Origin of the sequence: uncultured Arcobacter sp., from assembly GCF_937982575.1 — a bacterium.
Classification (GTDB): Bacteria; Campylobacterota; Campylobacteria; order Campylobacterales; family Arcobacteraceae; genus Arcobacter.
On sequence record NZ_CALJLR010000005.1, the window covers coordinates 173,015 to 230,451 of the forward strand.

Here is a 57,437-nt window from a genome sequence, read left to right on the forward strand (position 1 = left end):
CTGCACCAAAACTATTTTTTAAAAAGTCAACAACAGTTTTAATTTGAGCAAAACCACCAGTTCTACCCATAGCTTTTGCATGTTTCTCAAAATTAACACATGTATATGCATACTCAAGTCTTGGATTGCCTTTTAACCCATAATACTCTAAAAAGTTTTCACCCACGATATGTGGTGGTTTACCATAATTTCCAAAGAAACCTAAATTTACACTTGGCTCTCTGAAATATACAGGTAATAGCTGTGCGTGACAATCCGTCATATGCATAAGTCTTGCATTACCAAAAGGTTTTAGTTTATAGTAATCTTCCAACTTATTAGTATTTGTCATTCTTGTATGTGAATTAGCAAAAACTGGCGCAGCACCAAGTACTGCCATCATATATACGAATTCTCTTCTACTAAGTTTACTCATTTTAAATAACCTTTAAAATATTTATTATTTACCCGAACCAACTACAGTAAATCCTAAAGATGTCCATGCTTGCATTCCACCTCTATAGTATTTAATTTTTTCTGTTGGGTAACCCATTTTTAATAATGCAAATTTTGCATTTTTAACCATACCAGGAGTTTGTCCACACCAATATCCATTACAGTATAAAGCTAATGTTTTTGCTTCAGAAAAATCTAAAGTTCCATCTTCTTTTTGAACAACTCCCATCTCATCTTCCATCATTTCAATAGCTGTTGCTTTTTCATTAAAGTTTGTAAAAGGAACATTTATAGCCCCTGGAATTCTCAATTTTGCATACCATCCTGGCTTTCTTGAATCTATAACTGCAATTGTGTCATCAGTTTGAGCTTTTTTCATTAACTCTATAAACTCTAACTCACCAACAGTTTCAACACCTTCAGCTATTATCATAGGTTGAGAAACCCCTCTATTTGTTGTTTCATAAAGTGGTGAAATTTTATTTCCTGCAGTTTGATTTCTCATTAAAGTAAATTTTTCACCATTTAGATTCATCTCAATAGATTTTACACCTTTAGAAATTGGAACAAATTTAGTAGTCCCCTCAGCTAAACTTGAACTTGCACAAATTCCTGAAATCAGCGCAGCTATTGCTATTTTTTTTAACATTGTCATACTATACCCCTTTTAGTTTTCTTGTCATTGTTTTTTATTTTTGGATGAAATAATGCGTAAAAAAAGCCAAGGCTAACCTTGACTTTAGTTTTTGTTAATTAATATTTTAAACCATCACCTGGAACAGCATCTCTCCAAGATGATTTTGCTTCGTCAGCTTGTATTAAAGCAACTACTGCAAATCTACAAGCTCTCACTGCTGCAAAATTAGTATCTAATTTAGTTTTTGAAGTTTTACCTTTAAAGTCATTTGGATTAACTTCTTTAGCTCCTGTTTTAATTGCTTCTTCAACTGATGCAATTAAATCACTATTGTTAACACCTAATCTTCTAAATTCTAAACCTTTTGCTTGTGCAACTGTATTGTATGTTTTAGCAGTTTCAATTACACTTTTAATTCCACTTTTTTCAACACTACAAACTGTATTTAAATCCAATTTTGTAGCACTTGCAATACTTGGTTCAGATGTACATCCACTTATAATTGCCGCTAAACCTATAGTTGCGATTAATGTTGTTAATTTTTTCATAGTTATTACCCTCTACTTTCTAATATCTGGACCATCTATTTTCATACCATTAGACATATAGGCCATGAAGAATAGTAACTCTTTCATCTCATTACTTGTATCTTTTGGAGGAACTTGTCCTTCATCTTTAATACATCCAGACATTCTTCTCTCTAAAGTTCCTAAACCTTTCCATTTCAATCTGAAAACAGGAAAGTGAGTTGTTTGACCAAGAAGTTGAGATAGTTTTTCATTTCTAACTCTTAAACCTGCACCATAAACATGACATTCTGCACAATTAAGCTTTAAATAACCTCTTTGTGTATAGTAATACTCTTTCCCTCTTTCATATGCATCAGCTGCTGCTTGTGAATCAATTTTTACATCTACAACTTTTTCTGCTTCTTGTGCTGAAAATGCCATATATCCTTGAAGTTTAGCCATATCACCTTTTTTTGTATTCCATGCTTTTTCACCATTTGATGTTAAACACTCATTAACAGCTTGTGTTAAAGATACAACTTCGTTTCTAGCTTTGTCAAAGTAAGGATAGTTAGCAGCTGCTTCTGGCGTTTCAAAACATGTAGCAAATGATTTACCATTTGTAAATGTAGTATTCCATAATGCTTCACCAGCATCTATACTATCTTCATATGGAGGCATCTCTTTAATATCTTCATATTGTCCTCTACCATCAATATTATAAGCATAGTTACCTTTTGAAAAATCTTCAAATTTAAGACCCTTTGCAATACTATTTTCCAGCTCTTCATCAGTTGAATATGGGAAAAAAGTACCTCTGTTTTTTAAAGGATCTTCGAATTTAGCTTCAAAATATTTTACTAATTCTACTCTATCTTTCTCAGCAGTTGCTGCATAGTCTGTAGCGTTTAAAGTACTATTTAAAGCGCCAACAGTTAAAGCAAGTAAAGCTGTAGTTTTTGCAATTTTCAATAACATTTATATCTCCTTGTCATTTTATTTAATTACTAAATTTAGTAATTAATTATTTAATCGTAACCGTGTCAGATTGCGTTTTACCTTTTAAATCAACCCAAGTAAAAGTTAAATCATCTCCTGATTTTCCTTTAAATTTAAATTTAACATATGGATTTTTAGATAAAAATTGACTAGTTGATACTTCATATACAACTTCACCATTTGATGTCACTTTAATATTAGTAATAAAGTTAACCTCTTTTTTAGCTCTTTTTGCTTCTTGGTAACTTAACATTGCATGTTTAGCCATAGCCTTAACTGTAACTATACCTTTTTTTTCTTTTGCTTTAATTCTTGTTTTAGCCATTTTAATTCCTTTATATTTTCTCTATATTTTTTTATATTTTAATATTGTTTGTGTAGTTGGAATTAAATCAACCACCACATCCACCAATAGTAACTTTTACTTCTTTAGAAGCAGAATATAATTTACCATCAGCTTCAACTACTGCTGTAACTTTTCCTGTTTTTGCTAGTTTAATTCTGAAAGAATAATCAATAATTCCACCTTTTGGAACAGTAAATACAGCTACTGTAGCTTCTGGATTTGCATCTTGAAATATTGCTACTTTAGAACCAGCTAACTTAGAAGATACAGTTATTGGAATAACGGCACCATTTTCTGCAATATCTGGTGCTTTTATTTTTACTTTTGATTCACTAGTTGTTGCTGTACCAAAAAGTTCTGTCATTGCTTCATCAACTTTTGTTGCAGTCCATGCTTTTGGTTTTGTTTCTCTAAAATCAATTGCACTCAATGCTGTTGGTGCTAGTGAAGCTGCTGCAACTGCACCTAAACCTAAACTTAAAAAATTTCTTCTATTCATTTTATTTCCTTTTTAAAAATATTACTTAACTGTTTTTAAATAAGCAACTACTGCTTTTATTTGACTATCACTTAACCATCCTGACTTACCAAATGATGGCATTGAAGTATTTGTAATACCTCTTGCACTATAAATATCAAAAACCGTATCATAAAGTGTTTGTTCATCCCAATAAGTAAGACCTGATAGTTTTGGGCCCATACTTCCTGGTCCATTAATTTCTTTGCCATTAACAGCATGACATGCTAAACAGTTTCCTAAGTTCTTAGTGTTAAAAATCTTTTCACCTTGGGCTACTAAATCAGCATTAGCTAATGCACTTGAAGCAAGTACACCAGTAACTGCCGATGCCATTAATAAATTTCTAATCAATTTCATCTATTCTCCTTTTATTTGCTTGAGTTAATCATATAGTCTACAATTTGTTTAAACTCTTCATCAGATAAAACAGTACCACCCTTTGGAGGCATAGCATTTATTCCATTGATAGCGTTTTCATAAACTGTGTCTATCCCCTTACTCATAACTTCTGTCCAAGCACCTTTATCTCCAATCACAGGAGCACCAATGGCTTTGTTTGAGTGACATGCTGAACAATACGTATCATAATTTCCTGAAACAACTGGGTCTTCACCAGAGTTTTCACTTGCAGGTTCTTTCCAACTTCTTTCAGCTGTAATTGGTTGATTGGCATTTGGTGCTAAGTCAACCTTTATTCTCATCAAAAGTTCCTTAACATCACCTTTAATACAATCATTCATACATCTTGTACCAGTACCGTAAATTTTAGGGTTAGATAAAAGTTCTGTCATGTTTTTTACACCTTGTTGAGGGTCTTTAGTATTAACCTCAGGGTAAAATCCATCCACATTTGGCATAACAATTTTATTAAAGTTTTCTTTACTTAAAACAAAATCTTCATCTATAACTTCTCCATCTACTTCAATTTCATTAACAGAAAGTAAAAAAGCTGTAATAGCATAAACTTCACTGTTTGTTAAAGTTTTAGGTGCAGTAAATGGCATAGAGTCTTGAATATACCAAAAAAGTGTACTAGCATATGGCCAGTAAGAGCCAACAGTTTTTAATGCAACACTTGCATTTGGTGATTTATCTGCAGGATTAAGTCTTTGAATAACTAAATCAGCTGTTTTACCACCTGAAAGTGTAGGATAACCTTTTCCACCAGCACCAAATTCACCATGACACATACCACAGTTTTTGTCATAAAGTTCTTCACCCCACTCAGCAGAACCTTTTGCAATTTTTGGTTTTCCATCTTCCATAACTGGTTTACCATGTTTTGTATCATATTTTGGAAGATCTTTTAAATCTGGCTTTACATCTATATTCCAAATATTAATTTCATTTTTAGTAGCTTCTCTACCATTGTTATATTTAACATCTTGTGTGTTTACATGATAAGGACCATATTTACCATCTTTAGTTGGATATTTTACAGCACCATCAACTGATACACCATTTGCTAATAAAGAAGAGGCAAATAATGAAGTAACTCCCAAGGTAAGAAGAGTTGTTTTAAGCTTTTTTGTTGTGTTTTCTAATTTGAACATTATTACACTCTCCTTTACTATTAATTTCCCAAGTTACAATTGCATTTCTATGATAAATTGATTCAACACCAACAGCACTTGTCTCTTCATCAATTGTTGGTTGAATATTTCCAAAGTCATCTCTTGATCTACTAGCTAATAGAAGTGGCTTGCCATCCCATTTAATTACATAAGAAAATCTTGTCCATGATTTTGGAAGAACTAAACCTTTTAGGCTAGCTTCAACCCAATTATCACCACCATCAAGTGAAACATCAACACCAGTTATAGTTCCATGTCCAGACCAAGCAAGACCTTCAATTTCTACCATATCACCTTTTTTTAAGTGAGTCCAAGGCTTTTCAGGACATGGACTAGTAATTACTGAGTTAACTTCATTTACCCAGAAAAATCTAATTGCTTTTCCACCAGGTTGAACCATAGTATATTTAGATGTTTCTTCTTTTGAATGCCATGGCGTATCTGAGAATTCTAATCTTTTTAACCATTTAGTATTTAAGTTACCTTCCCATCCTGGCACAACTAATCTTACAGGATAACCTTGCTCTGCTCTTAAAGCTTCACCGTTTTGTCCCCAAACAACCATAATATCATCTAATGCTTTCTCAACAGGAATTGATCTAGGGTTTGATGCATTATCACTACCTTCTGCTAGCATCCATACTGCGTCTTTTTCTAAACCAATATCATCAAGAATTGTTTTTAACATTACTCCCGTCCATTGAGCAGCACTCATAAGACCCTTCATAAATTGTAACGAGTTAAATTGTGGACCTCTCCATTCAGGAGCACCATTTGCAGGACACTCAATAAAATAAGTTCTTGTTTCACTAGGATATCTTTTTAAATCCTCTAAAGTTAAAACAATTTCTTTTTTAACTTTACCATGAATCATTAATCTCCACTCTTTTGGATCAACATGAGCTGTACCTCCATGATCTCTTACAAAAAACAGACCATTTGGTGTTATGATTCCCTCTGATTCATGAATTGGACACATTGAAACAGATGCATAATAATCCCCTGATGAAAACAATGAATGTGTTCTTCTTATATTATTATGTTCATATGGTGAAGGTAATCCATATAAATTTTTATCTACAGGATCCCCTAATTTTTGTCCCCATGGCGCATCATTCATAATTGCTGGATCATCAGCTTTAACTTTAACAGGTGCCAAAACATTTGCTGCGGCTATTGCACCAGCAGAATAGATAGCAGTTTTTTTGAAAAAACTTCTTCTACTAAGTTTTTCTTCTTGAGTAGAAGTTTCGTTTTCTTTCAAACTGTTAGTCTTACTTGTCATTTATCCTCCTCATGATAATTGAACAAGTATAAATAAAAATTATAAAATAACTAGAAATTATTTTTAAAATTACTTATACTTATAGATATTATAAACAGCCATTATATAACTATAAATTATATAATCGTTAGGATATTATTGCCATATTTTTGACCTAAGTCAATTATTTTTTGCTATTTTTATAAAAAAATGTAATATGCTATGTTAATGCTATTTAAGGGGAACAAAACATTAATTTTTGACCTTATAAAGTTACTTTTTTTATTGATTATGTTAATATTTATTTTAATTTTATGGAGGAAAAAATGAGAAATTTTATAAATTATGAAGATTCTTTAAACATATTAAATAATTTTATTTTAAAAGGAAAAATAAAGGAAAAGATTTTTTTAACTAATGCAATTGGTAGAACTCTTGCAAATGATGTAATTGCAAGTGAAAACTCACCTGCTTTTGTTACTTCTGGAATGGATGGATATGCTATTAAGTTTGAAGATCAAAAATTAGGTACTTTAAAAATCATAGATAAAAATCCTGCAGGAAGTGTTGTTGAATCAAAAGTTGAAAAGGGTGTTTGTATAAAAACATTTACAGGATCTTTGATGCCTGAAGGTTCAGATACACTTATTCCTATAGAGAATGTAGAAGTTATTGGTGATTCAATAAAGATTACACAAGAAGTACCACAGGGCTTTGCAGTAAGGGATGTGGGAGAAAACTATAAAGAAAATGAAGTTCTAATAAAAAAAGGTACAACAATAGGATTTGCAGAAATAGGTGTTATGGCATCACTTAATATTGCCCAAGCAACTGTTTATTCAAAAGTAGTTGTAAGTATTGCAAGTACAGGAAGTGAAATTCTGGATATTGGAGAGACACAAACTAATAAAGCACAAATTAGAAGTTCAAATCATCTCACTGTTGAAGCTTTAGCAAAAAAAGCTGGAGCAAAGACAATTCAAATGGGTGTTATCAAAGATGATATGGATTCAATTACACAAATGATGAAAATAGCCTTAGAAAACTCAGATATTGTTGTTACAACTGGTGGTGTTTCTAAAGGTGATTATGATTTTGTACAGGATGTAGTTAAAAAAGAGCTTGGTGCTGAAGTTTTATTTCATGGAGTTAGTATAAAACCTGGTAATCCTATATTAGTTGCTAAAAAGGAAAATAAACTTATTATTTCCTTGCCAGGCTTTGCTTATAGCTCAACAGTATGTGCCATATTATATCTTTTACCAATGATTTATAAACTAGAAGGCTCAAATAAAAAGCTTCCTATTGTAAAAGCTAGAATAAATGAAGATTTTCCAATGAAAATGCCAAAAACTGTATTCACAGCTTGTAATGTAAGGTATGAAAATGCAGAATATAAAATAGACTTTGAAGGAAAAAGAAAAGGAACCAGTGCCATATTAACAAATATGCTTGGTAGCCCTGCTCTACTTATACAAAAGAAAGATAGTGCTGATATAAAAGCTGGTGAACTAGTTGATATACTATTACTAAATGATTTATAATGTTTGAAAGTATTATTATAGTACTTATGGGAATACTATTTTTAATAGTACTTCCTATAATGTCAACAATTAAGTATTGGAACTATAAACCTTATATGAAATATGCACTTTCACTTATATGGATATCATATGTTGTGATATTTTATGAAATCTTTTTTCCAAGGGATAGTTATTATATCAATAATCTAAAAAACTATTCAGGTATAGAGTTTAATAAAAATGTACAAATCACAAGTAGTTATACCTCATTTTTAAATATAAAAGGGGAATATTACTCTTGTGCAATCTTTGAAGTCTCAAGAGAAGATAAGAAGCTTTTAAATACTATAAAAGAACAAAGCAATGCTGTTTTAGTAGATAATCAAAATATTTGTGGAAAAAACATAAACCAAATATTTAATAAAAATAATTTAGTTACATTTAAAACAACTGATGAAAAAAACTACAAACAGTGGGGATTTTTAGAAAATAGTAATAAAGTTTTTATTTATCAAAAATATTTTGGGATGACAAATAAGTAAATCTATTTTAACTCAACTAGTGCTTCTACTAAAGAAGCACTAATTATTGAAGTTATAAACTTCATCGTACCACTCCAACCAATATCTTCTATCAAATCATCTACTTTTTCATAGTTTTCTTCAATAGTAGGGGCTGAATTTACTAGATTTAGTATTAAATTAAATATATCATTTTCATTTATTTTACATAGTTCCAAAATATTTGCCTGAACTATTAGATTTCCGTAACCGTTATTATTATCTGGGCTAGTAAAATTTTCTACTAGATTACCAAAGATATGAAGTGTTCTTCTTAGTCCACTTTTAATAAGTTCCATTTTAAAGCATAAATCAACTTTTGACTGATAAGACATAACTGGTAGTTCTGCTACTTGAGATACTTGTGCTAATCTATGTTTTAAAAGTTCATCTAAAATCTCTTCTATAATAGATACCGATATTATTATGGTATCTTTATCACTTTTATTATTTACTTTTTGGGTGTATATTCTAATATTTTGTGAAAATCGTGTATTTATATCTAAATTTTTATCTAAAATCATATCTTCTCAGTTCGAACAACATGTTGCACCTTTTTTAGGAAACTTCATTCTATACAGATGATAAATAATAAGTATCAACATAGCCAATGAAGCAAGAGATTTAAATATATTTGACTCATCCATATCATGTGAGATAGATAAGATTTCAAGATTTTGAAAAGATAAATCAAAAATAAAACCAAAGATAAGTGCCATGATAGAAATAACTGACACATATATTATAAGTGAAGTTCTACCTAGCATCTTATATACAACACTCATAGTTACAGCACTTGTTGCAGGTCCTGCTGTTAAAAAGATAAATGCAGCCCCTGCACTCATTCCTTGAAGCATTAAAGCTGCTGCTATTGGCAGGGATGCAGTTGCACAAGTATATAAAGGAATAGCTACAATCAAAATCACAAAATACGTTAGTATTTGATTATCAAAAAGAAGTTTTGCATACTCTTGAGGCATAAAAGTTGTAAATACAGCTCCTAATATAAGCCCTATCAATAAAGACTTTGCCATATCAGCAAAAAGTGTACCATATCCATAACTTAATGCACTTTTTAAAGAAAAAGACTTTTTCTCTTTTACTATACTATCACAACAAGAACTAGAACTACAACATGACTCTTTATTTTCACTTGTTTGATTAACTTGTGGACTAAAGTTTGTATTTGCTGAAAAGTTAGTCTTTGGAGCAAAAGCTTGAAATGAAGGTTTTGCTTCAACTTTTTTTTCATCTTTTTCTATAAAGTTTTGTATTAAACCTACAACTATAGCAATAATTACTGAACTAATAACTCTAAAAACAGTAAAAATAAGTCCAAAAAAAGAAAAAGTAGCCAAGATAGAATCTACACCCGTAATAGGAGTAGAGATTAGGAAACTCTGAACAGAGCCCTTACTAGCACCCTCTTTTTTTAACCCTTGAGCTAAAGGAATAACAGAGCAGGAACAAACAGGTAAAGGTATTCCAAAAATAGTTGCCTTTATTACTGATGTCGTAGAATTTGTACCTAAGTGAGAAGATATGAAATCATCAGGAATCAATTGTTTTAAAATACCTGCTATGAAAAGGCCAAGCATTACATAGATACTCATAGCATCTAAAAGTTTTAAAAAGTTAAGTACAAATTCTAATATCAGTTCCATTTATTCGCCTAGTAATTTACTTTGGTCAATTGTCTTTTTGGCTTTTACACCCAACTCTTCAAATTCTTGAGCACGTCGTAGAAGATTTCCTCTTCCAACACTTAGTTTGTTGATAGCATCATCATATGACTTTTTAGTTCTATCTATATGCGTACCTATTTTTTCAATATCTTCTAAAAATGATGCAAACTTATCATATAAATCTGCAGCTTTCTTTGAGATTATTAAAGAGTTTTCATTTTGATGTTCATATCTCCATATATTTTCTATGGTTCTTAGTGTTACAAACAGAGTTGATGGAGATACAAGCATAATATTACTTTCAAAAGCTACTTTAAAAAGATTGCTATCTTTTGAGGCTGCAAGCATAAAAGCTCCCTCAATAGGTATAAAAAGTAATACAAAATCTAATGTCTTCAAACCACTTATTTCATCATAATTTTTAGAACTAAGTCCTTTTATATGAGCATAAATAGATTTTGCTAACTCTTTGGCATATCTTTCTTTATCTATCTCATTTTCACTCTCTATATAATTTGTATATGCAAGAAGTGATACCTTAGAGTCAATTATGACATCTTTTTCTTGAGGAAGGTGTACAATAACATCTGGTCGTAACCTTTTACCATCCTCATTTGTAAAGCTTCCTTGGGTTGAATACTCTATTCCTTCACGTAAACCTGTTTGCTCTAAAATTCTAGATAAAATCATCTCACCCCAATCACCTTGGGTCTTATTTTCACCTTTTAAAGCTTTTGTTAGATTTATTGCATCTTGTGAGATTTGATTGTTTAAATCTTTTAAGTTCTTTATCTCTGTAAGAAGAGTTACTCTTTGTTTAGTCTCATCATTGTAGATATCATTAACTCTTTTACCAAAACTATTTAATTGCTCTTTAAAAGGAGTTAAAACTTGATTTAGGTTTAGGGATGACTTTTTAGAGTTCTCTTCAAATAACCTATTTGCCAATGATTCAAATTCTAACTTCATCTGCTTTTTAGAATCTTCTAAAAGCTGAAGTTTTTCATCATAAGACTCTATTCTTAGTTTAAACTCACTATTCATTGACTTTTTAGACTCTTCATGTCTAATTTTTTCAAACTCTAATCTTTGTATTATCTCTTTTTGAATAGATTCTTTTTCAGAATTTAGAGTTGATAGTTTCTTTTCATATACTAATCTGACTAAAAAATATGTGATTAGTATAGAAATTAAAACTATAATAGCAAAGATTATTATTTGGTCATACATCTAAGTTAAACTCATCTCTCATAGCATCTTCCTTTTTAGCATGTACATCGAAACCAAGTTCTTTAAATCTCTCCACTAGTGGCGGGTGAGAATAGTAAAAAAAGACATACAAAGGATGAGATAAGGGAAATGATTTATTTTCATTTGCAAGTTTTAATAAAGCACTTACCAAATCCTCTTTTGATTGAAGGTTTGAGCCAAACTCATCAGCTGCATACTCATTATGTCTTGAAATTAAAGATATCAAAGGCATAAGGAAAAATGAAAGTATTGGTGAAAACATCAAAAATACAACAATAATTCCATATGGTTCATTTGAAATATTTAGTCCTAAAAAGATTTCATCACCTAAGTTTCCAAAGATAGCAAAAAATACAAACATAACAAGTCCCATGATTCCTATATTTTTTAGAATATCACCATTTTTAAAATGACCTAGTTCATGTCCTAAAACTGCTAAAAGTTCGTTGTGAGATAGTTTTTCCACTAAAGTATCAAATAAAACTACTCTTTTAGTACTTCCAAGTCCGCCAAAGTAAGCATTAAGTCTATTATCTCTTTTACTGGCATCCACAGAAAATACACCAGAACTTTTAAATCCTACTTCATTTAGAAGATTGTTGATTTTTCCTTCTAGTTCTTTATCCTTTAAAGGTTCAAACTTATCAAACATTTTATCTCTAATAACTGGATAAAGCATATTTATCAAAATAATCACAGCAAAGATAAAAACAAAGCCCCAAATCCACCACATAGGAAAAGCTTCAATTATAAATGAAATACCTGCAATAACTAAAGAACCAGCAACTAAAAATATAATTGCTGTTTTAATAGTATCCATAATATATAGTTTTGCTGTCATATTAGAAAAACCATACTTTTTATTTAACTTGAAAGTTGAGTACAGATCAAAAGGTAAACCTAAAATCCAATTTATGATTATAAATGCATCTATGAAAAGTATAGCTTTTAGCCATGATTCTTCAACCACTATAATTGAATCCAAAAATCCTAATCCAAATTTAATCCATAAAAAGAAGATAACAAAATCGTATAAAGTTGAAACAATTGAGATTCTCTCTTTTTCAATAGCATACTGGGCTGCTATTTCATATTTATCATTTGAAAGAATTACAGGAGATAATTTTTTTGCATTTTGGACAAAACCAACTTGCATAAAAGAGGTATAAATATTTACTACAAAATAAAAACAATATGCAATAACAAAAAGTTCTAACACTAAATATCCTTTTAAATTTTAGATATTTTATCTTTTTGAAACTTGCATAGTAGTAAAAATTTTATAGTAATTAATAATTTTTTTCCAAGCTCAAAAATATATCTTTTATTTTTTCAATTTCATTTTTTTCTGAGGTCATAAAAATAAGTTCATAGTTATCACTAAAAGACTCTTTTGTCCAGTTCGCTGTTCCAAAAACTGCAAGCTTCTTATCAAACAATGCAAGCTTTAAATGGTTTTTTTTGTCTAAAATCTTGTATTCAATACCACTTTTCTTAAAAAGTTTATTGATTTTATCACTTTTCTTAACTTTAGCTTTATCTAGATATAAGTTTATAATTACACCTCTTTTTGATGCTTTAGTTAAGCTTTTTATAAGCTTTTTATATGATAAATTATACATGGCAAGGTCTATAGAACTGTTTGCATTATCTATTAAAGATATGATTTTATCCCTTGATTTCTTTGCCTCTTTTGGTAAAAAATAAATTTCACTACTAGGATATACAGAGCTAAAAAAGAGTAAAAAGACTAATAAAATCTTAATCATTTTTAAAGACCTCAAACATATCATTTGGTATTTTTGATGGCTTACCATTTTTTAAAAAAGCCACTTTTACTTTCATAGAAAAAAGTACTTTTTCACCTTTTAATATATCTTGTTTTAAAACTAATGATGCTGATTTTTTTTCAATAAGTGTAGTTTCTATAAAAAGTTCATCTCCAAAAACAGCTGGACTTATATAGTCTGCTTCAAGTGATTTTACTACAAAAAACTCATCAGTTTTATGTGGAGATAATCCCTTTTGAAAAAACAACTCGCTTCTAGCTCTTTCACAAAAGTTTAAATAATTGGAGTGATAAACAACTCCACCACAATCTGTATCTTCATAATATACTCTGATTCTCAAGATAATATCCCTTATTTTGGTATTTATAGATTTTTTAAAATGTTAGATTCTCCAAAAACATGACTAAATTGAGATGAACATCCAACCATTTTTATTAAGTTTACTAAAGTTTAATTCTTGATAAATTTCTCTTAAATCATCATTATCAGGTAAAAGTACAATATACTTTAATCCTACCTTTTCTTGAATCTCTTTAGCAATTGAAATTGATAATTCAATTAAATATTCTGATGCTTTAACATCGTCTAATTCTTCAATAACTCTACCACGATAATTTTTATCGACAAGTAAAAAGTCAATTTGAAGTGAGGGAAACTCTTCAATAGCTGTTACAGACAAAGAAACTAGTCCTATTTCTTTATCATCAATACACAGTACGTATAAAACAGATTTAGATTTTTCAACTCTTTTACAAATGTCCTCAATAAAGAGTTTTTCCCTATTCTTTTGTTCAAATGAATCTGAAAGTTCTATTGATGAAATTATTTTTTGAGATAATAGATAAGGATAGTCTTGATTATGGTGTTTTTTTATCTTAACCAAATTAATTCTATACTATGTTATATTTTCGTGATGTAGCTTTTTGAATAAGTTTTTCATTAATAGGAGTACTAATTAATTTCTTTCTATCTTCTACAGAAAGCTTTTTAGGAGGAACAATAGTAATAACTTTGTTGTTTTTTATTGCTAACGCCATTTATAAACCTTTTAATTTATTGTGAATTATATCACAAATTGAATATTTTTCCAACTTTGTCTATTTTTCTATGTCTAATTTCTTCATCTTCTTTTATAAATTTTGCATATACTTTCAAGGTTACTGTTACTATTTTAAAGGACTGGTTAATGTTATTTATTAGCTAAAATTAAATTTTAATTTAGTATCGATATTTGATATTTTTTTTAACTGCTTATGATACTATTGAAAAAAATGAATAAGAAGAAATATGAAAAATACAAATAATATTAAAAATAAAAAAATCAATACCCTTGAAGAGCTTGGAAAACTAGCTGATTACTCTTTTACCAATACTCTTGTTTGCGACCCTATGGCAAATAAAGATGGACAAAATTTTCATCCCAGAGAGGTTTACAACGGACATTATGTACCTGTGATTCCTACTCCTATAGAAAATCCCAAATATATTACCCATAGTAAAACTTTTTTTGAAGAACTGGGACTAGATGATTCTTTAGCACAATCTGATGATTTTATGAAGATGTTTAGTGGAGATACCTCTAGTGTTCCAAAACCATTACATAGTATTGGGTGGGCATGTGGATATGCTCTTTCAATTTATGGCACAGAATATTACCAACAATGTCCATTTCAAACGGGAAATGGCTATGGTGATGGTCGAGCTATATCTATACTTGAAGCTGTAATAAATGGCAAGCGTTGGGAAATGCAACTAAAAGGTGGTGGAAAAACGCCATATTGTCGTGGTGCAGATGGTCGTGCAGTTTTAAGATCTAGTATTAGAGAGTTTTTAGCCCAAGAACATATGTATGCACTAGGTATACCAACATCTCGTTCTTTGAGTTTATATACTTCAGAGAGTGAAACAGTAACTCGTCCCTGGTTTACACAAGGTTCTTACTCTAAAGACCCAGAAGTTATGATAGAAGAAGCTGTTGCTATATCTACTAGAGTTGCGCCATCATTTATTAGAGTTGGTCAGTTAGAGCTTTTTGCTAGACGTGCTAGAATAGATGAACATTCAAAAGCAAAAGATGAGCTAGAACAAATTGTACTGCATGCCATAAATAGAGAATACAAAGAACAAATAGACAATAACTTACATCTTGAAGAAAAAATTCTTTTATTTGCAAGCTTGTTTCGTGAACGTCTAACTTCTTTGGTAGCAAACTGGATAAGAGTAGGATATTGTCAAGGTAATTTCAATAGTGATAATACTGCTGTTGGAGGATTTACTTTAGATTATGGTCCATTTGGGTTTATTGATTTATTTGATCCCTCTTATCAACCATGGACTGGTGGAGGAAGACACTTCTCATTTTTTAATCAACCTGAGGCAGCCCGAAAAAACTTCAATATGTTTTGTAGTGCTTTAATGCCATTACTTGAGTCACACCCAAATGCTTTAGAAGAGTTGGCTACCATTAGAAATGATTTTGCAAAAGTTGTGGAAGAAAAGATACAAGATATGTGGGCTTCTAAACTTGGATTGAGTAAATTTGATGAAAACTTATTCAACTCTCTTATGTCACTTATGATTGAAACAACAGTAGACTATACGATGTTTTTCCGAGAACTATCATCTATTCCAGAAGATATTTCCAAACTAGAAAAAAGTTTTTATAAGGAATTAAAAGATGAAAACATCAAGAAAAAATGGACACAGTGGCTTAAGTCTTGGAATTTAAAGGTTAATGCAACTTCAAAAGAAATGAAGGCTATAAATCCCAAATATACTTTAAGAGAGTGGTTTTTAGTACCAGCTTATGAACAAGCTAAAAATGGTGATTATACTTTGATACATGAGTTACAAAATATAATGATAAACCCATATGATGAACAATCTAGTGATATAGAAAAAAAATACTACAGAAAAAAACCATTAGAGCTTTTTGATATAGCAGGAGTTTCCCATGTTAGTTGTTCATCTTGATTTTTTCTATTTATATAATTAAAACCTAAGTATGTTAAAATAAATATTTAAAACTATATATATTTCAAGGTGTTTATGTGTCAATTTTTGCTTTACAATCTTTAGCTGGTGGTTTTCTAGATGAAGATTTAGAACATTTTAATAAAAATTTTGATGATTGGTGTATTCAATTCGAAGAGTATGAAGACGCCATGGACATAATGCAAACCCTTGAGAATCAAGAAGGTATAGATATAGTTGAGATAACACCATTGAGTTATCCAAAGTATTTTTTCAGATCTTTACAAGGTACCATCTATACAACACGCCAAATTGAAGATAAAATTATTTGTGTTGTAGAGCCACATATGGGTTCTAGTTTTAAAATTGCTGTATGTGATTTAAAAACAAAAAAAGTAAGACTATCAAAAACTTCTTACAAAAACATTCCAAGTGTTGAAAGCGCTTTTGCTAATTTTGGAGATTAATTTAAATTCAACTTTTTTATAAGTTCGGGCATAATATTCGCTATCTCATGAAATTTGTACTCTAAACTCTCCACTACTGCATTATATAGTTTATGATTTTTGTATTTATCATGCCATTTTGTTTCTTTATTTTCATAAAAATTATAGTATTCATATCTTAGTTTATATGCTTCTTTTAAAACTAATTTTTCTTTATTCAAGTTTGGTCTTCTATTTAGCTATCGTGATAGTGTTATCTTTTTCTATTATATAATTAATTTCATTTTTTTCTAATATTTTTAAAATTTCTTTTAGTTCTTCTAGTAGAGAGTCATTATTTACATCAAAATAATTTCTTATTTGGAAACAATGCTTTGTATAATTATATTTATAAATGTTGCAGTCGAGTAAAAGTAATATTTTTTCATCAAGCATGGAGAACTCCTTTTTTAGTCTGATTATATTTTAATAGAAAAAAAAGGAGAAATCAATAACTTTAGTCAAGAATTTAGCTATTTTTACACTTTTCTACTCTTATTATATTAAGAGCTTCAAAAACGATATCAATATTTTTTTCTATTGCCTCTGTAACTTCAAAGATTTCTTCATTTGAGGCACTTGAAGCATATAAATCAACTGTTTGTTGAACTAAACCATGAACCTCTTTGTGTGCTTCTTTTAAATGGCTCCATTCATTTGTTCTTGACATATCTGAATCTTCATTCTCATCAATCCATTTACCTAAATTACACTCATGGTGCGTTTTAACTGTAAAGTTATGACCTTTTTTACACTCACAAAAATTTGTATTTTTAAAGGTTAAATGGTCTGACTTTAATTTATTTACATCAAATATTAAATTTTCATCACATATTCTATTACTTGCACTCTTATCAAAACTTGTTCTGTTTACTGCATTTTGTAATTGAGAAGCAAGGTTTGATGTAAGTGATGACATTTCATTGATAGATGAAGCTAAAGATGCATTTTGTTGAGTAGCTTGGTCTAAAGAGTTTACCGTATCACTTATTTGAATCATAGCTTGTTCTTGTTCTTTTGATGCACTATTAACATCTTCAATAAGTCCAATTGTTGCAGTGATATTTTCATTTAGCTGATTATATCCTGTAATCATTTGATTTGATATCTCTTTACTCTCCCCTGCTTTTTGTGTTGCATCTTCTACTAAAGCTTTTATCTCTTTAGCTGCTTCTGCAGATCTTGAAGCTAAGTTTCTAACCTCTTGAGCAACTACGGCAAAGCCTTTTCCTGCTTCTCCAGCTGTCGCAGCTTCAACTGCTGCATTAAGTGAAAGAATATTTGTTTGGAAAGCTATTTGGTCAATAATTGAAATAGATTCATTAATAGCACTTACTTTTGAACTTAACTCTTCCATTGCACCAGCTGTTTTAAAGGCAAGTTGTTTACCATTCTCATTTGATTCACTTACATTTTTTGCATAAGAAGACATCTTTGTTGCTGTTTCACTACTACTTTGAATAGTTGATGATATCTCTTGTATAGCAGCCGCTGTCTCTTCAAGTGATGCAGCCTGTGTATTTGAAGAACTACTTAGTTTTTTTGATGCACCTGCTAGTTCAAATGCACTTGTAGTTAACTTATTATTTGCATTGTCTATTAAGCACAGAACTTCATTGATTGTTGATTGAGTAACTTTTATTCCACTAAAAATAGATGCAACAATACCAGTAACTTTTATATCAGGAAGCTTTGTATCATATTTAGCATTTGAAAGACTAATTAAAACATCTGAAAGCATTAATAAGTTTGTCTGAAAAACACCAATCATAGAATTTACTTCATTTACAAGTTGATTTACAGACTCAGAGTGACCTTTTTTAGTTACTCTATCGTTTAATAAGCCCTTATTAACTTTTTCTATTATTAATTTTGTCTCTTCAATTACTTCTATATCTTGTTTGTTACCTTTATCTAACTCTGCTAAATAACTATTAAAACTATTTACAACATCGCCAATTTCATCATTTGAATTTACTTCAATCTTTGTTGATTCTGTTGAGTTGTTATTAACTAAGTTGTCAATTGAGTTTTTTAGATTTTTTATTGGAGAAAGAACTGTATGTTTTAAGTTAAATAGACTTCCTAACATTGTTAGTAATAAAGAAATCAATAATAATACTAAAGCTTGCCAAATAATATCCGAAGCTTCATGAATAGAAACATTTACAACTTCATATTTTCTACCTACTAATCCAAAACCTAAAGTTTTATTTTCAAAATCTTTTATAGCAGTTGTTGTATAAAAGTACTTTGCAGTTTGAATATGACCCTCAGATACAAGTTTTTTAAGATCTATATTTTTAGCATCTTCAAAAAAGTCTTTATTTAAAAACTTTTGAGAGACAACATAGCCATTTAGTTTTTCTAGTTTTGAAGTATCTGCAATAGCTACTTTAGGATCCATCAATAAAATAAAAGCATCACCATTTTTATCAAACTCTTTTGCTACTGAATTAATACCTTGCATAAACTCTAAAGAACCTACATGCTCGTTATTAGCAAATACTGGTACAACTGAACGAATACTTAGTCCAGCCCTTCCTACTTCAAAAGTATTTACAACTTTTTGTTCTTTATTTACTTGAACAACACTATTCCTAAATGAAGACAAATCATCACCATGTTTATCCAGTTTCCAAGACCTTACAAATGATTTGTTATCTTTTGTATGTAAATGAATCTTTATATTTTTAAAAGGCGTTGATTCTTTCATTTTTTTAGATAATGTTGATAAAGCATTAATAGCCATATCTCTATTATTATCTAAAAGAGAGTTTTGAATCATTGAATCATTTGCAATAGATATTGCATTTGAAATACCAACATCAAGTTTTCCATTGATTTTTGTTTCAGAAGTTTGTTGTAGTTCTTCTTTTGTTTTACTCACAACTTCATTGACAATACTATTTTTCTTATTATTTAAAATAAAAAAACTAATAGCTAGCATAATAACTGTCAATGCTATTATCATAATAGAAAACTTTTTTGAAATCGTAAAATTACTCATACTTATTTACCTCTAAGAATATATTTTGGATTATTATACCTTCTTAAGAATAAATATAACTTATAATATTATCCCATTGGATATAAAATATCCTTTTGAATTTGTTTGATTTCTTCCAAGATTTCATTACTTAATCTTATATCTATTGCATCTAAAGAAGCATCTAACTGAGTCAAAATTCTAGCACCAATAATAGTAGAAGCGACAAAGTCATGCTGTTTTGACCAAGCAACAGCAAGTGTAACTGGGCTCATATCATACTTTTTAGCTAACTTCATATATCTAGCTGTAGCTTCCATTGTTTTGTCATTGACAAACCTATTAGCCATAGCTTGAACTCTTTTACTTTTGTTTTGTATATAAGAACTAAATCTAGCATCTTCTGGGTAAAATCCAGCATTATATTTTCCACTTAAAACTCCACCTGCTATGGGAGAGTATGGCAATAGTGAGATTTCTTCATTTTTACAAACAATACTAAGTTCATCTAAAAACCTTGGATTTAGAAGTGAAAAATTATTTTGGATAGATTCAAATCTAGCTAGTTTATTATATTTTGAAACTTCATTTGCTTTTGATAAACCATAAGCACTATCATTTGAAGTTCCTATGTATCTTACTTTTCCTTCTTTAACTAACTCATCAAAGGCTTTTAAACTCTCTTCAATAGGTACTATAGTATCTGGCCAATGCATTTGATAAAGGTCGATATAATCAGTTTGAAGTCTTTTTAAACTCCCCTCAACTGCTCTTTTAATATGAAAAGAATCAATTGCTGTCAAGCCATGACGGGTGGGAGGGACAAACCATCCAGAAGCTGCACCTGCAACTTTAGTAGCAAGAATTATTGACTCTCTTGGTTTTGTTTTTAGCCACTCTCCTACTATCTCTTCTGTTAGTCCACCTAAGTTTGCAGTTGGGGGTACGGGATAAATCTCTGCTGTATCATAGAAGTTAATACCTCTTTCATAAGCTTTATCCATGATTTTGAAAGCTTCTTCTTTTGAAGTAGTTGTCCCAAAAGTCATAGTTCCCAAACAAATATCAGTTACTCTTAGTCCTGTTTTTCCTATATATTTATAATTCATAGTAATACCTTTTAATATTTATAGGTTTATTATATTACCATTAGAATTACTATTCCATTATACATATCTCTTTTTTTACAATATGTTTCAAGGTATTATATGCAACTAGACCTACTACAACAGTCACACAAATAATAAAAAAATATGACAAATAAAAATAAATAAGCTCTTTAGTTATAGAGTAAACTAATAGTGTAGCTAAAGCCATAGAAGCCAAAGGAAATGTAAATGCCCACCATGATATAAAAAATTTTATTTTTAAGAAATTTTTATACATAAAAAAGAGCAGGAAGATAAAAAACAACCCTAGATTATATAAAATCATGGCAAAGATATCAAAATTAGTAGTCAACTTATAATAAGCCAAAAGTCCCACAGTAGGAGGAGCTATAAGTATAAAAAGTGTTGGTATAAACTTTTGTGCAAATTGATCATGAAAGATAATTCTATTTAATATAATTGAAAACATAATTATCCAAAAAAAGATTCCAATAGAGAAAAAATAGATAAGTACATTATTACTTAAAAAATCAATTCCACCAACTGGAATTATAAGATTTCCTACAATTGGAATAAACCAAGCGGGGTTGGAGTGTTGTATGTTTAAAGGCTTATTTATCCAAAAACTAAGAGTATAAAATGTAAAAAATAGATGTAATACTGTTCCTATTGTAAATAAGCTAAGTGAAACTTGAATATTTATAGGTTTAAATAGCATAGAAACAAGAATAAAAGATATAGATATAGCTGCAAAAAAGTTTATTCTTATGGGGTGAGAAAACTCTTCTTTTACTTCGTCATGGTATTTCATCATTTTTCTAAAGTAGGTAATTAAAATTATAAAAAAAATAATAATAGTAAAATATGAAAGTACTTCATAAAATATTTCATATATTCCTAATACTTCATGAGCTTTTCCATAAACTAAACTAAGTCCTGCTAAGCCCATAACAATAGCAAACATCATCACAGGAAAAAACTTCAACCTATTTGGAACTGACTTTATTCTTTCATTACCCATTTTTTGATACTCTTCTTTTGTAAAAGGATTATAAATGGCAAAGAAAAAAGAGATAGTAGATTTTAGAAATAAAAATATAACTTATACTCTTGAGGGAATAAAATATAAAGTACTATTTTTAAATAAAGCTAATATGAATGTGGAATTATCTTGTTTTGAGAAGGAGAAATTCACACAAAATAAAACCCTACCCTTTGCTCATCTACCAAAAGCTATCAAATCTTTAGTCAAACCAAATAACTAAATTAATTATAATCTTTGATTTATTAAAACATCATAAAAAGAAACATAAGATTTACTTATATCACAAGAATTAAAATTACCAACAAAATCTCTAATGATTCAAGAACTGTACCTAGTGCATCACCATTTAAAAAGCCAACATTTTTCTTTATAAATAGTGCAATAAAATATGAAAAAATAAAAGCAAATATCACAAGAGTAATAGCTTTTAAGCCAATAAGAAAAATATTTAATAAAGTAAAAATAATAAGCGCACTAAAAAAGATATTTGTACTAAGTGATTCTTTTAATTGGTTTACAAAAGTTGATTTAAATTCAAAGTTTTTAATCACAAACAGAAGCATCAATCTACTTATGATAATAATTGAAATAAACTCTAAAAGATAATCATTTAAAAATAGATATACAATAGCTGCGATTTTAAGAGTAAAAAAAGCAAAAGCATATAAAACACCCATAGCCCCAATTGTCGGCTCTTTTATCACTTCATAGGCATCTTTCCCACTATGTTTTGCATATATCGCATCAACTACGTCTATGATAGCTTCTGTATGGATAAAACCATAAAGAATCATATAAAATACAGCACAAATAAGCGCCCCAAACCAAGATAGATCATCTAAAAAATAATATAAACTAAGAGTAATAACCCCAAGTATCAAACCAAGTAAAGGAAGTGAAAAAAGCATAAAAGATAGAATCTCTTTTTTCGATAAGTCATCTTTTTCTTTAAATCTTACGGGAAGTATTGTAAAGTAGCTAAGAGCAAATTTAAACCCTAAAATAAAATTATTCATTTATATTTTCCAATATTTTATTTACATCCAGTCTTTCTTTCATATTAGAAATAAAGCTATCTATTGTCTTTTTTTTGTATGCTTTAAAATCAAACTCTTTGTACTCACTATTTATTGCTTTAAATAGTTTTGTTCTGATATTGTCATTATCAAAAATAGCATGGATGAAAGTACCTTTAATATTCTCTGTTTCATATGATATTTGATGTTTTTTAGAAACTCCATGATGTATCTCAAATCCTTCAATCTCACATTCAAAGATATTATAAGTAGCTTTTTTAAGAACTTTATCTTTTTCAAAAACTATTGTCTCATCTATAAAACCAAATCCCTCTTCCACACATGCTATACTATTTTCTAAGGCAAATTTGTCATCAAGTGAATTAAACATCATCTCATAACCACCACAAAGCCCTAAAATAGTTTTTTCATACTCTTTTACTCTTTTGAACAAACCATTTGATTTAAGCCACTGCAGGTCTTTTATCACTAGTTTGGAACCAGGCAAGATTATCAGGTCAAACTTATCAAGTGAGATATTGTTTTCTATAAACTCTAAGTTTATATTACTATCAGCAATCAAAGGCTCAAAATCGTTGTAATTACTCATATAAGGATATGAAATAACCCCTACTCTTATAACGCTATCTTTTGAGTTTTGGGCATAGTTTTTCAAACTTTGAGAATCTTCAAATCCTAGATTAAAAGGTATATAAGGAAGTACTCCAAGAACTGGTATCTTAAAATCATTTTCTATGATTTTTATACCCTCATCAAAAAGACTCAAATCCCCACGAAACTTATTTACAATCACACCAATAACGTTTTTTTGTAACTCTTTTGGAAGAAGATTATAAACTCCATAAATAGAAGCAAAAACTCCGCCCTTCTCTATGTCTGCTACAAGTATGATTTTTGTATTGTATTTGGTGGCAATGTAAATATTTGATAAGTCTTTATCCATAAGATTAAGTTCCACAGGACTTCCAGCTCCCTCACAAACAAGACAATCATACCTTTCATCAAGATAAGAAAAACATCTATCAACAGCAGGTTTTAGTAGGTCCAAATCTTTATAATAAGTAAGCACATCTTTGCTAGCTAATACTTGCCCCTCAACTATTACAGAAGCATTACTTCCCCGACCTGATTTTAATAACACAGGATTTAGATGATAAGAAGTAGGCACGCCCAAAACCTGAGCTTGAAAATACTGAGCAACAGCAATCTCACTTCCATCATCACAAACATAAGCATTGTTTGATACATTTTGAGCTTTAAAAGGAGCAACATTTACTCCTAAATCTTGTAAAATCTTAGCTATTACAAAGGTAATAGTAGATTTTCCAGCATCGCTTGAAGTTCCGAAGATAGAGATATTATTCATATTTTTCCTTAAATAATCTATTCATCAACTGTTAAGTTTTCACAAAAGCTATCTCTGAAATTTACAAACTCTGTAATTAATTTAATTCTATCTTCTTTCTTTCTTTCAAATTTTCTGCTTCTTAAAGAAGAAGTTTTTAATAAACTAATTGTTCTTCTAGGATAATAAATATTTTCATCAATTTGTGTTTTATCTTTCTCTACGCAAATTTTCTCTTTTATTTCATGTGATATTTCAGAATTTAAAATATCAATAATTTGTTCTCTTGGATAATAATATATATATCCATTAACATTTCCTAATACAAAAACTATTTCATTTTTACTTTTTTTATCAATATGCACTTCTTCAATATAAGGTTTTTTATACTCTAGTATATAAGAATCTAAAATCTCTGAGAAAATGTTATTATTATGAAAATGTTTATTTGAATTTGAAGTTTTATACCTTATTTGATAAATACTTTCCATAGTAATAGAAAAAAATAAAATAGTAGTGACACCTATTAATGCATATTTAATATAAATTTTATTTTTTTCAAAATTTAAAAGCATATGCACAATAAAAATTAAACATGAAATGAAAATAAGAATATCAAATATATTATCAGACAATTCTAAACTAAATAAACCTTGAAAAGGAATTATAATAATAAAAAATAAAAAATAAATTCCATACATTGAAAATATATTCTTTTTTATAATGAGTCCATTGATTGTTGTAAATAAAGCATAAAGAATCAAAAAAACTAACAATAAAAAACCAATTACTTCTCTAAAGAAAAAACTTTCTGAAGAAATAATAATATTTTTTATTTCTATTAATTCTAATGGTATTCCATATAAAACTAAACGATTCAATAATAATATATATGATATACCAATAAAAATAAATATTATTCTAAAATAAATTTTAATCTCAAATTTATCTATTTTACTAGGTAAATATTTTAAATAGAATAATGATATGTGAATATACTCCATTATAAAACTTAAAAAAAATTTCATCTACTTAATCCTTTGGGCTAACCCAAGTTTTACTTCATATACTTCATCACAAATACTTGCTAACTTTTGTCCAATGATTCCGCTCATATCCACATACTTACGACTAACTTTTTCAAAAGGTATAACTCCACTACTTACATCATTTAGTACAAAAACTATATTTGCATCTTTTTTTGATAGTTTTTCTATCTCAAATAAGAGTTCATCTTCACTTTTTTCAAGCCCATTTAAAAGCCACATAGAGATACAATCTATCAAATATGTATTTCCATCTTTGATAACTTTTGATAACCCAAATTTTTCTTCGATAGTTTCAAATTTTTCACTTCTTTGGTTTTGATGTTGTAAAACTCTTTTTTGCATCTCTTCATCGCCATAGCTATTGTCATATGTAGCTATATAGTATGGCTTTTTATTATTTGATAGTTCTATTGTTTTTGCTTCTGCAAGTCTACTTTTACCTGATTTTTGTCCACCGTAGTATAATATCTTCATCATAGCCCTAAAAAGTTTTTGATACCAGTAAATACAATCTGTGCTGCAAGTGCTGATAGGAATAGACCTGTAATTTTTGAGATTACAAGAAGTCCTTGTTTACCAATAATACTCTCAATAATACTTGAAGAATAAAGCATAATACCTATTACTAATACAGCACTTATCAATGCTAAACATCCCATAATCATGGATGATGTACTATCAAACGTCGCACCCATGACTAGTAAGATACCAATTGTTCCTGGTCCTATTGTAACAGGAATTGCTAAAGGTACAACTGCTAGTTGTGAGATATCCTTATCTCCAACTTTTCCAGTATCTTTATTTCCTTTTATTAACTCAACTGCTGATAAAAACAGTAATGCTCCAGCACCTATTCTAAAAGCATCAAGAGTTATACCAAAAACTGCAAATATATGTTTACCAAAAAAAAGCAAAACTAAACTCATAATCACAACAGATATTGTAACTTTTATAGCTAAGGCTTTTTTCTCTTTTGCTGTTGCATCATGGGTTACTGTTAAAAAAACTGACAATACAAAAAATGGTGTCATGATAAAAAACATTTTTAAAAATGTTGCTATAAAAATATCCATAACTTATCCTAAGAAACTTTCAACTTGTTTGGTAATATCAGCTTTTGACAGACCATTTAAAAGCCCATACATAAGAGCTCCACCTGCACCAACACCCTCTTTTGCTTCACCTTCATCATATAACTTTAAAGCTGGATGATTTGATAATGAAAAATCAAAATCAGCATAAAAGGCATCTATTTTAAAATCAAGAAGTTCTAAAAGTGCTTTTATATCACTATTTTTATCTTCATATACCCATTTTGTAGTACATAATGATAAATTTGAAGTGTCAAATTCTCCACCCATAGTTTTTAAAATAGAGTTTACTATTAGAAGGACTGAAGCCATTTGAGTCCCACCTGCTAAGACTACTTTTATCTTATTGTTTAGTCCAAGTATAAATCCAGCATTGAATATCTGCATATTATCAGATACTCTTCCTAGTTTTGCGAAAATATCATCATCACTTCTTATGTGTTCTAAGGCATTTTTAACCGTTTCATCTCTTATAGTTGTAGGTGCATTTTTAAATGAACTTGAAAAAAACTCCTCACAATCATAACCCAATGCTTGACAAGTAGCCCTTGCTGTTGTAGTTCCACTTGGAACACTCTCTGCTAGGATTATATAATCATCACTACACTCATAAGTTTGCCCAAAAGCTAAACCTTTTTGAAAGATATCAAGGGCATCTATTTTTGCATCAAGAGCAATTGATTTTGATGGTCGAATTTCAAAAGAGTGAGTCTTAAAGTAATCAACTTGAGGTGATACTTCAAGTCCTAAATCAAGAAGTTCAATATTTGAATATGGATTTAGAAGATGCACAGCTCTTGTGATAAGCGCAGGAGTTGGTACCCCACTTGGTGTTGTGGCTATCTCACCTAAGCTTCTTAGTTGTCCAGAACAAACAAACTCACTATCAAGCGTGGGAGTTAAGTGTATTTTCCCTGGGATTCCAGCTTGTGTTATTCCACTTATATTTACTGTTTGAGTATTGCTAAGGCTTAACATAAAAGTAGCCTTTTTACCCCTTAAAAATTCTGCAAAATCAATCTTACCTATAATATTTTTTATCAAGTTCTTTCCTATATCAAATCTATAAATTTATTTTTAAAAATAATGTTATCATAATCTCTATTAGTCAAATGCCTTTTAACACAATAATAAAGTGAAGCATATCTCAAATAAGGGATAAATTCATCTAATGTTATTGTTCTATCGTATGAATTTAGAAGAGTTATTATTTCATCTTTATTACGGCACCAAGATAGAGCAACAACTGCTAAATCAAAGATAAAATCACCCTCACAGGCATCGCTAAAATCAAAAACACAAGTTAATTTGTCTTCACAAAAAGTTGCATTATCTAAAAACAGATCACCGTGAATAATACCATGATTTTTAAGTTCTATTTTTAAAGAATAAAATTCATCTTGAAACTCTTTATTTTGGGTTTTTTCTATCAGAGTTTTTAATTCATTTTTCCCAAAAGTGGATAAGTTATTGTGTGTTTTATTTTTTGTTATTTTATGAAAAGAGTTTAAAAACTCCCCTATTTGTTGCAAATGTGTTGATTTAACAAAATCAACTATACTTTCACCTTTTGCCTTAGAAAAGACAACACCTCTTTTTCCTTTTATAAAAACATCATCTTTTATAATTTTTGGAACAGTAAGAGTGCTCACATAACTTAGAAGTTCAATTTCAGCATCAACATTAAATGGCGTAGTTTCATCTTCATATATTTTTAAAATATACTCATCATCTAAAATATAAACAGTATGACTTTGTCCACTTTTTGTCTCTTCTAAAGTTTTTATGTCAAAAAAAGGTTTTATATCTTCATACAGAAGTTTTGTTTTAACTCCCACTAGATTACCTTGATATCTTGAAGAGTTTTTCTTTTTTCCCACTCTAGGGTTAAAAGCTCTGGTTCATCTAAAAATTCACTTACATATCCAACTGTTAAATAAGCTATAAGTTTATGGTTTTTTTCTATGTTTAAAATCTTTTTTACTCTTTTTGGTTTTAAGATACTCACCCATCCAACCCCAATATTATGAGCCCTAGCCATAAGCCAAAAGTTTTGTATAGCACAAACTACACTATACTCACCCATCTTTTTTTGACTTGTCTGTCCTAATATTTTTTTATCACTTTTTTCATATAGTACTGCGATATTTAGGTAAGACTCTTTTATACCTTCAAGTTTTAATTTACTATAAAGTTCTTTATCTTTAAAAATCTTTTTTGCTTTTTCATTTTCTTTTACGAAGTCTTGATATATCTCATCTCTTTTTTTGGCATCTTTTACTATTACAAATTTCCAAGGTTGAGAAAAACCTACAGAGGGGGCATTTGAAGCAGCTTTTAATAATTTATCTAAGATTTCATCATCAATTTTTTTATCTAAAAACTTATTTCCTCTTACATCACGTCTAGCTTCAATAATATTTTCTAAACATGTAATATCATCGGATGAAAACTCTTTCATTAAACTTTTTCCTCTTATTTGTTATATATAAATTTTATAGTACCATTGCATAAAAAAGAGAACTTTTGAAATCAAATAATCAATTTAGTCATGGTGGAGATACTTTAGCTTTTAGCAAAAAAATTGGCTCAAAACAAAAAGAGATTATAGACCTATCTTCAAATATCAATTTTCTAAAACCAAAAATCAAAATAGACCTAAATAAACTAGATATTTCAAACTATCCAACATATGAAAAACTATCTAGAATAATAGCAAAAAAATATAGTGTAAAAGCTGATGGAATAGAACTTTTCAATGGTGGAAGCAGTGCTATTTTTTCTTTTTTTAGATATCTTAATTTGAAACATTGCACAATCTACTCTCCAGCATATTTAGAGTACAAAAAAGCAGCACAGACATTTGGTTTCAAAGTTGATTTAATAAATAGATTTTATGATATAAAAAAAGAGGTAGAAAAAGACTCCTTAGTAGTTTTTGTAAACCCTTCAACTCCTGATGGAGACTATTATGAGTTAGATAAGCTATTTAATTCATGGATTGAAAAAAACTGCACTATTTTTATAGATGAGAGTTTTTTGGACTTCACAGATAAGAAATCAATGATAGGTAAATTAAAAAACTATAAAAAACTCTATATATTGAAATCCATGACAAAGATATATAGTAGCGCAAGTATAAGGGTTGGTACAATTATTTCAAACTCTAAAAATATAAAAAAACTAAAAGAGAAAGAGCCTTTATGGAAAATCTCTCATTTTGATTCTATATATTTAGAAAATGCAATAAAAGACAAAAATTTTATAAATAAAACAATCAAAATAACAAATAAAAATAAAAACTATACAATCAAGCACTTAGAGAAGTTTGACTTTATAAAAAAAATATATAAAAGTGAAGCAAACTACTTATTACTAGAACTCAAAGATTATAAAGCAAAAACATTTCAAAAAAAACTAATCCCTTATAAAATCATGATAAGAGATTGTTCAAACTTTGATTTTCTAAATGATAGTTTTGTAAGAGTTGCCATAAAAGATAAAAAAGCCATGAAAAGTTTTATTGAAGCTTTGAAAAAAGAGTTTAAATAATGTATTTCACAACTGTTTTAGTTGCATATCTTATTGATTATATTTTTGGAGAGTTTGAAAAAGTAAAGTTTTTCAAGCATCCTATCGTTTTTATGGGTGATTATATAAAATGGTTTGAGAAAAGTTTTTATCAGGACTCAGTTTCAAGGGGTTTTACACTAACTATTTCTCTACTTGGTATAGTTTTTATAATCACATATTTTCTTAGTCTATTTGATAATATTTTAGTACAGGGCTTTTTATGTTCATTTGCAATATCTTCTAAAATGCTTTATGATAGTGTAAAAGAAGTTGTTCATTCAAGTGATGCAAAACTAGCTATATCTATGTTGGTAAGTAGAGATACAGAAAATATGAGCAATAGTGACATAAACAAAGCTGCAATTGAAACCTATGCAGAAAATCTAAATGATGGAGTAATTGCTCCTATGTTTTATATTTTGTTTTTTGGAGTTGTTGGAGCATTTATTTATAAAGCAATAAATACTCTTGATTCTATGGTAGGTTATAGAAATGAAAAATATGAAAACTTTGGTAAATTTTCTGCAAAACTTGATGATGTTGTAAATTATATACCCTCTAGAATAACAGCTATTTTGATAGCTTTGTTTTTTAATTCTTTTAAAGCTTTAAAAAACTTCTACTCATATGGAGAAAAACATGAGAGTCCAAATGCAGGGCACCCTATTTCAGCTATGGCATTAGCCTTAGGAGTTAAACTAGGAGGTCCAACTTCATATTTTGGCAAAGTAAAAGATAAAGCATATTTTGCAGAGGGAAGAGAAGAGATATTAAAAGAAGATATTTTAAAAGCACTTAACTTTAAATCAAAACTTGATTCACTACTTTTACTTATGGCAATAATCTTTTTTTTATTAGCTTAATATTTCCTCTAAACATAGTGTGTAAATATGTTCCAAAGACTTTTCCTTTTTCCCATGAACCATATTTTCCAAGCAACTCTTTTGACTTAGATAATCTATCAAAACCACTATTTTCTTCACTTGGTTTTGTATAGTGAAAAGCATGACCTTTTATGCCATCTTCATTGAAATAGTAACCCATTCTTTGAAATCTTTTCTCTTTTGAAAAGCTAATATCCAAAATAGAGCTCATAGGCTTATCATCGACACTAAGACCTAAATATAACAGTCCAGCACACTCTGCGTATATTGGTTTTTCTTGGGCATGTTTTATAAGTGATGATTTAAAGTTATGTGAGTTTTCTACTCTTTTGTACGCTTCATTTGTTTCAATATAACCACCACAAATATATACAATATCTGCATCATCTGGGATTGGTTCATCTTTTGTAGAATCAACGATTATTACTTCATTAAAAATCTCTTTTAGAAAAACTAAATTATCATGATATAAAAATGAGAAATTTATATCATGTACAATTGCTAATTTCTTATTCTGTTTTGGTATTTTTTCAAAGGGATAATTGATTTTAACTTTTTTATGAATTTTTGATATTTCCTCAAGTTTTTTCATATCAATATGTTCTAAAACATCTTGGCTTATCTTTTCAATTTTTTCTAAGTCTTTTAAATCAAGTCCTAAGTGTGTTTCACCAAGTGATTCAAGACCACTTTTTATCCAACCTAAAACTACAATATCTTTAAAATCTTTTTCTATAATATTTTTTATCAATTCATAATGGGCTGCAGTTGCAATCTTATTTAAAACAACTGCTTTTATAGTGTTGTTTTTCTTATAGTTTTTTAGACCCTGTAAAACTGCACTTACGGTTATATAACTGCCACTTCCATCAAGTAAAATAATTGTAGGTATATCTAATAGTTTTGAGATATCATAAGCACTACTTTTTTTATCATGTCCATCATAAAAGCCCATAACACCTTCACAAATGGAGATTTTTTTATTACTATAGTTATAAAAAAGCCATTGTAACTCTTTTTTATTCATCATATATCTATCAAGGTTTATACTAGGAGTTTGACAAACTATTTTATGAAATTGAGGATCTATAAAATCAGGTCCCATTTTAAAAGGTCGGACAGAGTCTTTGAAGTGATATAATAAGGCAGTTGTTAAAACTGTCTTACCTTGATTTGAGGCACTTGCACTTATACATAAGGCTTTCATATTATCCCCTTTTATTTCTTTTAATCAATAGATATACAAAAAATGGAGCTCCAATGAAAGCAGTAACTACCCCTATTGGTAGAGTTGAAGCAGTATTTAAATTTCTTGCAATCAAATCAGACGCTACTAAAAAAATTCCTCCATAAAAAAATACTGGAAAAATAAGTTTATCTGCACTTTTTTTATAAATAAGTTTTATTATATGAGGAATAACTAAACCCACAAAACCAATTGGTCCAACAAAACTTATACTTATACCTACAGCTAAAGATATGACTATTAGTAAAAGAAGATTTAACTTATTTACATTTAAACCTTTTAAAAATGCAGTATCATTTGAAATAAGTAAAAGTTTAATATCCGATTTTTTCCAATAAATAATACCATATAAAACTACACTAACAAGTAACAAAGTTGTAACACTTGAAAAACCAACCGTATCTAGGCTTCCTAGAGTAAACCTTACTATTGAATAGTTTTGTTCTAAATTACTCATATAAAAAACCAACATCAAAGCCGATGAATAAAAATAAGATAAAGCAATACCTATAAGTAAAATAGAGTTTGTAGAAACGGCAATGCTATCTTTATTTATCTTTTTAGAGATAAAATAGAGAATCGTTATGGTTAAAAGTGAACCCAAAGCAGAAGATATAGACATAATAACTGCTGGGAAAAATACTATCGAAATAGCTGTAAAAAGTGTCGTTCCACTTGCTATTCCTAGAGTATATGGTGTGATAAGTGAGTTTTTAAATATTATTTGAAAAATAAGTCCACCTAAAGCCAAAATTCCACCAACAAAAAATGCCAATAATACCCTTGAAACTCTAAGATCCCAAAAAACTTGATAAGTCATTGTGTTAGCATTAAAAATATCATTTATATTTAGAGTTATTTCACCTAAAAATGGGGATATAATTAGTATAGTTGTTGCTATTATATAGAGTAGTTTTTTCATAGGTTTACTACCAAATGTTCATTTACTTTTATAATAGAATCATTATAAAATCTTTTTAGATTTTCACTTGAGAAAAACTTTTCATTTTCTCCAAAAAATTCAATCTTGCCAGAGTCCATATACAAAATTTTATATTTTAAGGCATAAGCTAAATCAAGATTGTGGGTTATGATAATTTTTTGTTTTAAAAAGTCTGATTTAAAGATATCAAATACCTCTTTTATCCTACTAATATCCAAGTTTGCCGTTAGTTCATCAAAGATTGTAATCTTTGCGTTATGCATAATACTAGAACCTAATAATAAGAGTTGTTTTTCTCCTGAACTAAAAGTTATGCAGTATTTGTTTTCTAACTTTTTTAAATTTAATAGCTTTATTACATTATCAATTTTTTCATTATCAATATTATTTATACAAGAGAGTTCTAAAAACTCTCTTAAGGTGATATACTCATCAAACATCTCAAATTTAGGAGGAATATAGTTTATAAATGTAGCTCTATTATTGTCAGTTATATCTACAATATTTTGATTGTATATTTTTACACTATCATTTTCTATTAGATTTGATAAAACTTTTGCAAGGGTTGATTTTCCTGCTCCATTATGTCCAAGAATTATTAGGTTTTCATCCTCTTTTAGATGAAAACTAATATCTTTTAAAATAGAACTTGTATAATTATTTATCTCTAACATTTTCTAATATCTTTTTAAAATCATTGATAAAATAAACAACCCTTTGGCTAGGAATTCCTGCGTATAGTTTATCTACTGCATATATATTTTTATTTTGTGCTGCTGTTATTGGTAAATCTAGCCAAAGTTTTTTTATCTCTTCTATCTCTTTTGGTTTACCATCAAAAAATGGTGCAAGTAAAACTATAATATCAGGATTCATTTTAATTATCTTTTCTGTGTTTACTACGGGTTGTGCTTTACTTGATGATTGAAAAGCATTTATATTTCCACTAGCTTTTATAATATCTTCAAAATATAAATAGTTACCTGATACATAGATTTGATTTGAAAGAGTCTTTTTAGGGCTTATTACCACTAAAATCTTTTTGTCTTTTTCTATACCATTTAGAGAAGATAAAGAGTTATTTATATTTGAAATGAGTTCTTTGGCTTTTTCTTCTTTACTAAAATAACTTCCCAAAGTATCTATAGTATAGTTTATATCTTCTATTCTATTTGTCTTAAAAGTCAAAGTTTTTATATTGAGATTTTTTAGATTTGAAAGTAGTTTCTCATCATAATTTTGGGCAATTACAACACTAGGATTTGCTAGTAGAATTTTTTCTAAAGAAATCGAAGCATATCCACCTACTTTTTCTACTTTTTTAGAATCTTCAGGAAAATCACAATATCTAGTATTAGCAACTACATTTTTACCAACACCTAAAGCATAAACTATTTCATTTATAGAAGGAGTAAGAGTTACTATTCTCTCACTCGCTTCTAAATTCACTATTAAAAAAAGTATTATTAAAAACTTTTTCATATTAGAAACTTACCTTTAAACCAACGTATGCACTTCTACCTGGTGTTGCATAATTATAAATCGTTTGATAATATTTATTAAAGATATTATCAAATTTTACATAAGTTTCAATATTTCTTTTAATTTTATAATTAATTACAGCATTCCAAATAGTATAGTTTCCTGTTTTTTCTGTTTTTGCAGTATCATTATATCTTGTACCTGTATATGAACTATTAATATTTATGTGTGCTTTTTCGATTCCATAATAATCCATCGAAACATTTAGCTCATCATTTGCTCTTCTTGGTAAATAAGCTCCATTATTATCTTTTGCATTTAAGTGTGTATAGTTTAGAGATAACAACATATCTTCTAAAATATCTTTTTTATAACTAAGCTCATAACCTTTAAATTTTGATTCTCCAGAAAGATTTTCATATTGTGAATTTGGGAATGAACCTGAAATATATTGAATCATATTCTTTATTTTACTTTCAAAATAAGTAAGTTTTAAATCTTTATATCCAAAATTTAAGTCAAATGACTTAGTTGTCTCAGGTACTAAACTTGGAGTATAACTTAGATTAGAAAGTGAAGGTGCATTATATGCTGTTCCGTAATTTGAAGATACTACTATGTCATTATTAATATTATATTTGATTCCAAGTTTACCAGTAGCCTTTTCATCAAACTTACTATTATCATCATATCTCAAGGTTTCATTTATACTAAATTTACCAAATTTATTGGTATTAGAGATATAAACAGCTTTAGTGTCATATTTATTTTTGTTACTAATATCTTCAAAATTTTGTTTATCTAAACCAAATATTAAAGTAGCATCTTTTATATAATTATAATCAGCTTGTGCAGAAAATTCATTTACTAAACTTTTTGCATTAAATGTACCTTGTGTTCTATCAAATTTTGATTGTTGTGCATTTAATTTTAATTGAAAGGAATCTAGTTTATGTGTAAAATATACAGATTTAAAATAGTGTTGAAGTTTACCTTTATTTGTTATATTGTCAGAAGAACCACTATCATAAGCATATCTTGCATCAATCTTTTTAAAAGATATTCCTAGTTCATCTTCATTGTTTAAATATAATCCTGTACCAATGGTATAAGTGTTATTTGTATAAAAATCACTCTCTAATCCTAAATCATTCCAATTAGAGCCATTTGGTTCATAAGCACTGATTCCATCACTATTAATTCTATTTGCGTCAAATTTTATATAACCCTTTTCATTTCTATTAGATATAGAACCAAAAAGTTTTTTACTGTTATAACTTCCATACTCTACACCAGCATTTCCATGTATTCCAGACTTAGGTTTACTTGTAATAATATTTATAACACCACCACTCGCATCTGCACCCCAAATACCTGACTGAGCACCTTTTACTACTTCAATTTGCTCTACATTCTCAATGTTTAATTGTGCTAATGGCGCACCACTTAAACCAGCTGGTTCGTTATATCTTATCCCATCAATTAAAATTAAAACCCTTTTTGCACTTACACCTCTTATAAATAAAGAGTCACTTTGTCCTACTCCTCCATTACTTACAATACTAAGACCAGATATTGTTTTTAATGCATCACTTACATTTACATAATGTCTCTCTTCAATCTCTTCTTTTGTAATAACTTCAACATTAGAAGTAACATCTTTAATTGATTGTTCTGACTTTGTAGCACTTACGACTGTGATTTCTGATAAGGGTTGTGAATAAAGGTTTGATGTTGCTAATAGAAAGCTTGCAACAAAGCTTGTAGTTATTTTTTTGTTCATTTTTATTTATCCTAATTTTATTTTATTTGTTGAATTTAGTTTTGCAGGTTTTAACTGTCTTGATATGAGTATATTTACTATTTTTGGTACTTGTGTAGACAATAATGTTTCAATTAAACTATTAATAGATGATGTTTTTCTATCAACTGTTGCAGCTAACATTCCAAAAAGTGTAAAGTATTTTTTACTTTTACTAATCATTAACTCTCCTTTCTTTAGATTTTAATTCGCGTATTATATTCAAAAAAATATAAATGTTTTATTTCAAGGTAGATTAAAGCTATTTAAATACAATACGGCACTTTAAAGGAGATACTTTGACTTATAATGAATGGTTTGAAAAACATGCCACTAGACATCAAAATATCATGGAAAAACTAAAAGACTTAAGTGATGAAGAAGTTATAAAATATTTTAGATTTGATAATATGGTTAAAAATGAACCTGACTTTTGCCCACTATATAAAGATAATAAAAAATGTCATGACTATGAAGAGTTGAACTGCTACTTATGTGCCTGTCCTAATTTTAGATTTGATGATAAGGGATTTAAAAAAGTTGAAGATAAAACTTTGTACTCATACTGCAATATAGATAGTAAAGATGGTGCACAATATAAAGGTGATGATTATATTCATCAAAATTGTGCAGGATGTTTAGTTCCACATAAAGAGCCCTATATTAAAAAACACTTTTCAAGAAATTGGAGAGAGATTATGAAAGATGTTAGGGCATAAAAAAAGTCCTACTTCTGGTGTTTGAAGCAAGACTTTTGTCGGTGTTATTATTTTATTCTTTTGTATAAAAAAGTAGGAGTAATACAAAATCTGTAATGAGATTGTAGCAATTGTGTGTTAATCGATTGTTAATTAAAAAATTTAATTTGGAGAATTTATGAAACTTATAATGTTTGATATGGATGGAACCTTAATCAACAGCGGAAGCATGATTGCAAATACAATAAACTATGTTAGAGAAAACCTAGGGTTTGAACTTTTAGAAAAGAGTTTTATCCTAGAAAAAGTAAATGACCCAAATATCAGCTCATCTGAATTTTTTTATGGAACAAAACATTTTACTGAAGAACAAGGTAAACTTTTTGAAACCTATTATTATAAACATTGTTTAACTGACTTGGAAATTTATGATGGGATAAAAGAGTTACTTGAAGATTTAAAAAGTGACTATATATTTACAGTTGCTACAAATGCTAATAGTGAATTTGCAAATAGAATGCTAAACCACCTAGAACTTGGGAGTTATTTTAAAACAATAGTTGGATATAACGATGTTCTAAAACCAAAACCACATCCAGAAATGGTTTATAAAATACTTGAAGAGATAAATACCACAAAAGAAAAATCTCTTTTAGTAGGAGATAGCCATAAAGATATTCAAGCAGCAAATAGTGCAGGAATTGATTCTATTTTAGTAAACTGGGGGTTTTCAAATCATGAAGAAAATGCAATAGAGACAATAAAAGAGTTGGAAGATAAAATATATAAAAAATTTAATTAACCATTATGATTCTATAATAACCCTCTTTTAAATCTTCAACGGTATAGCCATCAAAGCTAACTCTGTGAAGCTTTATTACCCTATTTCCAACAGCGGCAAACATTCTTTTTACTTGGTGATATTTACCTTCAATAATTTCTAGTCTTACTTTTGTGGGTGATAAAATTTCCATTTTTGCTGGTAAAAGAGGTTTTTTTTCTCCATTTAAGATAAGTTCTCCACTTCCAAATATCTTTTCTTCTTCCCCTTTTAAAGGCACTTTTAAATCTACTTCATAAACTTTTGCAATATCTTTTTTAGGGTTTGTTAACCTATGATTTAAAACGCCATCATCAGTTATAAGTATAGCTCCTGTAGTATCCACATCAAGTCTTCCTACCGTTGCCATCTTTGGTTTTCTTTGGTTCCATCTTTGAGGAAGTAGTGAATAAATCAAAACTCCTGCATCATTATGAGAACAAATCACACCAGAAGGCTTATTTAAAAGAATTGTAATACTTTCTGGGTCAAGAATTTTATCATCAATTCTAATCTCATCATGGTATGCTTTAATTGATGGATTAAATATCCTCTCTTTATTTACTGTAAGTTCATTTATTTTTAAAAATTTTTTAGCATCACTTCTTGTACAATAACCCAAACTAGAAAGATGTGCATCAATTCTTTTATAACTATTTTTCATAAAGGAATAATAACATCATTTTTATTAATAAACTTAGGTAAGTTTGTATTGTATCGGCACCTTTATTGTTATTTCTTTTTTAACTTTTGGAAATGTTCTTGATGCTTTTTCTATAGCTTTAAGGGCAGATTTGATTAATAATCGATGTCCTGAGATTCCTTTTAACTCAGTAATTTCACCATTTATTGAAATTTTAAATAAAACAAATACCTTACCTTGAATATTAAGCCTTTTTGCTCTTTTGGGATAAATAACATTTTTTTGGATAAGTTGTACTATTTTTTGTAAATGCTCATCTAAAAACTCTTCTTCATAACTTTTAGAACTCTTTTTAATAAGTTCTTGCTCTTTATTGTCTTCTTTAAGCTCTTTTTCTTTTTTCTCTTCTTTTGGCTTTTTTACTACTTCTTTTTTCTCTGTTACCTTTTTTTCTAATCGTTTTTTTAGAGGTTTAATTTTTTCTTTTTTCTTTATGGGTTTTGGTATAACTTTTTCTTCTTTTTTTTCTTCTTTTTTTATCTCTCGTTTTTCTTGTTCAATTAAAGAGATATGATTCATAGAGATAACTTTCTCTTTTTTAAAAGTTTTTGGCTGATTAATTTCTCTAAAACTGAAAAACAATACAAAAAATATTAAGATATAAATACATATAGTTAAAAAAAATGAGTATGTATATCGTTTTTTTGTTCCCATTTTATTTCTTTGTTACTATAGAAATATTCTCAAATTTATTTGATTTTAAAAGGTCTAATACCAAAACAAAAGCCTCAAAATCTGCTTTTTTATCACATCTAATATAAATATGTGATGATTTATCTAGTTCATTAATTTTAACTTTTAAAGCTTCTAAAGAGATATGTAAATTATTCAAAAATATGGAATTATTCTCTTTTATACTAACTACAGTTTCTTGTTTAACACTCAAACTAGTTGCACTATTTGCCTGAGCAAGAGCTACTTTTATATCACCTTTTGCAATAAATGTTGTTGTTAATAATACAATTGCAAGTAATACTAATAAAACATCAATAAATGGTATTACATTTATGGAGTTAAACTTCTGCAATTTCATCATACTTACTTTCAATCACTTCTGCATATCGAGCTAAAATGTTATAAAACATTTGTGAGATTATCGCAACCACTAAGCCAACAGCCGTAGCTTTTAGGGCTAAAGCTAAGGAAGCCATAATTTTTGTGGCTTCTATATCTCCAGAACTCATAGTCATAAATGTCAGCATAATAGCCAATACTGTTCCTAGTAGTCCTATATATGGTGCATTTGATGCAATTGTTCCTATAATAGAAAGATGTTTTGTAATAACTATTTCTAAGGACTTTTTAGACTTGTATGAAGTTACTTCTATTTTTTTATAAAAAAAGATTCTCTCAATAAAAAACCAAACAGATAAAAAACTCATAAAAACTAAAAGAGCTATTACACCATAATCAACAAGATGCTTAAGTAATTCAATATTCATTTTATTTAACCTCTTTTTTCATCATGGTGGAATGATTGTGTCCACCCTTTTGAGCTCCATAAGTTTTAAATACATAGCCTGTGTAAAAATTTAATCCTAAATATAAAATAATTAAAAATGAGGCAAAGGGCATTGCTATTATTTTTCTCAACTTTGTACTCTCTAAAAGTTTTAATCGACCAATCATAATAATAAAGGCCCAAATAATTGCAATATATTTAAATAATGAAAAGATATGTACCCATTTGTCTCTTCTTGTTGCCAAAGGCTCTATATATGCTATATCTAAATGAAAAGCTTGAATAAATGCATTTGTAATATCTGATGCATATGAATAGAAAAAAAACTCTCCCATATGTGACAAACCACCAATAATAAACAATGGAGCAAAAGCATATCCTAGAGTATAAAAGGTTTTTTCATAACTTACTTTTAAAATCTTTGAAGCAATAACCATGCCTATAATATTTAAGATAACTACTATAGCAACAGCATATAAAAAAGCAAACAAACCTACCACATCAACTGTTCCAAAATTAAAAATAGATTCAAAATATCGTGCTGTTTTTGTCCAAAAAAAATCTTCTACAATAGCACTTCTTCCTAATGCATGATGAAAACTCATAGTAATAGAAATTGCAGCAGTTATAAGCAGATACGCCCAAACTTCAGCTTTTGAGACTTTAAACTTTTTAAACATACTTTCAGATGGCTTTGTTATTTTAAAACTAACAGCTTCACAAGAATCACTACAATCCATACATAAAGTACAATCTGACATTGTATTTTGTTTATTAAAAGTAAAAGGTTTTAAATCATAAGTACAAGCTTTAGCACATTCGAAAGTTTTACATGATTTACATGACTCACTATAAGTTGCAAGTTTTGTAAAAGATACCTTACTAAATGCTTTAGATACCAAACCTATGGGACAAATATATTTGCAATAAGACATCTTTTCATATACAAAAAAGAAAATAGCAGCTATAAAAGTTAAACCTACAAACATCATAGCCGTAGCATAAGGTGTTTTAAATAAAGAAGGGTACATATAATAAATAAGCCACCACCCAATAAACAAAATAGATAGACCTATAAAATAATTTGAAAATACCTTTGGAAGTTTTTTATTTAAACCTATCTTTGTTAAATATTTGCCCATAAATCCATGGGGGCAAATTCCACAAAAAAATCGTCCAAAAAAAGCTAATGTTATAACCATAAAAAATGGCCAAAAAAGCCCCCAAAACAATCCAGTTGTAAAAATATTATCTTTGTGTGGATTAATAAATCCAAAAGTAATTGCATAAATAACAATAGATGAAATTAGAATTTTTAATAAAAATATAAACTTTTTATTTTTAAACATAAACCCAATAATAGGAAAAGCATAGATATCATTGTTATCTCGTTTAATATGATTTACCATAATTTTCTCCTAAAACTTATAATTATAAGTAATCATTGCAGATATTGGAGCTGCAGCTTTGTATGTTTTAACACCTGATGTATCTTTTTGCACTTCTGCTGCGTAGTGTTTATCAAATAAATTATTTATATTTAGTTGAATAGTATGGTTCTTTTTACTATATCCCATCATGATATCTGTTACAAAGTCATAACCACTATACTTTTCAGTATTAGCATTATCCATGTAGTATGACCCACTACTCTTTGTCTCTATACGTGCTTTAAAACCATTATTTAAATTTAGAGTTGCAAATAAAGAATACCTATGTTGAGGGATATATGGCAAATAATTATTAGCTCTATCATTTGTACCCTCTTCCATAAAAGATATAAACTTATAATAAGAGTATGCATATGAAGCACCAAGAGATAATTCACTTGTTAAATTATAACTTCCTGTAAATTCTAAACCTCTCTTTTGAGTTTTTCCTGCATTTTGATAATAAGTGAGAAATCCATCTTTTGTTGCAGTTACTTCATCACTAATATCATTTTGATATAAAGCTATATCATAAGAGTATTTTACATCTCGTGCTTTTAGTCCAATTTCATAATTAACACTTGTAGTTTTATCTAATGTACCTTTGTTGTTTGTTTTATTGGCTTTGAGTTCATTGTCTGTGGGTGCTTGATTTGCACTGGCAACAGATGAATAAATACTGTGTGTATCACTTAATGCATAACTAATTCCTATTTTAGGAGATACTAAAGTATAAGATTCATTGATAGAGTATAAACCACCCCCTGTATAATATGTATTAGCAGATGTAAATGCACTTCCTCCCCAGTTGTATTTTAATATCTCATTTCCATCAACATCAAAAGATACCCTGTCTACTCGTAAAGATACATCAACTAAAGTATTTGTTGTAGGTTTGAAACTCTCTTGAATATAAGCACCATACAAAGTTGAAGTAGAATCTTCAACATTTGCTAAATCACCCTTTTCATTAGATAATGTACTAGATATTGTGTAGTCTCTAGTTGCAAATGCACCAACTGTAGGTCCTGTTACACTATAATCTTTATAGGTATATTTTTTAGATTCTCTTGTTCTGTCTTGTTTTGCAGTCACACCAAAAACTAAAGTTGCATCTTCCTCGAAAAGTTTATGACTGTAATTGTTTTCTAAATCTGCACCAAGAACTACATTATCATCACTATCATTAATCATTGCAGTTACGGGATGAAAATGTTCCCAACTATTAATATAAAAACGTGGTTTCATAATTAAATTTCCAAACTCTTTTTCCAACTTTGAATTAAAAAAAAGTATTTTAGAATCCCTTGAACTATGTTGCCAAGCAGAACTTGTATCACCTTGTTTACCAGTTGATTTAAAAATATTAAATTCTGATTCAGTCATCGATGCAGGCAAATCTACATTTGATTCTGTATATGCTAATTCACTCTCTAAAATTGATTCATCATCAAAAATATGACCATATTTTATACCAAATTGTAAAGAGTCAACTTTGTTATTTTTACGCCAATCATTATCATTTTTTGTAGTACTAAAATTAAATGACATAAAATTATTCTCATCTAAAGCTTTAGCAAATTTTATATTAGATTGAGAAGAGTGTTCAGTTCCAAAACCTAATTTAATTCGATTCTGATTTTCTTCAAAAACAGATTTTGTAATTAACTGAACAACACCACCAGTTGCATTTGCAGCAGCAATAGAACCTGGACCTTTTTGAACTTCAACTGCTTTAACATCTTGCATATCTATATAATCAAATCGTGTAAATGAGTCAGGGTCAGTCATAGGTACCCCATCTTTTATCACCATTATTTCTCTAACTCCATACCTAGATTTAAGACCAGCACCTCTAATTATTAATCTTGGACTTGAAGAGTTACTTGTATTTTCTGCAATTACACCAGGTATACTATTAATTGCCTCTGATGCAAAAATAATATTTTTATCTTCAATATCTTTTTCATCCACAACATCAATACTTTGTGTAACATCTTTTGTTGCTCTTTCAATTTTAGTTGCAGTAACTGATAGTTTGTCTAAGACAATTGTCTCTGCATGACAAGTAGCAAAAATTGTCCCAAGTGCTATTAGAGAATATCCTAATTTCATTCTTATCCTTAATAATTTTTAAGAATAATAAATTAAAAGTGTTAATTTAGTGTTAATTTTTATTTATAAGATAAATTTAAGATATACCTTTTGAAAGATTTAAGCGAATTAAAGTTCCCTTCTTAGTTGGTTCGATTTTGATTTCTATTTGATTTTTATCACAAAAATCTTTTACAATATTTAAACCTAAGCCAAAACCACTATTTTTAGAGTCTTCTTGGAAATATTGTTCAAATACAATAAAAAGGTTTTTTGTATCTATTGTTTTTCCTGTGTTAAATATAGATAAAGTATTGTCTTCAAAACTTATTTTAACCACTCCATTTTCATGGTTATATTTTATAGCATTTGATAAAAGATTATCAATAATTTTTTGAAATCCATTTTTATCGCTATTGATTATTCTATTTTTTACACTATTTTCAATAGATATACTTCCTTTAATATCTTGAAATTTATCTATTGAGTTGTTTATTATTTCATCAAGAGAAAACTCTTGTTTATCGATTCTATCTATCTCTTTTTTTATTTCATATTCCATTTGATTATATAGTTTTAAAAGTTCATTTGTAGCTAGCTTAATTCTATTTAATCTTTTTATATTTTTCTCATCTTTTATATTTTTTTCTAGCATTTGTGCATTTGCTTGTATCGTAGAGGCTGGAATATTAAGCTCATGGAGTGTCTCTTTTATAGTTCTTTGCAAGTTCTCATCACTTCTAAAAAGTGGCTCATATAGTGGCTTACTTAAAAAAAAGTTTAATATTATTGCAAAAATAATCAATACTAAGGTTATAGCTATAAAAGTCTCGTGATTAAAGCCAAAGGTTGAAACTAAATAGTAATTTGCAACTAAAACCATAATCACTATAAATGCAATTAAAATAGAGTTTGAAATTAAAAAGTTCTTTCTTTTATTGTTCAAGTTTATATCCTATACCTTTTATATTTATAATTTTTTCATTTACAAATATTTTTTTTACGTGATTAATATATACTCTTATTGAACCTTCACTATAATCCTCTTGCGTAGACCATAATTTGTCTACTATCATATCTTTTGTGACTATTTTATCTTTGTTTTCTAAAAATAGTTCTAATAAGTCAACAACTTTTGTAGGTAGTTTCATATCTACTTCATCTTTATAAACTCTCTTATCACTTGGATTAAAAACTAAATTTTCTCCCAATACTATTGTTTCAGTCTGTTTCCCTGCTCTTTTTAAAAGAGATTTTATTCTTAAAATCAATTCATCCAAATCAATTGGCTTTTTTAAATAATCATCAGCTCCATTTAAAAAGCCCTGTTCTAAAGTCTCTTTATCTTTGTAAGAAGTTAAAAATATAGTTGGAGTATTATCACCAGACTCTCTTAAGTCTTTTAATAGTTCTAATCCATTTATTTTTGGTACATTTATATCAAGTAAATATAAATCATAGTTTTTTTTATAATTTAATTCTAATGCTTTTTCTCCATCATTTGCAATATCAACTATAAATCCCTCATCATCTAAAAAATCTTCTATAGTTTGAGCAAATAGTTCATCATCTTCTAATAATAATATTCTCATTTTTAATCTTTTTACAATATTTTTCCAAAATTCTACACTAAAACTTATAAAATAGTTGAATTTCTGAAATATTTATATATAATTACTTATGATTAAAAAATTAACCCTACCCCTAATTTTACTTCTTTTAGCTTATTTTATAATTTCAAGTGAAAATATAAAAATAATAGCTACTGGTATTGCAATATTTATGATTGGTATGCACTTTATGGAAAATGGCTTTAAGCTCTTTTCAGGTGGTACTTTAGAAAAGGTTTTAGAGAAGTTTACTTCTACAAATATTAAAGCAGTATTAACAGGTTTTGTTACTACTTCGATAGTTCAAAGTTCTTCTTTAATCTCTGTAATTGTTATCTCATTTTTAACAGTAGAACTAATTACCCTAACTCAAGGTATGGCAATAGTTTTTGGGTCAAACCTAGGTAGTACTACTACAGCATGGATTGTCTCTTCATTTGGACTTAAGATAAAGATATCTTTATATGCAATGCCATTGATTATTTTTGGTGTTATTTTTAGATTTTCAAAAAGTCAAAAATATATAGGACTTGGAAATATTTTACTTGGACTTGGATTTATATTTTTAGGTATTTCATATATGAAAGATGGATTTGAAACCTTAAAAGATGCCATTAATTTAGCTTCATACTCTGTTGGAGGATTTACTGGTATTTTTATATATATAATAATTGGTGCAATTGCAACTGTAGTTATACAATCTAGTAGTGCAACTATGGCTATTATTATTACAGCTCTCTCCGGAGCAAATATAATTTATATCGATGCTATTGCCTTAGCTATTGGAGCAAATATTGGTACAACAGTTACAGCAATAATTGGCTCTTTAACTTCAAATGAAAATGGTAAAAGATTAGCTTTTGGACATTTTGTGTTCAATATTATAACTGCAGCTGTTGCTGTTGCTCTTATTTATACATTAAAAGATTTTGTTGATTTAATAGCCCCATATTTTGGAATTGATAGTGAAAACTACACTATGAAACTAGCACTATTTCATACTATATTTAATCTTTTAGGAATAGTTATATTATTTCCATTTATTGCCTTTATTGTTACTCTTTCAAAAAAATTAATAAAAGACAAAATCAAAAAAGCATCAAAACCTATATATTTAGATGAATCAAATATCAAGATACCCTACAATGCAATGGTATCTGTGCAAAAAGAAGTTCTTCACCTATATGAAAATGCACAAAAAGCTATACTTCATGCCCTATCTATTCATACTTCTAATTTAAATGAGGAAAAAGATATTGACAATGCAATTAAAAATCCGGCTAAAATAGATACTAATTTAGATGAAATTTATCAAAATGATTTAAAATCTTTATATAGTGAGATTATTGATTATCTATTAAGATCACAAAGTAATATGAATGAACATCAGCTTTTTTATATTGGACAGTTAAGACTATCTTCAAATATAATTGTAAAAATATTAAAAGATACAAGAGATATTCAACGTAATATAAATATATATTTATATAGTAAAAATGAATATATAAGAGCAGAATACATCTCATTAAAAAAAGAGTTAGCACTAAATATTCTACGGACTAATCAATTAAGAAATAAAGATATAGATGATGTAGAAACATCAACTCAAATTCAAGTTTATAAAGATAACTTAGAAGAACTAGAGATACAATTCAATAAAAAAATAGATGAATTAATAAGAAATGATAAGATTACACCTAAAATGGGAACTTCACTAATAAATGATACGGGAAGTGTAATAAACATGAGTAAAAATTTATTTAGAATAGCAAATATACTATTTGTAAATGATGCAAAATTAAGAACTTTAGGAGAAAATAATGAAAATGTCTAAACTTGTAAAAATTTTTAAAACATACTTTTCGTGGGATAAAAAAGAGGTAAAAGAGAATACAGTAGAAATTAATAGAATGATTAAAGAACTCTATAATAAAAAACAAAGCATAGAAGATAAGCTAAAAGAGTGTGAAAAGAAAAATGATGAGAAAAAACTAGAAGAGAAAAGAAAAGCTATAAAAAAACTTATAAAAAAAGCAAAAAAAGAGTTTATTTAAACTCTTTAAAGTTTTGTCTTAGAGCTTCATATGCAATAATAGATACGGAGTTTGCCATATTTAGACTTCTTGCATCATTTGTCATAGGAATTGTAATACATCCTTTTTCATTTTTTGCTAATAAATCTTCAGGTAAACCTGCATCTTCTCTACCAAAATAAAAGTAGTCCCCTACTTCATAATTAGCTTCAAAATATACTTGCTGTGTTTTTGTCGTAGCAAAAAAATGTCTATCATTAAGTGGATTTTTAGACCAAAACTCTTCAATATTTTCATATTCAGTAATATCTAAATCATACCAATAATCAAGTCCAGCTCGTCTTACTTCTTTTTCTGTTATTTCACCAAAGCCATATGGCTTTATTAAGTGTAGTCTACAATTTAAAGCAAAAGCAAGTCGCCCAATAGTTCCCACATTCCCTGGAATCCTAGGCTCTAATAAAACAATATTAAACACTATAAAATTACCGTTTTGTTGCCATAAACAAAAACTTTGTCTTCAAGTAAGAGTTGTAAAGCATTTGATAATACAACTTTTTCTACATTTTTCCCTGCGATTCTCATATCTTGCCAAGAAAATGTATGATCAACTCTAACAACATCTTGGGCAATAATTGGACCTTCATCCAAATCATCAGTAACATAATGAGCTGTAGCACCTATAATTTTAACACCTCTATGATGTGCCTGTTTATAAGGGTTTGCTCCAATAAATGCAGGTAAAAATGAGTGATGGATATTTAAAACTTGTTGAGGAAACTCTTGTACAAATTTTGGAGTTAAGATTCTCATATATTTAGCTAAAACTATAAGTTCTGGGTTATACTCTTTTATTTTTTCTATTACTAAATCTTCATGTGCTTCTCGCTCTAGGCCTTCTGCACTTATACAATGAAATGGAATGTCAAACTTCTCTACTAAGTCTTTAAGATAGTCATGATTTGCAATTACTGCTTTGATATTTGCTTCTAACTCTCCATCAAGATATCTAATAAGTAAATCACCTAGAACATGTGACTCTTTTGTAGCAAGGATTACAATATCTTTTTTTGCTTTTTCTCTTAGTTTAACTTGTGACTCTTTAGGTAGAACTTCTGTTAACTCTTTTAAAAGAATTTTTGAATTTACATCACCGGTTATTACTGTTCTCATAAAGAATTTTTTTGTTTCAGCATCAACATATTCAGCATTTTGTTCAATATTTAAATTATTTGCAAAAAGAACTTTAGATACGTTGTATACTAAACCTTTTGAATCAGAAGTGTTTATTAGAAGTATGTACTCTTTCATTTTATTCCCATATAATAGTATTATTCCCGTTTTAAGATTGGAATAATACCATTATTTTTATTAAATCATTTGTGCTAACTCTTCTTTATACGCTACTAAATCAAAATCTTTTACTCTTGAAACACCAGATTCTACTGCTGCATTTGCAACTGCACTTGAGATTTCTACAATAAGTCTTTTATCAAATGGTTTAGGAATAATATAATCTTTTGAAAATGTCAAATGATCTCCAAATATTGCTTTTACTTCAGCAGTAACTGGTTTTTTAGCTAAGTCTGCAATTGCATAAGCAGCTGCTTTTTTCATTTGCATATTTATTTTTTTAGCTTGAACATCTAATGCTCCTCTAAAAATAAATGGAAAACCAAGTACATTATTTACTTGATTATTAAAATCACTTCTTCCAGTTCCAACTATTGCTTTATCTCTTATTTTAAATATATCATCTGGAAAAAGTTCAGGAGTTGGATTTGCTAAAGCAAATACAATTGGTTCATCAGCCATTACAGCAATATGTTCTTCAGTAAAAGTTCCAGGTCTTGATAATCCTAAAACTACATCAGCCTCTCTAAAAGCTTCTAGTTTTGTCAAAGAATCTTTTATAGAAAACTCTTTTTTATATTTATTTAAATCATCTCTACCATCATGAATAACACCCTTAGAATCACACATAATAATATTTTCTACTCCAACAGCTTTATACATTCTAGCACATGAAATAGCAGCAGCCCCTGCTCCTACAACAATAACTTTTAAATCTTCAAGCTTTTTTCCTATGATTTCACAAGCATTTATTAATCCAGCAGTTGTAATAATTGCTGTTCCATGTTGATCATCATGCATTACTGGAATATCAACCTCTTCTATTAATCTTCTCTCTATTTCAAAACACTCAGGTGATTTAATATCTTCAAGGTTAATACCACCAAATGTTGGTGAAATTGCCTTACATATAGATACAAACTTATCAACATCTGTTTCATCCACTTCAATATCAAATGAATCAACAGCAGCAAATTTTTTAAATAATACAGCTTTACCTTCCATAACTGGTTTTGATGCAACTGCACCAATATTACCAAGACCAAGTACAGCTGTACCATTTGATATAACAGCAACAAGATTTTTCTTAGCTGTATATTTAAATGCATTATCTGGATCTTTTTCAATTTCTAAACAAGGAAATGCAACTCCTGGTGTATATGCCAAGGCTAAATCTCTTTGTGTTCCAAGTTTTGTTGTAGTTCCAATTTCCAATTTACCCGGTTTTGGAAACTGGTGATAATCTAAAGCTTCTTCTTTACTTACTGGTTTACTCATAAATAACCCCTTTATTTATTTTTGTAAAATTGTAACCAATCGAAACTTAAAAGTTATATTTTATAGTAATTTTAGCTAGTTTTATTTATTTTTAAGTATTTTTTACATTATTTTTACATAACTTTGACATTTTTTATACATTTTTATTTATTCAATAACTCCTATTATTGAAAATCTTCCACAATCTTTATTATTTCTATATGAAAAATATGGCTCATTGGAACATTTTGTACAAATATTTGATACTTCTATATTCATCACCCCAATATCATTGAGTTGTTTTACATTTATTCCTTGTAAATCAAGATATCTATTTTTACAAAACTCTTTTCCAAAAGATTTTATAGCAATATTTTCCAGTTCAGGGGAAACTTCATAACAACATTTTTGTATAGATGGACCAAAATAAGCATTTATATCTTCTACCTTACATTCTAGTTCTTTTATCATCATAAGTGCTGATTTTTGAACTATATTTAAAAAAGTAGAGTTTCTTCCTGCATGAACTACTGCAATTACACCTTTTTTATTATCACTTAATAATATAGGTATACAATCAGCTACCATTACCATTATAGGTAGATTCTTCTCTTTAGTAATCAAAGCATCACAGTTATCTATCAATAAAGGTGAATTAAAATCAACAATTTTTATATTTTCCCCATGAACTTGGTTCATATATCTCAATTTTGATATATCAAAATTATATTTTTGAGAGAGTTTCAATCTATTTTTATCTACACTATTTTTCAAATCATCTACATGATAGGCTACATTGCCATCATCTTTAGTTGTTATTATCTTTTTAATAGTGTCCATATTTTTCCCAAATTCTTTTTATATTAATTTATCATAATTTTTTTAATATCCTCTTATTAATCTTTGGGTAGAATCAGATTTTATTTTAAGGAAATCAATGTCGCAAGAAAAAGAAAAATTTTTTATATTTGGTAATCCCATAGAACACTCAAAATCTCCTCAAATGCATAACAGTGCTTTTGAACATCTAAATTTAAACTCATTTTATGATAAGTATTTATTAACAGATGGTAAGAAGATTAAAGAGATTTTTAATTCAGAAAATATTAAAGGTGCTAATATAACAGTTCCTCATAAAGAGGATGCTTTTAAGTTAGCTGATGAAGTTGTAGGAATAGCAAATGAAATTGAAGCTGTAAACACTTATGTAAAAAAAGATGATAAGATTTTTGCTTACAATACAGATGCACCAGGATTTTTGAAAGCTATAAGTGATTTTGGAAAAATCAAATCAGTACTTATTTTAGGTGCTGGTGGTACTGCAAAAGCTATAGCTATGGCTTTAAAAGAAGAAAATGTTGAAGTAAGAATACTAAATAGAAGTGCTGAAAAGCTAGTTTTTTTTAAAGAACAAGGCTTTAAGACTTATACTTGGGGTAATTTTCAAATGAATCATTATGATTTAATTGTAAACTCTACAACTGCAGGACTAAATAATGATGACTACCCTATCAAAAAAACTACACTTGAAAGTATCTTTTTAAATGCAAAATACGCTTTTGATTGTATATATGGAAAAGAGACTCCATTTTTAAAACTAGCACTAGCAGAAGGCTTAAAAGCAAAAGATGGTGAAGATATGCTTTTATACCAAGGTGTTCTTGCATTTGAACTCTTTACAGACACAAAAGCCGATGAAAGCTTAATTAGAGTGATGAGAGAAGCTTTAAAAAAAGATCCATCTGAAGATATAATTGATGATGAAGAACAAAAGTAAGAGAGTTTTATGAGATTAATTTTAGCTATTCTAATCCCATGGCTCAACTTTTTTACTATAGGTAAGCCAATTGCTGGAATAATTTGTTTAATTTTACAAATTACAATCATAGGTTGGCTTCCTGCTGCTTTATGGTCAGTATATTCATTGAGTCAATATAATACTGATAAAAAAATCAAAAATTTTATGAATAAAGAAGAAGAGATATAAGAGGCTTATATTTATAGAGTTCTATTCATTTTTAATTAATAGAACTTTGATAAGATAGATACACTTATATTTATTTTAAAAAATACAAAGGAAATAGATGAAACATATTAAAAAAATATCAGACTATGCCATTGTTGGTGGATTAGGTGCAATTTTAATTACAGGACTTGTTGGTTGTGGAGATAGCTCAAATAACAGACAAGGTCAAAACGATGCTTTTACGAATGCTAGTCAAAAGCAAGGTGCCTTTGTAATCATTGAAGAGAGTGCCAATGGTCAATATGCCATAGCAGATGAATTCCCTGCTACTAAAACTACTGTCGTTTTAAGAAAACCAGATGGAAGTGAGCGAATATTAACACAAGAAGAGATAGATAAACTTGTAAAAGTAGAAAATGCAAAAATAGAAGCAGGAACATCACCATTAACAAACCCTGAAATGTCAAGTGGTGGAATGGGACTTGGTGGAGTTTTATTATCATCAATTGCTGGTGCAATGATAGGTTCATGGATAGGAAATAAACTATTCAACAACCAGAATTTCCAATCACAAAGAAGAACACAATATAAATCTCCTCAAACATACTCTAAAAGTCAAAGTTCATTTACAAAAGCAGCTAGCTCAAGTAAAACTTCTACTTCAAGTAAAAAAAGTGGCTTTTTTGGAGGAAGCAGTTCTTCAAAATCTAGTTCATCTTTTGGGTCTAGATCATCTGGTTTCTTTGGTGGCTGATTAATGAAATTACAAAAATTAGAACCTCTTACAAAAGAGTACTTAGAATCTATAGGATTTGTGTGGCATACAGATGAAGATGAAACTTCATACATAGCAGATGAGATAGTTCAAGTAAGTGAAGATGAGGCAAATGCCTATTATGAAGCAACAAATGAATTGTATGATATGTTTTGTGAGGCTGGTGATTATGTTATAGATAATAATCTATTTCATGAGATAAATATTCCATTTAACTTAGTAAACCTTATAAAAGAATCTTGGGAAAATGATGTACATTGGCATCTTTATTCAAGATTTGATTTAGCAGGTGGTGTTGATGGTAAACCTATTAAACTAATTGAATTTAATGCAGATACCCCAACTGCAGTTTTTGAAACAGCAATTATTCAATGGGCTATGTTAAAAGCAAATAATCTAGATGAAGCTAGTCAATTTAACAACTTATATGATGCTCTAAAAGATAACTTTAAAAGAATCATCACTATGGAAGACGACATAGAAAAGTTTGAAGAGTATTATAAAGATTTAGGATGGAAGATACTTTTTTCATCTATTGCCTCAAGTGGCGAAGATATAAATACAACAAAACTTTTACAGCATATTGCAAGTGAAGCTGGCTTTAATACTGATTTTGAATTTATAGATAAGGTTCAATTCAATGATGAAGGTATCTATAAAGATGATATAAATTTTGAGTTTTGGTTTAAACTTATTCCTTGGGAAAATATTGCTATAGATGAGAGTGAATTAGCTTTGATACTAGAAGATATAATCTTAAATAAAAAAGCTATTATTTTCAATCCTGCATATACATTAATGTTCCAATCAAAAGGTTTTATGAAAGTACTTTGGGATTTATACCCAAATCATCCACTTTTACTTGAAACTTCTTTTGAACCTCTTGTTGGTAAAAAACAAGTTGAAAAAAGATGTTTTGGAAGAGAAGGTGCAAATGTTGCTATTATAAATAGTGATAACTCATTAGATATGAAAACTGATGGTGATTATGAAGGCTTTAAAGCTATCTATCAAGAGTATGTAGAGCTTCCAACTGATGAAAAAGGAGATTCTTACCAAGCTGGAGTATTTTATGCTTATGAAGCTTGTGCTTTAGGATTTAGAAAAGGTGGAAAGATATTAAACAATATGTCAAAATTTGTAGGACATATTATCAAATAAACAAGAAAGTCTCTTGTTTATTTGGCTAAAAAACTTTCATCTTCTTTTTTCATATAATCCAATAAAACTTCAAAACTTTTTTCTATATTTTTAAAAACTTTTACCAATAAAACAGGTGTATGTGAAAGTTTATTATCTAAATTTTCACCTCTTTTACTATCATCTCTTAAATCAATTTTACCATCAACTAAAACAATATCATATTTTCTTTTTCCATCCATAAAACAGATACTAAAAGGAATGAAATACTCCTGCGAATCATCAGCATAATACCAACTTGGTTCTCGTCTTAATATTACAAAAGGCAAGTTGCTATCTATTTTGCATTGAAGTAAGAGTTTTTTATTAAAAACAATTTTTCTCATATTTTCTATATTTATAATAGAATTATCTAATCTCTTTTGTACTCTTTTGTATAAAAATTTCCAAAGAAGTGAATTGATAGTTCTCGTACCATCAAGGTGTCCTAAACTCTCTTCACTTGGATAATATATGTTAGTCATGAGTTATATCATACATTTTAATATGCTTTTCTAAATTAGAAAAATCAACATCTTTATTAAGTTCTATATCTAAGTCCATCAAAACAAGATTCTTGATATTAAATTTTTCTAATTTTACAAAATCTTTTGATGTAGTTAATATAGTAAACCCTTTATATGATTTTTCAACTACCTCTATATCTAATTTAGTAAAACTATAATGGTCAGGAAAAGAGATAAGTTCACATGGTTTTGGAACAAAATCCAAAAGTCTTTTTGCCTTTGAAATTGCGGTTAATATTACTATATTAGAAGGTAACTCTTCTATAACCTTTCCATCTTTTTTAAACTTTACAACTCTATTAAAATCAACACCTTCTTTTAAAACCATATTTGCAGTTGCATACATCATTTTAGGCTCTCTATATCCACCACTTGGTAGACAAAAGATATTATCAGGTTCTTTTTTAGGTCGTAGTAGTATATCAAACTTATTTATTTGATATTTTGAAAATCCATCATCTAAAAAGACTAATTTACAGCCAAGCTCTTTTGCTTTTATGATAGCTTTTACTCTATCTTCACTAACTATTACAGTAGCTTTAGGTAGAGATTTAGATAAAAGCATAGCTTCATCTCCACTAGTTTGAATATCTTCTAAAATCTTTCCATTTTGGCTTATGACATAAAGTCCTTCGGACTCTCTACCATACCCCCTTAATATAACTGCTACATCTTTTTTATCTTTTGCTAAAGCTATTGTAATAGGAGTTTTACCACTTCCTCCAACGATTAAATTTCCTACAGAAATAATAGGTATTCCAAAGTCTTGTTTTTTTGAAGAGATTCTTTTAAAAGAAATGATTATCATATAAATTAAAGTAAAAGGAATAAATAAAAAAGAGATAAATTTTTGAAAAGGAGTTGGAAAGAAGAGATATTCTTCTATCCAAATATTAAGTTTTTGTTTTAGCAACAATTATACCCACTCAGAGGCTATATCAATAATTTGATCACAGATATAATTTACCTCTTCAGTTGTAAGTCCTGGATAAATAGGGATTGATAGAATTTGTTGATATGAAGTTAAAGCTCCACCAAACTCTGTAATTTTTATACTATATTTGCTTTTATAATAATGTAAAAGATGTAAAGGAATATAATTTAACCCTGTACTAATACCTCTTTCTTTTAACTCTCTTGCAAAAGCATCTCTATTTCTAGAGATTTTAATAATATAGTGTGTAAAAATATGCTCGTCTTTTTGCTTAGGAATTTCAATATGTTTTACGCCAGTTAATCTTTCTTTATAGGTTTTTGCTATCTCTTTTCTTCTTTTTATAAAACTATTTGTTTTTTTAAGTTGTGCAAGAGAAAAAGCTGCATCAAGTTCACTTAAATCATATTTATGACCAATATCAACAACATCATAAATATAATCAAGGTTTCCATAATCATCAAATGTAGTTGTAACAGCATGAGTTCTTAATAGTTTTGCTCTAGAAGCTAGTTCTTCATTATTTGTAACAATTACACCACAGTTACTTACATCTGTTTTACCATTTGATGGATTTGTTGAAAATACTGTCATATCAGCATTTAAAGAACCAACTGTTTCATCGTTATATGTAACTCCAAGGGCAGAAGTACAATCTTCTATTAGAATAATTTCATACTTTTTACAAATAGCATATAACTTATCCAAATCAGGTGTCTGACCACCAACAAAAGAGATAATAGCACCTCTAAGTTTTTTAGAACTGTTAGCTTCTAATGCTTTTTCAAACTTATTTAAATCAATATTCATATCATCAATATTTATATCAATAAAAATAGGCTCAGCATCAAAATGTCTTACAACCTCTGGTACATTTACAAAAGAGTTTACAGACATTAATATTTTGTCCCCTCTTTTTAGTTTAATTGCACTAAGAGCTAAATGTAAAGCAGCTGTACCATTACATGTGGATATAGCATATTTTGCCCCTATGAATTTTGACATATTCTCTTCAAATTCAATAACTTTAGAATTATCTTTTTTTAATTCTAAAACTGTTTTTAACTGACTTAATTCTTCTTCACCTACCGAAGACTTATAAAAAGCTATTTCTTTCATATTAACTCCATTTGATTTTTGCAATTGTTGGAAGTTTACCTTTAAAAGCATTAGCTTTCATTCTATAAACTAACATATCTATAAGTTTTTCATCAACACCATTACTTATTAACTCTTCTTTTGGAACCCCTTCATCAACTAACTTTTTAAGTACTGAATCCATCTGTTTATAAGAGTATCCAAGTTCATCTTCATCACTTTGACCTTCCCATAAATCTGCACTTGGTCGTTTTTCTAAAATAGAATCAGGAACTCCAAGGAATTTACCAAACTCATATTCATCACTTTTGTACATTTCACCTATTGGATTAATAGCACAAGCCACATCTCCAAAAATAGTTCCATATCCTAAAAGTATCTCACTTTTATTTGATGTACCTACAACTAAAGAGTTATCTCGTGCACTTACATCATATAAAACTGACATTCTCATTCTAGCACTAAAGTTACCAATCCTTAGTTTATCATTATTCATAAATTTTTCATGGGCTTCAACCATAGGAGCAATCTCTACTATTTCATAAGCGATATTAAACTTTTCACACACTTCTAGGGCATGTTTAACGCTTCCTTCGCTTGAATAATGAGATGGCATTAAAACACAACTCATCTTATCTGCAAAAGCTTCTTTACAAAGTATTGCAACAATTGCAGAGTCTAAACCACCGGATAAACCAACAGTTACTCTTTGCAAACCAGCGTTGCTTACTTCAGTTTTTAAAAATGTTATTAATTGTTCTTTTATATTATTCCATTGCATAATTTTTATCCTTTAATAAATTATATCTCATTTATTTTTGTTTTTTCATAAATTTCTTCAAGAAATTCTTTATTATTCTCTCGTACAAGCTCTTTTTTTCTAAGTAAATTCTCTTTTATATCGTATAACTCTTCTAAATCAAAATAATCTAAGAACTTTGGATTTATCTCAGTTTGTTCACCCGTGCTTGAGATTAAACTTTTTATTTCATTAATTATATAATCTTTTTCTTCCATCAATTCTCTTTCACTAATTTATCTAATATGGTAGTTAAATATAACTCTGTTTTCTCTTCCCCAAAATCTTTTTCACTACTTACACAACAACCACAACATGTACCTGCATCTGTTTTCTCGCCAATATCTTTTAGATTTTTTGCGCCATTTTCTTTTATTGCATACAAAATTTCCCCTAAAGTAACTTTCTTACACGAACAAACTTCATGGGAATGATGAAACTTTTTAGCCATTAACTATTTCTCCTAAAACATCTTTACAATAAATTTTTTTTTTAACTTTCCCAAAATCACCCTCCACCATCAAGCAATGTCTACATTCAGTTCCAGCATGAGT

The 57,437-nt window shown here is 28.6% G+C and carries 70 protein-coding genes (2 of these 70 running past the window's edge); 15 read left to right on the forward strand and 55 right to left on the reverse strand.

Going from position 1 to position 57,437, the window contains the following annotated elements; all coding sequences use genetic code 11:
- The 9 genes from soxB to soxC all read right to left on the reverse strand — a co-directional run.
- Positions 1–415, reverse strand: partial view of a thiosulfohydrolase SoxB gene (gene soxB, locus Q0617_RS04420; RefSeq protein ID WP_298750887.1) — the 5' end (the start) only. 1,352 nt of this gene lie to the left of the window's left edge; 415 of the gene's 1,767 nt are visible here — the first part of the coding sequence; it begins with the start codon at positions 413–415; its stop codon lies off the left edge, out of view.
- Positions 416–439: 24 nt separating this feature from the next.
- The gene (locus tag Q0617_RS04425) at positions 440–1,090 is read right to left on the reverse strand and encodes a rhodanese-like domain-containing protein (protein ID WP_298750889.1); all 651 of its coding nucleotides are present in this window, start codon (positions 1,088–1,090) and stop codon (positions 440–442) included.
- Positions 1,091–1,188: 98 nt separating this feature from the next.
- Entirely contained in the window at positions 1,189–1,620 is a 432-nt protein-coding gene (locus Q0617_RS04430; RefSeq protein ID WP_298750918.1) for a hypothetical protein, read from the reverse strand.
- A gap of 12 nt (positions 1,621–1,632) precedes the next feature.
- Positions 1,633–2,559, reverse strand: a complete 927-nt coding sequence (soxA, locus tag Q0617_RS04435) for a sulfur oxidation c-type cytochrome SoxA (protein WP_298750921.1) — start codon at positions 2,557–2,559, stop codon at positions 1,633–1,635.
- Positions 2,560–2,605: 46 nt separating this feature from the next.
- Positions 2,606–2,905, reverse strand: coding sequence for a thiosulfate oxidation carrier complex protein SoxZ (soxZ, locus tag Q0617_RS04440; RefSeq protein WP_298750922.1), 300 nt, complete (start codon positions 2,903–2,905; stop codon positions 2,606–2,608).
- 67 nt (positions 2,906–2,972) lie between these two features.
- Positions 2,973–3,425 carry a thiosulfate oxidation carrier protein SoxY gene (gene soxY, locus Q0617_RS04445; RefSeq protein WP_298750924.1) on the reverse strand — a complete coding sequence of 151 codons (453 nt, stop codon included), beginning with the start codon at positions 3,423–3,425 and terminating at the stop codon, positions 2,973–2,975.
- A 21-nt stretch (positions 3,426–3,446) separates the two neighbouring features.
- Positions 3,447–3,803, reverse strand: coding sequence for a sulfur oxidation c-type cytochrome SoxX (gene soxX, locus Q0617_RS04450; RefSeq protein ID WP_298750926.1), 357 nt, complete (start codon positions 3,801–3,803; stop codon positions 3,447–3,449).
- Positions 3,804–3,814: 11 nt separating this feature from the next.
- Complete coding sequence (locus tag Q0617_RS04455; protein ID WP_298750928.1) at positions 3,815–4,999, reverse strand: c-type cytochrome; 1,185 nt, start codon at positions 4,997–4,999, stop codon at positions 3,815–3,817.
- Entirely contained in the window at positions 4,965–6,305 is a 1,341-nt protein-coding gene (gene soxC / locus Q0617_RS04460; protein WP_298750930.1) for a sulfite dehydrogenase, read from the reverse strand. Before soxC ends, Q0617_RS04455 begins: the two co-directional genes overlap by 35 nt.
- Positions 6,306–6,610: 305 nt before the next feature.
- Between soxC and Q0617_RS04465 the strand changes: the two genes are divergently transcribed.
- Both Q0617_RS04465 and Q0617_RS04470 read left to right on the forward strand, forming a co-directional pair.
- The gene (locus tag Q0617_RS04465) at positions 6,611–7,828 is read left to right on the forward strand and encodes a molybdopterin molybdotransferase MoeA (RefSeq protein ID WP_298750932.1); all 1,218 of its coding nucleotides are present in this window, start codon (positions 6,611–6,613) and stop codon (positions 7,826–7,828) included.
- Positions 7,828–8,349 (forward strand): hypothetical protein, encoded by a 522-nt coding sequence (locus tag Q0617_RS04470; protein ID WP_298750935.1) that lies wholly within the window; start codon positions 7,828–7,830, stop codon positions 8,347–8,349. Before Q0617_RS04465 ends, Q0617_RS04470 begins: the two co-directional genes overlap by 1 nt.
- Positions 8,350–8,351: 2 nt before the next feature.
- Here the strand turns inward: Q0617_RS04470 and Q0617_RS04475 are convergent, their stop codons facing one another.
- The 8 genes from Q0617_RS04475 to Q0617_RS04510 form a co-directional block, all read right to left on the reverse strand.
- A complete protein-coding gene (locus tag Q0617_RS04475) occupies positions 8,352–8,891 on the reverse strand; it encodes a hypothetical protein (protein ID WP_298750937.1) in 540 nt (179 codons plus the stop codon).
- 6 nt (positions 8,892–8,897) lie between these two features.
- Complete coding sequence (locus tag Q0617_RS04480; protein ID WP_298750939.1) at positions 8,898–10,031, reverse strand: SO_0444 family Cu/Zn efflux transporter; 1,134 nt, start codon at positions 10,029–10,031, stop codon at positions 8,898–8,900.
- On the reverse strand, positions 10,032–11,282 hold the full coding sequence (locus Q0617_RS04485) for a DNA recombination protein RmuC (protein WP_298750940.1): 1,251 nt from the start codon (positions 11,280–11,282) through the stop codon (positions 10,032–10,034).
- On the reverse strand, positions 11,275–12,522 hold the full coding sequence (locus Q0617_RS04490; protein WP_298750942.1) for a M48 family metallopeptidase: 1,248 nt from the start codon (positions 12,520–12,522) through the stop codon (positions 11,275–11,277). The genes Q0617_RS04485 and Q0617_RS04490 overlap by 8 nt, the downstream gene beginning before the upstream one ends.
- Positions 12,523–12,592: 70 nt before the next feature.
- On the reverse strand, positions 12,593–13,072 hold the full coding sequence (locus Q0617_RS04495) for a phospholipase D-like domain-containing protein (RefSeq protein ID WP_298750944.1): 480 nt from the start codon (positions 13,070–13,072) through the stop codon (positions 12,593–12,595).
- Positions 13,065–13,433, reverse strand: a complete 369-nt coding sequence (locus Q0617_RS04500) for a YbgC/FadM family acyl-CoA thioesterase (protein ID WP_298750945.1) — start codon at positions 13,431–13,433, stop codon at positions 13,065–13,067. Before Q0617_RS04500 ends, Q0617_RS04495 begins: the two co-directional genes overlap by 8 nt.
- A gap of 63 nt (positions 13,434–13,496) precedes the next feature.
- Positions 13,497–13,976, reverse strand: coding sequence for a hypothetical protein (locus Q0617_RS04505; protein WP_298750947.1), 480 nt, complete (start codon positions 13,974–13,976; stop codon positions 13,497–13,499).
- 7 nt (positions 13,977–13,983) lie between these two features.
- Positions 13,984–14,130, reverse strand: coding sequence for a hypothetical protein (locus Q0617_RS04510; protein ID WP_298750951.1), 147 nt, complete (start codon positions 14,128–14,130; stop codon positions 13,984–13,986).
- 250 nt (positions 14,131–14,380) lie between these two features.
- Here Q0617_RS04510 and Q0617_RS04515 point away from each other — a divergent pair, with 250 nt between their 5' ends.
- The gene (locus Q0617_RS04515) at positions 14,381–16,066 is read left to right on the forward strand and encodes a protein adenylyltransferase SelO family protein (RefSeq protein WP_298750952.1); all 1,686 of its coding nucleotides are present in this window, start codon (positions 14,381–14,383) and stop codon (positions 16,064–16,066) included.
- A gap of 77 nt (positions 16,067–16,143) precedes the next feature.
- Positions 16,144–16,533 carry a hypothetical protein gene (locus Q0617_RS04520; RefSeq protein WP_298750953.1) on the forward strand — a complete coding sequence of 130 codons (390 nt, stop codon included), beginning with the start codon at positions 16,144–16,146 and terminating at the stop codon, positions 16,531–16,533.
- Here Q0617_RS04520 and Q0617_RS04525 read toward each other — a convergent pair.
- From Q0617_RS04525 to Q0617_RS04545, 5 genes are all read right to left on the reverse strand, one after another.
- Positions 16,530–16,733, reverse strand: coding sequence for a hypothetical protein (locus Q0617_RS04525; RefSeq protein ID WP_298750955.1), 204 nt, complete (start codon positions 16,731–16,733; stop codon positions 16,530–16,532). The two genes, Q0617_RS04520 and Q0617_RS04525, sit on opposite strands and share 4 nt — an antisense overlap.
- Positions 16,734–16,743: 10 nt before the next feature.
- A complete protein-coding gene (locus Q0617_RS04530) occupies positions 16,744–16,947 on the reverse strand; it encodes a hypothetical protein (protein ID WP_298750956.1) in 204 nt (67 codons plus the stop codon).
- Between the two features lie 73 nt (positions 16,948–17,020).
- On the reverse strand, positions 17,021–19,561 hold the full coding sequence (locus tag Q0617_RS04535; protein WP_298750957.1) for a methyl-accepting chemotaxis protein: 2,541 nt from the start codon (positions 19,559–19,561) through the stop codon (positions 17,021–17,023).
- Between the two features lie 68 nt (positions 19,562–19,629).
- Entirely contained in the window at positions 19,630–20,649 is a 1,020-nt protein-coding gene (locus Q0617_RS04540) for an aldo/keto reductase (RefSeq protein ID WP_298750959.1), read from the reverse strand.
- Between the two features lie 49 nt (positions 20,650–20,698).
- Entirely contained in the window at positions 20,699–21,670 is a 972-nt protein-coding gene (locus tag Q0617_RS04545; RefSeq protein ID WP_298750961.1) for an SLAC1 anion channel family protein, read from the reverse strand.
- A 34-nt stretch (positions 21,671–21,704) separates the two neighbouring features.
- Between Q0617_RS04545 and Q0617_RS04550 the strand changes: the two genes are divergently transcribed.
- Positions 21,705–21,914: a hypothetical protein gene (locus tag Q0617_RS04550; protein ID WP_298750964.1), complete on the forward strand. Its 210-nt coding sequence runs from the start codon at positions 21,705–21,707 to the stop codon at positions 21,912–21,914.
- A 55-nt stretch (positions 21,915–21,969) separates the two neighbouring features.
- Here the strand turns inward: Q0617_RS04550 and Q0617_RS04555 are convergent, their stop codons facing one another.
- Genes Q0617_RS04555 through bluB form a run of 8 tightly spaced genes read right to left on the reverse strand, consistent with a single transcriptional unit; the run spans position 21,970 to position 28,677 of the window.
- Entirely contained in the window at positions 21,970–22,710 is a 741-nt protein-coding gene (locus tag Q0617_RS04555; RefSeq protein WP_298750966.1) for an adenosylcobinamide-GDP ribazoletransferase, read from the reverse strand.
- On the reverse strand, positions 22,703–24,097 hold the full coding sequence (locus Q0617_RS04560; protein ID WP_298750968.1) for a cobyric acid synthase: 1,395 nt from the start codon (positions 24,095–24,097) through the stop codon (positions 22,703–22,705). The genes Q0617_RS04555 and Q0617_RS04560 overlap by 8 nt, the downstream gene beginning before the upstream one ends.
- A 17-nt stretch (positions 24,098–24,114) precedes the next feature.
- Complete coding sequence (locus Q0617_RS04565) at positions 24,115–25,104, reverse strand: hypothetical protein (protein WP_298750970.1); 990 nt, start codon at positions 25,102–25,104, stop codon at positions 24,115–24,117.
- Complete coding sequence (locus tag Q0617_RS04570) at positions 25,105–25,599, reverse strand: bifunctional adenosylcobinamide kinase/adenosylcobinamide-phosphate guanylyltransferase (RefSeq protein WP_298750971.1); 495 nt, start codon at positions 25,597–25,599, stop codon at positions 25,105–25,107.
- On the reverse strand, positions 25,599–26,198 hold the full coding sequence (locus Q0617_RS04575) for a MarC family protein (RefSeq protein ID WP_298750972.1): 600 nt from the start codon (positions 26,196–26,198) through the stop codon (positions 25,599–25,601). Before Q0617_RS04575 ends, Q0617_RS04570 begins: the two co-directional genes overlap by 1 nt.
- Positions 26,199–26,201: 3 nt before the next feature.
- Positions 26,202–27,260, reverse strand: coding sequence for a nicotinate-nucleotide--dimethylbenzimidazole phosphoribosyltransferase (locus tag Q0617_RS04580; protein WP_298750973.1), 1,059 nt, complete (start codon positions 27,258–27,260; stop codon positions 26,202–26,204).
- Between the two features lie 8 nt (positions 27,261–27,268).
- Positions 27,269–28,054 (reverse strand): phosphotransferase, encoded by a 786-nt coding sequence (locus Q0617_RS04585; RefSeq protein ID WP_298750974.1) that lies wholly within the window; start codon positions 28,052–28,054, stop codon positions 27,269–27,271.
- Positions 28,054–28,677: a 5,6-dimethylbenzimidazole synthase gene (gene bluB / locus Q0617_RS04590; RefSeq protein ID WP_298750975.1), complete on the reverse strand. Its 624-nt coding sequence runs from the start codon at positions 28,675–28,677 to the stop codon at positions 28,054–28,056. Before bluB ends, Q0617_RS04585 begins: the two co-directional genes overlap by 1 nt.
- A gap of 65 nt (positions 28,678–28,742) precedes the next feature.
- Between bluB and Q0617_RS04595 the strand changes: the two genes are divergently transcribed.
- Together Q0617_RS04595 and cbiB are read left to right on the forward strand one after the other, a co-directional pair.
- Complete coding sequence (locus Q0617_RS04595; protein WP_298750978.1) at positions 28,743–29,768, forward strand: aminotransferase class I/II-fold pyridoxal phosphate-dependent enzyme; 1,026 nt, start codon at positions 28,743–28,745, stop codon at positions 29,766–29,768.
- Positions 29,768–30,652, forward strand: coding sequence for an adenosylcobinamide-phosphate synthase CbiB (gene cbiB, locus Q0617_RS04600; protein ID WP_298750980.1), 885 nt, complete (start codon positions 29,768–29,770; stop codon positions 30,650–30,652). The genes Q0617_RS04595 and cbiB overlap by 1 nt, the downstream gene beginning before the upstream one ends.
- Here the strand turns inward: cbiB and Q0617_RS04605 are convergent.
- The 6 genes from Q0617_RS04605 to Q0617_RS04630 are packed head-to-tail and all read right to left on the reverse strand — an operon-like array spanning position 30,621 to position 36,328.
- A complete protein-coding gene (locus Q0617_RS04605) occupies positions 30,621–31,880 on the reverse strand; it encodes a cobyrinate a,c-diamide synthase (RefSeq protein ID WP_298750982.1) in 1,260 nt (419 codons plus the stop codon). The genes cbiB and Q0617_RS04605 overlap by 32 nt on opposite strands.
- A 1-nt stretch (position 31,881) precedes the next feature.
- Positions 31,882–32,841, reverse strand: coding sequence for an iron ABC transporter permease (locus Q0617_RS04610; RefSeq protein WP_298750984.1), 960 nt, complete (start codon positions 32,839–32,841; stop codon positions 31,882–31,884).
- Entirely contained in the window at positions 32,838–33,536 is a 699-nt protein-coding gene (locus Q0617_RS04615; RefSeq protein ID WP_298750987.1) for an ATP-binding cassette domain-containing protein, read from the reverse strand. The genes Q0617_RS04610 and Q0617_RS04615 overlap by 4 nt, the downstream gene beginning before the upstream one ends.
- Positions 33,520–34,344 (reverse strand): helical backbone metal receptor, encoded by an 825-nt coding sequence (locus Q0617_RS04620; RefSeq protein WP_298750989.1) that lies wholly within the window; start codon positions 34,342–34,344, stop codon positions 33,520–33,522. The genes Q0617_RS04615 and Q0617_RS04620 overlap by 17 nt, the downstream gene beginning before the upstream one ends.
- A 1-nt stretch (position 34,345) precedes the next feature.
- Positions 34,346–36,127: a TonB-dependent receptor gene (locus Q0617_RS04625; protein WP_298750994.1), complete on the reverse strand. Its 1,782-nt coding sequence runs from the start codon at positions 36,125–36,127 to the stop codon at positions 34,346–34,348.
- A 6-nt stretch (positions 36,128–36,133) separates the two neighbouring features.
- Complete coding sequence (locus tag Q0617_RS04630; RefSeq protein WP_298750996.1) at positions 36,134–36,328, reverse strand: hypothetical protein; 195 nt, start codon at positions 36,326–36,328, stop codon at positions 36,134–36,136.
- 116 nt (positions 36,329–36,444) lie between these two features.
- Between Q0617_RS04630 and Q0617_RS04635 the strand changes: the two genes are divergently transcribed.
- Positions 36,445–36,864, forward strand: a complete 420-nt coding sequence (locus Q0617_RS04635) for a hypothetical protein (protein ID WP_298750998.1) — start codon at positions 36,445–36,447, stop codon at positions 36,862–36,864.
- A gap of 157 nt (positions 36,865–37,021) precedes the next feature.
- Positions 37,022–37,645: an HAD family hydrolase gene (locus Q0617_RS04640; protein WP_298751000.1), complete on the forward strand. Its 624-nt coding sequence runs from the start codon at positions 37,022–37,024 to the stop codon at positions 37,643–37,645.
- Here Q0617_RS04640 and Q0617_RS04645 read toward each other — a convergent pair.
- The 8 genes from Q0617_RS04645 to Q0617_RS04680 all read right to left on the reverse strand — a co-directional run bounded on the left by Q0617_RS04645 (position 37,638) and on the right by Q0617_RS04680 (position 44,944).
- Positions 37,638–38,327, reverse strand: a complete 690-nt coding sequence (locus Q0617_RS04645) for a pseudouridine synthase (RefSeq protein WP_298751002.1) — start codon at positions 38,325–38,327, stop codon at positions 37,638–37,640. The genes Q0617_RS04640 and Q0617_RS04645 overlap by 8 nt on opposite strands.
- A gap of 33 nt (positions 38,328–38,360) precedes the next feature.
- Positions 38,361–39,020, reverse strand: coding sequence for an energy transducer TonB (locus Q0617_RS04650; RefSeq protein ID WP_298751003.1), 660 nt, complete (start codon positions 39,018–39,020; stop codon positions 38,361–38,363).
- 1 nt (position 39,021) lies between these two features.
- Positions 39,022–39,399, reverse strand: a complete 378-nt coding sequence (locus tag Q0617_RS04655; RefSeq protein ID WP_298751005.1) for a biopolymer transporter ExbD — start codon at positions 39,397–39,399, stop codon at positions 39,022–39,024.
- Positions 39,380–39,808 carry a TonB-system energizer ExbB gene (gene exbB / locus Q0617_RS04660; RefSeq protein WP_298751007.1) on the reverse strand — a complete coding sequence of 143 codons (429 nt, stop codon included), beginning with the start codon at positions 39,806–39,808 and terminating at the stop codon, positions 39,380–39,382. The genes Q0617_RS04655 and exbB overlap by 20 nt, the downstream gene beginning before the upstream one ends.
- A 1-nt stretch (position 39,809) precedes the next feature.
- Entirely contained in the window at positions 39,810–41,237 is a 1,428-nt protein-coding gene (locus Q0617_RS04665) for a 4Fe-4S binding protein (RefSeq protein WP_298751010.1), read from the reverse strand.
- Between the two features lie 9 nt (positions 41,238–41,246).
- Entirely contained in the window at positions 41,247–43,373 is a 2,127-nt protein-coding gene (locus Q0617_RS04670; protein WP_298751012.1) for a TonB-dependent receptor, read from the reverse strand.
- 76 nt (positions 43,374–43,449) lie between these two features.
- On the reverse strand, positions 43,450–44,298 hold the full coding sequence (locus Q0617_RS04675; RefSeq protein WP_298751014.1) for a HAMP domain-containing sensor histidine kinase: 849 nt from the start codon (positions 44,296–44,298) through the stop codon (positions 43,450–43,452).
- Positions 44,288–44,944, reverse strand: a complete 657-nt coding sequence (locus tag Q0617_RS04680) for a response regulator transcription factor (protein ID WP_298751016.1) — start codon at positions 44,942–44,944, stop codon at positions 44,288–44,290. Before Q0617_RS04680 ends, Q0617_RS04675 begins: the two co-directional genes overlap by 11 nt.
- A gap of 88 nt (positions 44,945–45,032) precedes the next feature.
- Here Q0617_RS04680 and Q0617_RS04685 point away from each other — a divergent pair, with 88 nt between their 5' ends.
- Both Q0617_RS04685 and Q0617_RS04690 read left to right on the forward strand, forming a co-directional pair.
- Positions 45,033–46,796, forward strand: a complete 1,764-nt coding sequence (locus tag Q0617_RS04685) for a Na/Pi symporter (RefSeq protein ID WP_298751018.1) — start codon at positions 45,033–45,035, stop codon at positions 46,794–46,796.
- Entirely contained in the window at positions 46,783–47,016 is a 234-nt protein-coding gene (locus Q0617_RS04690; protein ID WP_298751020.1) for a hypothetical protein, read from the forward strand. The genes Q0617_RS04685 and Q0617_RS04690 overlap by 14 nt, the downstream gene beginning before the upstream one ends.
- On the opposite strand, the gene Q0617_RS04695 is transcribed toward Q0617_RS04690, so the two are convergent.
- The 4 genes from Q0617_RS04695 to pgeF form a co-directional block, all read right to left on the reverse strand.
- Positions 47,009–47,473 (reverse strand): tRNA (cytidine(34)-2'-O)-methyltransferase, encoded by a 465-nt coding sequence (locus Q0617_RS04695; RefSeq protein WP_298751022.1) that lies wholly within the window; start codon positions 47,471–47,473, stop codon positions 47,009–47,011. The genes Q0617_RS04690 and Q0617_RS04695 overlap by 8 nt on opposite strands.
- The gene (gene purU / locus Q0617_RS04700; protein WP_298751024.1) at positions 47,473–48,306 is read right to left on the reverse strand and encodes a formyltetrahydrofolate deformylase; all 834 of its coding nucleotides are present in this window, start codon (positions 48,304–48,306) and stop codon (positions 47,473–47,475) included. Before purU ends, Q0617_RS04695 begins: the two co-directional genes overlap by 1 nt.
- Before the next feature lie 60 nt (positions 48,307–48,366).
- A complete protein-coding gene (locus Q0617_RS04705) occupies positions 48,367–49,626 on the reverse strand; it encodes a malic enzyme-like NAD(P)-binding protein (protein ID WP_298751025.1) in 1,260 nt (419 codons plus the stop codon).
- Between the two features lie 147 nt (positions 49,627–49,773).
- Positions 49,774–50,445, reverse strand: a complete 672-nt coding sequence (pgeF, locus tag Q0617_RS04710) for a peptidoglycan editing factor PgeF (protein WP_298751027.1) — start codon at positions 50,443–50,445, stop codon at positions 49,774–49,776.
- Between the two features lie 97 nt (positions 50,446–50,542).
- On the opposite strand from pgeF, the gene Q0617_RS04715 reads away from it, so the two are divergent.
- The 4 genes from Q0617_RS04715 to Q0617_RS04730 all read left to right on the forward strand — a co-directional run bounded on the left by Q0617_RS04715 (position 50,543) and on the right by Q0617_RS04730 (position 53,507).
- Entirely contained in the window at positions 50,543–51,382 is an 840-nt protein-coding gene (locus Q0617_RS04715; RefSeq protein WP_298751029.1) for a shikimate dehydrogenase, read from the forward strand.
- Between the two features lie 9 nt (positions 51,383–51,391).
- Positions 51,392–51,592: a YqaE/Pmp3 family membrane protein gene (locus Q0617_RS04720; RefSeq protein WP_298751032.1), complete on the forward strand. Its 201-nt coding sequence runs from the start codon at positions 51,392–51,394 to the stop codon at positions 51,590–51,592.
- A 97-nt stretch (positions 51,593–51,689) separates the two neighbouring features.
- Positions 51,690–52,325 carry a UPF0323 family lipoprotein gene (locus Q0617_RS04725; protein WP_298751034.1) on the forward strand — a complete coding sequence of 212 codons (636 nt, stop codon included), beginning with the start codon at positions 51,690–51,692 and terminating at the stop codon, positions 52,323–52,325.
- Positions 52,326–52,328: 3 nt separating this feature from the next.
- The gene (locus tag Q0617_RS04730) at positions 52,329–53,507 is read left to right on the forward strand and encodes a glutathionylspermidine synthase family protein (protein WP_298751036.1); all 1,179 of its coding nucleotides are present in this window, start codon (positions 52,329–52,331) and stop codon (positions 53,505–53,507) included.
- Between the two features lie 17 nt (positions 53,508–53,524).
- On the opposite strand, the gene Q0617_RS04735 is transcribed toward Q0617_RS04730, so the two are convergent.
- The 7 genes in view from Q0617_RS04735 to Q0617_RS04765 are tightly spaced (at most 20 nt apart) and all read right to left on the reverse strand, a layout consistent with a single transcriptional unit that may run on beyond the window.
- The gene (locus Q0617_RS04735) at positions 53,525–54,010 is read right to left on the reverse strand and encodes a hypothetical protein (RefSeq protein ID WP_298751040.1); all 486 of its coding nucleotides are present in this window, start codon (positions 54,008–54,010) and stop codon (positions 53,525–53,527) included.
- The gene (locus tag Q0617_RS04740) at positions 54,003–54,968 is read right to left on the reverse strand and encodes a tetraacyldisaccharide 4'-kinase (RefSeq protein WP_298751042.1); all 966 of its coding nucleotides are present in this window, start codon (positions 54,966–54,968) and stop codon (positions 54,003–54,005) included. The genes Q0617_RS04735 and Q0617_RS04740 overlap by 8 nt, the downstream gene beginning before the upstream one ends.
- Positions 54,969–56,105, reverse strand: coding sequence for a DegT/DnrJ/EryC1/StrS aminotransferase family protein (locus Q0617_RS04745; RefSeq protein ID WP_298751044.1), 1,137 nt, complete (start codon positions 56,103–56,105; stop codon positions 54,969–54,971).
- A 1-nt stretch (position 56,106) separates the two neighbouring features.
- Positions 56,107–56,865: an NAD+ synthase gene (locus Q0617_RS04750; RefSeq protein WP_298751046.1), complete on the reverse strand. Its 759-nt coding sequence runs from the start codon at positions 56,863–56,865 to the stop codon at positions 56,107–56,109.
- Between the two features lie 20 nt (positions 56,866–56,885).
- Entirely contained in the window at positions 56,886–57,101 is a 216-nt protein-coding gene (locus tag Q0617_RS04755; RefSeq protein WP_298751048.1) for a hypothetical protein, read from the reverse strand.
- Positions 57,101–57,334 carry a (2Fe-2S)-binding protein gene (locus Q0617_RS04760; protein WP_298751050.1) on the reverse strand — a complete coding sequence of 78 codons (234 nt, stop codon included), beginning with the start codon at positions 57,332–57,334 and terminating at the stop codon, positions 57,101–57,103. Before Q0617_RS04760 ends, Q0617_RS04755 begins: the two co-directional genes overlap by 1 nt.
- Positions 57,327–57,437, reverse strand: the end of a protein-coding gene (locus Q0617_RS04765) for a (2Fe-2S)-binding protein (RefSeq protein WP_298751052.1). It continues 120 nt past the right edge of the window; the window shows 111 of its 231 coding nt (coding positions 121–231); the start codon falls outside the window, past its right edge; it ends in the stop codon at positions 57,327–57,329. The genes Q0617_RS04760 and Q0617_RS04765 overlap by 8 nt, the downstream gene beginning before the upstream one ends.

Coding starts and splice junctions, on each gene's coding strand:
- Q0617_RS04485 (WP_298750940.1), bottom strand. CDS start 11,282: ATGTATGACCAAATAATAATCTTTGCTATTATAGTTTTAATTTCTATA.
- Q0617_RS04750 (WP_298751046.1), bottom strand. CDS start 56,865: ATGCAATGGAATAATATAAAAGAACAATTAATAACATTTTTAAAAACT.
- Q0617_RS04705 (WP_298751025.1), bottom strand. CDS start 49,626: ATGAGTAAACCAGTAAGTAAAGAAGAAGCTTTAGATTATCACCAGTTT.
- Q0617_RS04530 (WP_298750956.1), bottom strand. CDS start 16,947: ATGCTTGATGAAAAAATATTACTTTTACTCGACTGCAACATTTATAAA.
- Q0617_RS04465 (WP_298750932.1), top strand. CDS start 6,611: ATGAGAAATTTTATAAATTATGAAGATTCTTTAAACATATTAAATAAT.
- soxY (WP_298750924.1), bottom strand. CDS start 3,425: ATGAATAGAAGAAATTTTTTAAGTTTAGGTTTAGGTGCAGTTGCAGCA.
- Q0617_RS04430 (WP_298750918.1), bottom strand. CDS start 1,620: ATGAAAAAATTAACAACATTAATCGCAACTATAGGTTTAGCGGCAATT.
- Q0617_RS04575 (WP_298750972.1), bottom strand. CDS start 26,198: ATGGATATTTTTATAGCAACATTTTTAAAAATGTTTTTTATCATGACA.
- Q0617_RS04470 (WP_298750935.1), top strand. CDS start 7,828: ATGTTTGAAAGTATTATTATAGTACTTATGGGAATACTATTTTTAATA.
- cbiB (WP_298750980.1), top strand. CDS start 29,768: ATGTATTTCACAACTGTTTTAGTTGCATATCTTATTGATTATATTTTT.
- soxC (WP_298750930.1), bottom strand. CDS start 6,305: ATGACAAGTAAGACTAACAGTTTGAAAGAAAACGAAACTTCTACTCAA.
- Q0617_RS04760 (WP_298751050.1), bottom strand. CDS start 57,334: ATGGCTAAAAAGTTTCATCATTCCCATGAAGTTTGTTCGTGTAAGAAA.
- Q0617_RS04670 (WP_298751012.1), bottom strand. CDS start 43,373: ATGAAATTAGGATATTCTCTAATAGCACTTGGGACAATTTTTGCTACT.
- purU (WP_298751024.1), bottom strand. CDS start 48,306: ATGAAAGAGTACATACTTCTAATAAACACTTCTGATTCAAAAGGTTTA.
- Q0617_RS04515 (WP_298750952.1), top strand. CDS start 14,381: ATGAAAAATACAAATAATATTAAAAATAAAAAAATCAATACCCTTGAA.
- pgeF (WP_298751027.1), bottom strand. CDS start 50,445: ATGGACACTATTAAAAAGATAATAACAACTAAAGATGATGGCAATGTA.
- Q0617_RS04560 (WP_298750968.1), bottom strand. CDS start 24,097: ATGAATAATATCTCTATCTTCGGAACTTCAAGCGATGCTGGAAAATCT.
- Q0617_RS04630 (WP_298750996.1), bottom strand. CDS start 36,328: ATGATTAGTAAAAGTAAAAAATACTTTACACTTTTTGGAATGTTAGCT.
- Q0617_RS04665 (WP_298751010.1), bottom strand. CDS start 41,237: ATGGTAAATCATATTAAACGAGATAACAATGATATCTATGCTTTTCCT.
- Q0617_RS04625 (WP_298750994.1), bottom strand. CDS start 36,127: ATGAACAAAAAAATAACTACAAGCTTTGTTGCAAGCTTTCTATTAGCA.
- Q0617_RS04745 (WP_298751044.1), bottom strand. CDS start 56,105: ATGAAAGAAATAGCTTTTTATAAGTCTTCGGTAGGTGAAGAAGAATTA.
- soxX (WP_298750926.1), bottom strand. CDS start 3,803: ATGAAATTGATTAGAAATTTATTAATGGCATCGGCAGTTACTGGTGTA.
- Q0617_RS04605 (WP_298750982.1), bottom strand. CDS start 31,880: ATGAAAGCCTTATGTATAAGTGCAAGTGCCTCAAATCAAGGTAAGACA.
- Q0617_RS04570 (WP_298750971.1), bottom strand. CDS start 25,599: ATGAAGATATTATACTACGGTGGACAAAAATCAGGTAAAAGTAGACTT.
- Q0617_RS04535 (WP_298750957.1), bottom strand. CDS start 19,561: ATGAGTAATTTTACGATTTCAAAAAAGTTTTCTATTATGATAATAGCA.
- Q0617_RS04540 (WP_298750959.1), bottom strand. CDS start 20,649: ATGAATTATAAATATATAGGAAAAACAGGACTAAGAGTAACTGATATT.
- Q0617_RS04720 (WP_298751032.1), top strand. CDS start 51,392: ATGAGATTAATTTTAGCTATTCTAATCCCATGGCTCAACTTTTTTACT.
- soxZ (WP_298750922.1), bottom strand. CDS start 2,905: ATGGCTAAAACAAGAATTAAAGCAAAAGAAAAAAAAGGTATAGTTACA.
- Q0617_RS04755 (WP_298751048.1), bottom strand. CDS start 57,101: ATGGAAGAAAAAGATTATATAATTAATGAAATAAAAAGTTTAATCTCA.
- Q0617_RS04425 (WP_298750889.1), bottom strand. CDS start 1,090: ATGACAATGTTAAAAAAAATAGCAATAGCTGCGCTGATTTCAGGAATT.
- Q0617_RS04640 (WP_298751000.1), top strand. CDS start 37,022: ATGAAACTTATAATGTTTGATATGGATGGAACCTTAATCAACAGCGGA.
- Q0617_RS04565 (WP_298750970.1), bottom strand. CDS start 25,104: ATGAAATTTTTTTTAAGTTTTATAATGGAGTATATTCACATATCATTA.
- Q0617_RS04510 (WP_298750951.1), bottom strand. CDS start 14,130: ATGGCGTTAGCAATAAAAAACAACAAAGTTATTACTATTGTTCCTCCT.
- Q0617_RS04550 (WP_298750964.1), top strand. CDS start 21,705: ATGGCAAAGAAAAAAGAGATAGTAGATTTTAGAAATAAAAATATAACT.
- Q0617_RS04620 (WP_298750989.1), bottom strand. CDS start 34,344: ATGAAAAAGTTTTTAATAATACTTTTTTTAATAGTGAATTTAGAAGCG.
- Q0617_RS04480 (WP_298750939.1), bottom strand. CDS start 10,031: ATGGAACTGATATTAGAATTTGTACTTAACTTTTTAAAACTTTTAGAT.
- Q0617_RS04545 (WP_298750961.1), bottom strand. CDS start 21,670: ATGGGTAATGAAAGAATAAAGTCAGTTCCAAATAGGTTGAAGTTTTTT.
- soxA (WP_298750921.1), bottom strand. CDS start 2,559: ATGTTATTGAAAATTGCAAAAACTACAGCTTTACTTGCTTTAACTGTT.
- Q0617_RS04645 (WP_298751002.1), bottom strand. CDS start 38,327: ATGAAAAATAGTTATAAAAGAATTGATGCACATCTTTCTAGTTTGGGT.
- Q0617_RS04730 (WP_298751036.1), top strand. CDS start 52,329: ATGAAATTACAAAAATTAGAACCTCTTACAAAAGAGTACTTAGAATCT.
- Q0617_RS04655 (WP_298751005.1), bottom strand. CDS start 39,399: ATGAAATTGCAGAAGTTTAACTCCATAAATGTAATACCATTTATTGAT.
- Q0617_RS04680 (WP_298751016.1), bottom strand. CDS start 44,944: ATGAGAATATTATTATTAGAAGATGATGAACTATTTGCTCAAACTATA.
- Q0617_RS04610 (WP_298750984.1), bottom strand. CDS start 32,841: ATGAAAAAACTACTCTATATAATAGCAACAACTATACTAATTATATCC.
- Q0617_RS04615 (WP_298750987.1), bottom strand. CDS start 33,536: ATGTTAGAGATAAATAATTATACAAGTTCTATTTTAAAAGATATTAGT.
- Q0617_RS04715 (WP_298751029.1), top strand. CDS start 50,543: ATGTCGCAAGAAAAAGAAAAATTTTTTATATTTGGTAATCCCATAGAA.
- Q0617_RS04495 (WP_298750944.1), bottom strand. CDS start 13,072: ATGATTAAGATTTTATTAGTCTTTTTACTCTTTTTTAGCTCTGTATAT.
- Q0617_RS04555 (WP_298750966.1), bottom strand. CDS start 22,710: ATGAATAATTTTATTTTAGGGTTTAAATTTGCTCTTAGCTACTTTACA.
- bluB (WP_298750975.1), bottom strand. CDS start 28,677: ATGAAAGAGTTTTCATCCGATGATATTACATGTTTAGAAAATATTATT.
- exbB (WP_298751007.1), bottom strand. CDS start 39,808: ATGAATATTGAATTACTTAAGCATCTTGTTGATTATGGTGTAATAGCT.
- Q0617_RS04475 (WP_298750937.1), bottom strand. CDS start 8,891: ATGATTTTAGATAAAAATTTAGATATAAATACACGATTTTCACAAAAT.
- Q0617_RS04650 (WP_298751003.1), bottom strand. CDS start 39,020: ATGGGAACAAAAAAACGATATACATACTCATTTTTTTTAACTATATGT.
- Q0617_RS04725 (WP_298751034.1), top strand. CDS start 51,690: ATGAAACATATTAAAAAAATATCAGACTATGCCATTGTTGGTGGATTA.
- Q0617_RS04455 (WP_298750928.1), bottom strand. CDS start 4,999: ATGTTCAAATTAGAAAACACAACAAAAAAGCTTAAAACAACTCTTCTT.
- Q0617_RS04685 (WP_298751018.1), top strand. CDS start 45,033: ATGATTAAAAAATTAACCCTACCCCTAATTTTACTTCTTTTAGCTTAT.
- Q0617_RS04690 (WP_298751020.1), top strand. CDS start 46,783: ATGAAAATGTCTAAACTTGTAAAAATTTTTAAAACATACTTTTCGTGG.
- Q0617_RS04735 (WP_298751040.1), bottom strand. CDS start 54,010: ATGACTAACATATATTATCCAAGTGAAGAGAGTTTAGGACACCTTGAT.